This window comes from Phormidesmis sp. 146-33 (assembly GCF_052939515.1).
Genome location: NZ_JBJPHU010000011.1, coordinates 1 through 57,671 on the forward strand (window position 1 = coordinate 1; position 57,671 = coordinate 57,671).

A 57,671-nucleotide genomic window follows, 5' to 3' on the forward strand; every position below is an offset into this window, starting at 1 on the left:
AACCAGGATTCTTCTCTTCAAGTCCCCCAAAATTGGCAGCTTGGGAGGCAGAAGCTGTGAACAACGAAGCGAAAAACTCTCATGAAATTCACGTGGCGTTGCTGATTGGAGGGATGAATCTGTGGGAAGTGTCAATCTTTGCGCCCCCTAAATCCCCCAAAATTGGGGGACTTTGAACACTGGGTTTCCCTCCGCTTTGGGGCAATTCATCCCCTGATTCAGCAACGCCATTCACGTTACTTTAGCGCTCTACGATCGCTGGGTGATCAACGATTATTCTTGCAACAGGCTGGCTCAAGCCATAATTAAAGTCAGCTTTATGGTGGGCAGATCTGCCAAATATGATGAAATTACGGGGCTGGTGGGTTGCGATCGCGCTGATTTTGTTGATAGTGGTTGGCTGTGGCTTATGGATGCAGCGACCGCCCCAATCAATTCTTCCGGTGATCAATCCTAATCTGATGATGGGCAATCCTAGTAATGCCAAAACTGATGCCAACAACTATCTCTTAGAAAAGCCTCAGTATGTGGTTTCTTACAATAACAGTCGGCATATTCCTAATTGGGCAAGCTGGCAGCTAAACCGAGATTGGCTAGGAGAGGTGCCGCGCAGCAATAATTTTCGCCCTGATGAGCGTCTGCCTCAGAGATTTTATGCCGTGCGATCGAGTGACTACAACGGCAGTGGGTTTGACCGGGGACACCTCACTCCTTCTGGCGATCGTAGCCGCAATGCTGAAGACAATTCTGCGACGTTTTTGATGACTAATATTTTGCCTCAAGCGCCCGACAACAATCAGGGGCCGTGGAGAGTTTTGGAGGATTATTGCCGAGAGTTAGTCACCCAGGGCAAAGAGCTTTACATCATTGCGGGTGGCTATGGCAACAAACGATCGATTGGCAAGAGCAACGTCAAAATTACGGCTCCCGATCGCGTTTGGAAAGTCATCGTCGTCTTGGATAAACCAGGATTAGGAACGGCTGGCGTGAATGCAAAAACACGAATCATTGCGGTCGATATGCCCAATCAGCAAGGGATTCGAGAAGACGACTGGCGCAAATTTAGAGTCAGCGTTGATCTGACAGAAGATCGCACAGGCTACAACTTTTTAACGAATGTGTCGGATGCGATTCAAGTTCAGATTGAGGAGAAGGTCGATCAGGGATGAGGGATGAGGGAGAACTTCGCTTCGCGAGAGGAATGAGGGATGAGGGCTGAGGGCTGAGAAATTAAACCCTGTTTCTCTTCGGGTTGACGTGAATTCGATGAGATCTTTCGCTGCGGTTGTCGTCTCGGCAGCCCCCTAAATCCCCCACCAGTGAGGGACTTTGAACCAAAAAACTGATCTAAAAGTCGCCCAAAATTGGGGGTTGGGGGGCAGAAGCCGTAAACAACAAAGCGAAGAACTCTCATCGAATTCACGTTAACGCTATTTCAAGTTTCTACAGCTTGGGTGGTTAATCCTGCGATGTGTCCGGCTTCTGTTTTTCCGAGAATGTAGATGTCACAATTCACTTCACCCAGTTGATAAACTTTGAGATCTCGGAGATGTTGTTTGAGCGCGATAACAAGCTGCTGATATTGATGAACGATCGCTTGTTCTTCCTCATTCTGCCAATCTTGAATTTGGGTAGCCGTTGCAAAAAAAGCATCAAAGTCCTGGGTCTCGACAGACGTATCTGAACGATCGAGATGTCTGAGAAGGGTACGATCGTTCAATTCCTCCTGCGCTTCATTTTCCCAAACAACCACCTCAAACGGCGCTTCTGACTCACTGATCCACAACAATCCCTGAGAAGACTCTTTAAGCCGATTCAACACTTCCGACAAGTCATTTTTCATCCCTCATCCCTCTCGCGAAGCGTATTACCCCCAAAGGGGGAACAGATCATCGAAGACAACCCCTCATCCCTCGTTCCTAGCTCTAAGACCAATCATCCCAATCCGCCTCAGATTCGGCCGCACGAGGCACCGTCTTAGCAGGCACCGCATAAATCGTAGGAGGCACCAACTCTAGCTGATGGGACTTTGATGATCGAGCCGTTTCACCTTTGCGCCGACGAGACACGTTTTCCTCAGTCGTATCCTCTGCCACCACTTCGTACAATAATGCCAGTTTTGTGGGGTCTTTTCCTTTGCGAAGAATGCGCCCTAGACGCTGGATGTATTCGCGGGTCGAAGCCGTCCCTGATAGCACGATCGCCACACTCGCCTCCGGCACATCCACCCCTTCATTTAACACTCGCGAAGCCACCAAAGTTTTGTAGTCTCCCTGCTTAAATCGCGTGAGAATCTCGTGTCGTTCTTTAACCGGAGTTTGATGGGTAATTGCGGGAATTAAGAACTCTTGGGAAACGCGATAAACCGTGGCGTTGTCGTCGGTAAAAATCAGCGTGCGTTCGGGATGATGTTGAGCCAGCAGATCCGCCAAAACTCTCAGCTTGCCCTCAGTGCCAAAGGCGATCGCTTTCGCTTCTCGATGGGCCAACATGGCTTTGCGTCCCGCTTTGGATCGGGCACTCGCCTGCACAAATCGCTGCCAGCCTTGAGCGCTGCTGAGGTAGATATTGGCTTCTTTGAGAAAGGCATTGCGAATCTGAATTAAGCGATCGTAGCGTTCGCGTTCCTGTTGAGAAAGTTTTACTTTGATCTGAGTGGCTTTGTGTTTTGCGAGGGCTGATCCAGACAGTTCCTCAGCGGTTTTACGATAGATCTCGGCTCCGATTAAGCTTTGTAGATCGGCGTGTTTGCCATCCGTTCGTTCGGGTGTGGCCGTGAGTCCTAATCGGTAGGGCGCGATCGCATATTCAGCGATCACTCGATTAAAGTCACTGGGCAAATGATGGCATTCATCAAACACCAACAGCGCGTATTGATTTCCCAATGTTTCGGCATTGATGGCAGCACTATCGTAGGTTGAGACAAGAATGGGGGTACGATCGCGCGATCCGCCTCCGAGCAAGCCTACCTCAACATCTGGAAAGGCCGCCACCAAATGAGCATACCACTGGTGCATGAGATCCAATGTCGGCACCATCACGAGCGTACTGCGCTGAGTCGCCTGCATCGCCAATTGTGCAAGATACGTTTTTCCGGCGGCGGTTGGCAACACGACCACACCCATACGGCCCGCAGACCTCCAGGCATCCAGCGCTTCTTGCTGATGAGGATACGGCTCCATTTCTAGACTGGTCACCATTTTAACTTCTGCAAACGCCCTGGCTTTGTCGTCAAGTTCTGTACCTTCTGCCCGCATGGCCAGCACCAGATTACGATACTGATGAGCGGGGATGCGAAACTTTTCCACCCGATCGTCCCAGGTGGCATAATCCATCCAGGCTTTACCTTTGGGAGGCGGATGCAAAATGAGGGTGCCGCGATCGAATTTGAGAATGGGAGTACGAGCCATTTTTTTGCTCAGAACCTTTGCTCAGAACACTTGTTCGCTTCTGATGCTTATGGTGTCACCTCTCGCAGGGTTTCGCAAGACGTTGGACGAGAGACATTAGACAGAAGACGTTAGACAGGAGGTTAATCAACGGCTGACGTGCGTGAATTCGATGAAAGTTGTTCGATTCGATATTCAGCGCTTCTGGCCCCAACTCTAGGGGACTTTTAGACAAGATTTTCGGTTCAAAGTCCAAAGTCCAAAGTCCCCAATTTTGGGAGATTTAGGGGGCGAAAAGATGGACACTTCCCACAGATTCATCTCTCCAATCAGCAACGCCAGAATAAAAATTCGCCTGAGTTTAAAAGAATACTGAAGTCTAAAGTTTCTTATGTAACAATCACAAAAGTATGGGTGATTTCTATGAAAAACGCAGCGTCGTAGCCCCGTTCAATTTATGAACTTATTTTCGTCAGACAGCGAAGCGGCAAGACTGAGCGCCCTCCAGGAATATTGCATCCTTGATACTCCCCCCGAAGCCGTCTTTGATGAATTGGCTCAACTGGCAGCAGAGTTGTGTGGCACAACGATCGCGCTCATTAGTCTGATCGACGACCATCGCCAATGGTTCAAAGCCAAAATCGGTATCGAAGCGTCAGAAATGCCCCGCCGCAAGGCAATGTGCGCCCACACCCTGACTCAATCAGATGTACTGGTGGTTGTGGATGCGTCAGGAGACGAACGCTTTATTCCTCATCCCCAGGGAGCCGCCGCGCTGCCGATTCGGTTTTACGCAGGCGTTCCTCTGGTCACCTCAGAAGGGCTGGCGATCGGAACCCTTTGCGTCATGGACTATCAGCCCCAAAGCCTTGATGCCAAACAAACGCAACACTTGAAATCGATCGCTCGCCAGGTCATCACTCAACTCGAACAGCGAAGAAGAATTCTCCAACTAGAGCAGACAGCCGCTCAAGCCCAACAGACCAGTTTGCAGCTTCATCTCCAACAGGCTGTGGCGCGAGTCCTCGCCGAATCTTCGTCCCTTAGCGAAGCGACTCCCCGACTGTTGCAGGCGATCTGTGAAAGCTGCGGCTGGGACTTGGGGGAACTGTGGGTCGTCAATCGAACCGCCAATCAAATTCGCTGCGCGGCCAACTGGTGTCGATCTCAAGAAGAATTTGTTGACTTTGGAGCCTCATCTCAAGAGTGGGTGTTTTCGCCTGGGTTAGGGCTTCCCGGTCAAGTTTGGGCGAGTGGCAAACCGTTGTGGATCACCGATGTGGTGTTTGACAAGCGATTTTTGCGATCGCCCCTCGCTCAACAGTCCAGACTCCACACCGCACTCGGCTGCCCGATCTCCAGCCGCAACGGAATTTTGGGCGTGATCACCCTGTTCAATCAAGCCATTCAGCCACCTGACGAAGCGTTGATGGTGATGATGGTTACCTCGATCGGTAGCCAACTCGGCCAATTTATCGAGCGCAAACAGGCTCAAGAAGAACTGCAACGACAAAACCTGCGATCGCAACTCTTTGCGGCCATCACCCTGAGAATTCGGCAATCTCTGAATATTCAAGAAATTCTCAACACCACCGTGGCAGAAGTGCGGCAATTTTTGCAGGCCGATCGCGTGCTGATTTATCGCTTTGACGAAGATTGGATCGGCACCGTCGTCGTCGAATCGGTGGATACTCCATGGGTGCCCGCCCTGGGTCAAGTCATTCAAGACACTTGCTTTCAAGAAGGGCGATGGAAGTCTTATTATCACGGGCGAACGGTGGCGATCGATGACCTCGAATCCTCTGACCTCACGCCCTGTCACAAACAGCTACTCCAGCAGTTTCAAGTCAAAGCCAATCTGGTCGTCCCCATTCTACAAGGCACAGGCTCCAAGACAGAACCCGTTCTCTGGGGGCTTTTGATCGCACACCAATGCGCCACCCCTCGCCACTGGCATAGCTTTGAGGTCAACTTTCTCGCCCAACTCGCCGATCAAGTGGGAATTGCCCTAACTCAGGCCCGGCTTCTGGCGCAAGAAACCCAACAGCGAGAACAGTTAGCCCGGCAAAATCTGGCTCTAGAGCAAGCTCGCGCCGAAGCAGAACGCGCGTCTCAAATGAAAAGTACTTTTTTGGCGACGATGAGCCACGAGATTCGCACCCCAATGAACGCCGTCTTGGGCATGACAGGGCTGCTGCTAGACACAGGTCTCAGCGCTGATCAGCGAGATTTTGTCGAAACGATTCGAGCCAGTGGCGATAGTTTGCTGACGCTGATTAATGAAATTCTCGACTTCTCCAAGCTAGAAGCGGGAGAAATGGAACTCGAAACCCTCGACTTTAACCTGTCTACCTGTATCGAAGAAGTCGCCGATCTGCTGGCCCCCGCCGCCCACGCCAAAGGATTAGAAATTGCCACGCTGATCGATCGCAATCTCCCTTCTCAGCTTCAAGGAGATGCCAGTCGGCTGCGACAAGTCTTAACTAATCTTGTGGGCAACGCCGTCAAATTTACGAATCATGGAGAAGTGGTGATTCAGGCGACGCAGCAATCTCCTCAAGATACCCGCCAGGGGGCGCAGACTGCGACCACGACCACATTGGAGATCTCCGTTATGGATACGGGGATCGGCATCTCGCCAGACGCACAACGCAAGCTGTTTCATCCCTTTGCTCAGGTGGATGCCTCCATGACGCGCAAATATGGCGGAACGGGTCTGGGGCTGGTGATTTCAAAACAACTGGTAGAGCTAATGGGCGGCACGATCGGAGTCGAGAGTCTCGAAGGCCTGGGGTCAAAATTTTGGTTTACCCTCACCTTTGAAAAGCCTCTGCAAACGGCCCCCACGCTCGTCAGTCCGCTTGATCTCAGTCAACTGCGGCTGTTAGTGATAGACGACAATGCCACCAATCGTAAGGTTTTACGCTATCAGCTTTCGGGGTGGGGAATTCAGGTCAGCGAGGCAGACAGTGCCCCCGCCGCGATCGCCCTCCTTCAATCTCAGCAGGCGATCGATCGCCCCTTTGATCTGGCCATTCTCGACATGCAAATGCCCACTGTGGATGGAGAAACGCTGGGATCGCAGATTAAGGACAATCCTTTACTGTCTCAGACCAAGCTGATTATGCTGACTTCGGTACATCACTGGGGCGGCGCAAAACGGATGCTGGAGATGGGATTTTCGGCCTATGTGGTCAAGCCTGTCAAACAATCTCGCCTGCTCGCCTGCATTGTGACGGCTCTGTCTGATACGGTGGAAGCCGCCAAAACCCTGAACCCAGAGCCAGAATTAAATTCTGCGATCGCCCAATCTGAGAACCTGCTGTACCGAACGGCGATCTCTTCGAGTTACCCGCCAAGGGTCGTGCCCTTTGAGAAAAAATCAAAGCTCAAAATTCTGCTGGTCGAAGACAACACGGTCAACCAAAAAGTCACCTTAAATCAGCTCAAAAATCTAGGCTACACCGCCGATGTCGCCGCCAATGGTCAAGAAGCCTTGCAAATGATGGAGAAGATTCCTTACAATCTGGTGCTAATGGATTGCCAGATGCCCATTCTCGACGGCTATGGAGCCACTCAAGCGATTCGTCGATCGTTCCGAGAGACCTGTAAGGGGCCGCCAGTCCGCCCCCGCACGATCGTCATTGCCTTGACCGCCAATGCTCTCCGCGAAGATCGAGAACGCTGTCTAGAAGCGGGAATGGATGACTATCTGAGCAAACCCATTTCCAAAGAAAAACTGCATGAAAAGCTACTGCACTGGGGGGAAGTCTTGGAGCAAACTGATAGGGTGAGGCAAACTAGCCTGGCGATCGACTGGGAGCATCTGCATCAAATTTCTGACGGCAACACAGACTTTGAGCAAGAACTGCTACAGATTTTTGTCACGGACACCCAGGAGCATCTAAACACCGCCCAAACCGCCCTCGCCACTGGGAATCACGAAGCTGTCGCCCGCGCAGCCCATCATATCAAAGGAGCCAGTGCCAATGTAGGACTGACTGAAATGCAGACGATCGCCAGCAAGCTCGACCATCAGTCCCAACAGCAAAATCTTGAAGAGGCTCCGCAATTGCTTTTAGCATTGGCTCACTCTATCCAAACCGTGCGAGATTTTCTATGCAGCGAAGACTTGAAGAAGGAATAGAGCGGTGTATGGTGAGACGAGAAGGGACACTAAACGGGGAGGCAGGAAAACCTTGGGTCGAGAAGTCGATTTAGGACGATCAAAGCGTCCTTTTAGGAATTCGATTCTCCGGATTGTAAGAAAGAGGTAGCGAATCTAGCAGAGAGAAAGCCAAAATCTGAGGATACTGAGAAGGCTTTTTTGCAGTGAGCTTGTGAGGCTAAAGAGCAGGTTGAGGGTGAGTCTTTTAACCTCTATCAAACAGAATTAAACGTCTTATCTTTTGACTCCTCGATCGCTTAGAATACGCTCTCAGATAGTCAGGTAAAAAGTCTTCAAATCTTTGGATGAGACAGGATTATAAACCCAACAACCGTACAGCATTACAGACAGAAACTTCTGTCAAACATTAGGGTCTCTTTTAAAGTTTCACCCCGGTTTCAAATTCATATTTCAGCATAGGAAAGCTTGGATAGACGATGGCTAGTGGACTCTCTTTTGCATCTACCTCTTGGGTCAACCAAACCCGATCGCAGCGCTCTCACCGATCCATTGTGCTGCTGATGGTGGCGACAAGTTTGATCAGTGTTTGTTTGTTTCGACTCGCCCAGCTTCAAATTGTTCAGGGCAAACATAATCGCCAACTCGCCGAACAAAACCGCATTCGTCCCTCTCCGCTGGTGGCCGATCGCGGCAACGTTCTCGATCGCAAGGGCAATCCTCTGGCCGCAAACGAGCTATCAAGAGCAATCTACCTCTACCCGCGTGAGCAAACTCAGGCCCAATGGCAGCAGACCGCCGATCGCCTGAGCAAAACTCTCGACCTGCCCAAAGAAGAAATTCTCAAAAAGCTGGAAAAGGTGGGATATCGATCGGCCGTTCCCGTCCGGATCTATCGCAAGCTGACTCCCCCCCAATTTATTGCACTGCAAGAAGGCGGCGACATTCCAGGTCTCGAAATTCAGGCAGAATCCAATCGCAGCTATCCTAATGGCAGTCTGGCGGCCCATGTGTTGGGCTACATCGGAGAAGCCACCGCAGACGATCTCAAAGCGCACCCCGAATTTCCGATGGGGATGCTGGTGGGGCAGATGGGCATTGAGCGGATCGCAGACGCAACCCTGCGTGGCACCTGGGGCAATCGCCTGATCGAAGTAGACTCCATAGGCAAAGAGCTAAGACTGTTGGGCAAACAGCAGCCGATCGCGGGGACTAATCTGCGGTTGACGCTCGATCTCAAGATGCAGCAGGCCGCCGAAAAAGCACTCAACAATCGTCGCGGGGCGGTTGTCGTCTTGGATGTGAAAACGGGAGCCGTCTTGACGATGGCCAGTGCTCCCACGTTTGATCCCAATCTTTTTACGCGCAAAATCTCTGGTAAGGAATGGGAGACGCTGCAAAGCCAGGATCATCCCTTTTTGAATCGGGCCCTGCAAGGCTATCCCCCTGGGAGTACCTTTAAAGTTGTGACAGCGGCGGCGGGGATGCAGTCTGGCAAGTTTTCTCCTGACTCGACGCTGGCGACTTTTGGATCGATCAACATTGGCGGCATTTCCTTTCATGAACACGGCGGCAGTGGATATGGAGTGATTGGCTTTCCAGAAGCCTTTGCCTTTAGCAGCAACACGTTCTTTTATCAGGTTGGGATCGCTGCTGGCCCCGAAGAAATCTCGAAGTGGGGGCACCGTCTGGGCATCGGAGGCGAGACTTCTACAATGGGCTTAGATGGAGGCAATCACGGTCTCATTCCTACCCCTGAGCAAAAGAAAGAACTGTTTGGCGAGGAGTGGTATCCCGGTGACACGGTGAGTATGTCGATCGGGCAGGGCGTGGTGCAGGTGACTCCGTTAGAAATGGCGGTGATGGTGTCGTCGATCGCAAATGGCGGCTGGCGGATCAAGCCTCATCTTTTGGCGGATCAAACCAACTTACCCGCGATGCAGCGAGAAGCGACAGGCCTGAGTCCGGGAGCGATCGCCGTGATTCGACAGGGATTAACCGCCGTAGTGCAGCAGGGCACGGGCAAACAGTTAAATGATGGATCGATTCCGCTGACGGCTGGCAAAACCGGAACGGCAGAAGTCTTGGGGCAGCGTGACAATGCGCTATATGTCGGGTACGGGCCAGTCAACGACCCTCAGATCGCGATCGCGGTGGTGGTCGAAAATGGCGGCTATGGGGCAGAATCAGCGGTGCCGATCGCTCACGAGGTCTACAAAGCCTACTTTGGCCCCTCTAAAACGCCTCCCAAGCCTCAGTAGGTCTGTTTAGATTAAGGCTCACGAATTAAATCGTTATCTACCGTAGTCCACATCATCTTTGGGTTGATCAGACCGACGAGATTGGGAACGGTTGCAAACGCTTATTCGCGATCTTCTTCGATGCGAGCGACCCCGGTTTTGGGATAGTAATTAGACAAAATCTGTTTGTAAGAATAGCCTTTTTCGGCGAGGCTTAAGGCTCCTAATTGGCTCATTCCCTTGCCACGAAAGGCTTCTGCAACAATGTCGTCTGACGCGGCATAAAGTGACTCGACAATGCCCCCCCGATAGCTGACAAACTCGCCTGCTGTCTGATCGACCGCCTTGCGGGTTGTATCGGCTTCGGTCTTGATGCCGCTATAGACTTGAAAATACTCGTCTGACCCCATGTGATAGAGCGCATTGGCGGGTCTAAAATAATACGTCAACGCATAAGAACGCGCCGCTACCGACTGAGCTTTGAGCGCCTGCATTGGCCAACTCGGTGACACTTCACTGCCCACAACGCTGTGCAGATATTGGCGGAGATTCACATAATTGATCACCCGCAGCCGACCTGCTTGAGAGACTAACAAAAACTTGCCGTGATAAGGGCGATCGCCCAAATACAAAACTCCCCTCGGATCAGGTTCTACCCAAACAACCGCCGGGAGTTGGCGATCGCCTACCGCAATCCCGCTGCCTGCTAACTGGGCTGGATAGTTTGTCCCTGGGGCTAAGGTGTGCAGCGATCGTCCTTTTTCATCCAGAATCGTAGCACCCGCATTGGAGGCGATCGTCGAAGCATTCCCATTGCTGATCGACACCTGCATTTCAATAAACGAATCCACAGTGCCGCGCAGGGCTGCAAATTCTGCTTTGGCTTTTTGGTTGAGGGCGATTTCTTCTTTGGTCAGCGACGCAGGATTGACGGGCGTAAGCGTCGGAGTGGCTTTGACAGAGGGCGATTTGGTAGGTTTGGGCGCAGGAGTCGGGGACGCGGAAGGACGCGGGGGCACGACCTGCGGGTAACTCGAAGCAACGGGACTGGGGCGACTTTCTGCAACTGGACTTGGCTCAGACTGTGGCGTGTGATTGAGCGCATATCCTGCTAATGGAATTAGCCCCAAAAATGGCAACAGTAACCAGGGGCGCTGATTGAACCATTTGATCATTTTTTGTCCTGTCATCTCACCGTTCTGCTTGGGTCTACCTGGATTTTGACATACTCCCTGGCGTGAACGCACGGGGATTCTAGGGTCAGACAGCGATTGCAGGCGTAGCCTGTCTAACATCGCCTAACCTAGCGGTCGATGCCCCAACCGCACAAATATTTTTTGCAGCATTTTCGTCTCTGCCGTTCACCGATTGGCAGGACGGACAACGCCATTCTCTCGTATTGAGATCTAGGCTTTCCAGCACATGACCGCAATTCGAGCACGTCTTAGAACTCGGATACCAACGATTAATGAAGACAAGTTGCTTTCCTTTCTTGGTTGCTACCCATTCAAGGATTTTAAGAAACTCTCCGAACGCCAAATCTGAAATCTTGCGTCCCCATAGTCGCTGCATTCCCTTGAGATTCAACGTTTCAAAGCACAACACATCAAACTGATCTGTTAAATCGAGTGCCAACTTCCAGAACCAATCAGAGCGACGATTGCCAACATCTTCATGTTTGCGTACCAGATTCAATCTGGCGCGTTCACGGTTCGATGATCCTTTCTGTTTCTTGGAGTGATTCCGACTCGCTTTCTTGATGGCGTTGAGCGATTGTTTCAGGAATAGCGGTGATTCAATCTTGGAACCATCCGAGACTGTGAGGAATGTTTTCAAGCCGAAATCAAAGCCAGCGATTCTACTCGTCTCGACTTTGGTTTCTAATTCGCTTGTACCGTCAACCACGATGACCATAAACAACTCACCTAATGGAGTGCGCTTAATGGTCAATGTTTTGACCGTCCCCTCAATCTCTCTGGAGTTCCAATACTGATAGACGCGATTCCCAATCTTAATCCGATTGCCTGTCAAGAACTTGTAGCCTGCCTGCTTGAGGGTGAACGATTTGTATCGTCTCACCTTCCTAAATCCCGGTGGTCTAACTCCTTTCTTGTGATGCTTAAAGAACAGTTGGTAGGCTTTCTCGATTCGCTGGCAGATATCCTGTACAGCCTGAGAGCCTACGGTTTGCCAAAATGCTTTACGCTTTCTCAATTTGGCGATATGAGCTTGAAGCTTATTGCAGTTCAAGTGCTTACCCCACATCCGATAGTACCGTTTGTGGAGGGCGATGCAATGGTTATAAATCACCCCAGCAGCATTGATACTGCGTTTGAGGTGTTTATTTCGGCTGCTTTGATATAGCTTGAACCTCAATGTCTTCATGCTAGTATGATAGCATATTGCATTCAGAATGACAGCATGAAAACGATTACTTTGCGATGTTCAGATGAAGAATATGAACTGCTTTCCAAGTATTGCAAGAAGAAAGAACGGAGCCTCAATGATGTCCTTCGTGAGTTAATTCGTTCTTTGAACTCTGCCGACTGACATCGGCGCGGGAACCCGATTCTTCATCCCCGGCGTGAACGCACAGGGCTTTAACGGTTCCCGAACCCTCCGTTCCGGTAATTCGCCACCGATCGAGTGAATCAGAATCTCAAGATTCGGACTCCAAGTTAAAGAATAAATCACCTGTTTCTGTCATTTTGCCTGTTTATAACGAAGAAGCCTGTATTCAGGATACGTTGCATCTAATTTTGGGCTATTTGCAAACACATCCGAACTATAAATTTATTTTTGTGGATGACGGGTCGAGCGATCGTGCCAAGTGCATCATTTCTTTTGGAATTCATTTAGCCAAAACCCGACAGATTCAGCTACTTTCTGATCGTCCTCGTGCTGGAAAAGGACACGCGATTAGTCGAGGAGTTGACGATGCTCAAAGTGACTATATTTGCTTTTTGGATGGTAATTTAGCTTATTCACTCGATCAGTTAGATCGGTTAGTTAGAAAGCTGCAAAATGCAGAAGTAGCGATCGGTTGTCGAGGGTTAGTGAGCAGCAATAAAGACTTGAAAAAAGACTTGAAATGGAGCCATAAAATTGCAGGTCAAGTTTATAACTTTCTGTCTCGCAAAGTGCTGAATCTTCAATATCGAGATATGCAAGCAGGTGTAAAGGGATTTTAGAAACATGCGGCTAAAACATTGTTTGCTAAACAAGCATTAACAGGCTTTTCGTTTGATGCAGAGCTACTTTATTTGGCGAAAAAGTGGGGTATACGATCGTCGAAATCCCCGCGAAGGTGTCAGACCAGCATCAAACAAAACACTCAACCGTGAATCTTGTGCAAGACTCGATCCGAATGCTGATAGACTTGCTGAGAATCAGATTCAACGATGTGATCGGTCGATATCGATAAAATGACCTGGCTAAATCTTTTGTCCTTTGTCGGGATTTTTGCCCTCTGTGGGATCGCTTGGCTCGGCTCCGAAAACCGCCGTGTGATTCCCTGGAAGGTCGTAATTTGGGGGATTGCGCTGCAATTGGTGTTGGGACTGCTGGTGTTTTCGTTTCCGGTGACGCGCACGATCGTTCAGATTATTAGCACCAACGTCAACGCCGTTTTGGATGCGACGGAGGCGGGTGCTCGGTTTATTTTTGGTTCCTTATTAGTCCCAGACGCTTCTACCGTACCGGGGCCAGTGTTGGCAGGTCGCTGGATTGCTCGTGCGGTCACGCCGCCTTATATTCCGGTTGCGGGCGATCGCCTCAGCCCCGATAGTTTAAATTTGGGCTATGTGTTTGCCTTTCGCGCGTTGCCGTCGGTGATTTTCTTTTCCGCCCTGATGTCGCTGTTTTATTATTTGAGGCTAATTCAGCCGATCGTTGGTCTGTTTGCCAAACTCTTTCGCCGGACGATGAATCTCAGTGGCGCAGAGGCGTTGAGCGGGGCTACGAACATTTTTGTGGGCATTGAGTCCGCCCTGGTAGTGCGTCCCTTTTTGGCAGACATGACTCGCAGCGAACTTTGTGCCGTTCTTGCCTCCTGCTACGGAAGCGCTGCTTCAACGGTTCTCGCCCTCTACGCCCAGCTACTTCGCCCCGTTTTTCCCAACATTACAGGGCACCTGGTTTCTGCCTCGATTATGGCGATTCCGGCTTGCTTTGTCATTTCTAAACTGCTGGTGCCCGAAACAGAAACGCCTAAAACCCTGGGCAGCTTGCCAGAAGAACCGAAGGACGCGCCCGAATCGAATGCAATGGAAAGCGTGATCACCGGGGCAATGGATGGGGTGAAACTGGCGATCGCCATTGCGGCCCTTCTGATCGCGGTTCTGGGACTGGTCGCCCTGGTAAATTTGTTTTTTGGCAACCTGGCTTCTCTCGCCCAAAGCAGCAATCTCTTTTTGCGTCGTCTGGGCCTAATTTTTGAAGTCGTGACGCTGCAAAATATTATGGGGGCGCTGTTTTTGCCGCTAACTTTTTTGACGGGCGTTTCGTTAAACTGGGCGGAATTGTGGCAGGCTTCGGTTCTCATCGGGCGGCGGTTGCTGGAAACAGAAGTGCCTGTCTATCAGCAATTGGCGCTGTTGAGTGATCGAGGAGCAATCAGCGATCGCTCTCTGTTGATCGTCAGCTACGCGCTGTGTGGCTTTGCCCATTTGCCCTCGGTCGGAATCTTTGTCGGTGGCTTTGTTAGTCTGATTCCGTCTCGCCGCAAAGACCTGAGCGAATTGGGCTGGAAAGCTCTCTGGGCAGCAACTCTCGCAACCTTGATGATCGGATGCGTTGCTGGTGTTTTTGGATCAAACAATCCCTCAATTTTAGGTCGATAGGAGCAGACGAGCGATGAGATGGCAGCGAAACTGGTGGATGGGAGTGGCGATCGCCCTATTGGTTGCCGCGACGCTTATTCAAAACAATTGGACAGGATTGAGTCGGGCCCAAGCTGAACCGCCCACCGCTTCTCCATCACTTCCCGCTTCTCCCGCAGGGCCGCCGACGGCCGTTCCGGTGGCTCCTTTACCGACGATTTCTCCCACTGCGCCTGGTGTTCCTGTTCCCCCACTGCCCACTTCGCCGCTGGTGGCTCCCAGTCCGCTCTCTCCGAGTTACCCGCAAGGGGTCGCTCCGGTGTCTCCCGCTTCGACTGCGCTACCTTTGCCCGTGAGTGGTGAACATAAAGACCCGGAAGGCCGCTTTAAGATTGGGATTTTGCAAAATTATAAAGTCAGTCCTTTGGCGGGATCGGTGCTGATCGAGTCGCCCGACGGCAGTTTGGCCTATACGGTTTTGGTGCGATCGCAGGGACAACTCGCCCTACAAGGAACGGATAACGATGCGCTGGCCAAGATTGCTCAGACGGCATTTCAGCAAGGAGAAGGATTTCAGCCGGGTCAGTGGCAAGCGATTCCAGGGGGCATCAAGCTCGATTGGACAGGGAGCCTGACGATCGCCGGAAAAAGTCAACCGATCGGCGGCACGATTCTAGTTCGTCAGCTACCAACCGATGTGGCGATGATTTTGATTGCCGCGACTCAAACGGCGGCTGGTCAAGTTCCGAGTGCCATTTCAGCCTTAGTCGATAGTTTGCAGACGCTTTAATTAACGTGAACTCAACATAATTTTGGGCTACGGTTGCAGTTCTTAGCAGCCCCCTAGATCCCCCACAAGTGAGGGACTTTGTAATCAGAAATCTCTTTAAAGTCCCCCAGATTGTAGGTTGGGGGGCAGAAGCGCTAAACACCGGGGCGAAGAGGCTTAATCAAACCAATATGACTTTAAACTTTCTTTGAATGGTGTGGAACATTCATTCTTAAGCATTCTGTAAAAGCTCATGCCCCTTAATCAGACGATCGCGAGATTTGGGAATGGCAAAGGCAAGCGTAATTGCGTACGCTAACATTCCATTAGTATTTGTAAAAGGCGGCATCATCAGCGGCAAAACTAATACAAACTTTCCTAAATGATTGACTTTTCCAAATAGGTAAACAAACAGAGGAATATACCAGACTAGGCCCATAATCCAGGTTTGCGGATTGAATAGATAAATCGAATTCATCACCGAGAAAAACTGACGTTCAACTGGGCTATGACGCAGATAATAAAGCAGCACTGAAAACGCGATCGCTCCCACAATCACCGCACCGACCAGATTATTTCTCAAGAAGGGATTCATGTAGCCGTGAACAAAATCATGGGTTGCTCTTAATCCATTGCTATCAAAGGATTTGACCACGCGATCGACAACTGCCTGACCATGCGTACTGATCGGAACTGGACTCGATAGAGCGCCAAAAAACTGAGGCAAAATTCGTTTGACGTAGCTGGTGTAGATCGCCGGGCCAAAGTAAGCGATCGGTGATAAAAATAAAAACCCAATAAACCCAAACGTGTAAGCAATTAGCTTATATTCTCGTTTGTACAGGTAGTAGAGAACGGCAATCCCAGGAAACAGCTTGATACAGCAGGCCAGCGCTAAGAGAAATCCAGAAATTGCTTGAGGTTGACGACGTTGATAAGTGAGAAACGAGAGGATCGTCAGATAACAAACTAGAATATCAATTTGTCCTCGCTCAAAGTTGGCAAATACTGGAAAACTAGCCATCACAAACAGCAGCGTTTCACCTTTTGTTTCAAATTGGCTATATCTGACTAACTCAAACAATAACAACCACAATAGAATCAAAATAAAGATGCTGTAATACAGTTTGGCGTTTGCGTAACGCAGCATTGCAAAAGGCGCAAATAATAGCGATGCAAACGGGGGATAAATAAAGCCTGAACCTGGAGAAATATTTGCGTTGACAGGGGTATAAAATTCTGGGTGATCATTCACATGATTTAGATAAGGATCAAGTCCAAATAAAATTGATTTACCTGCAATGTAATAGGGACGAAAATCAATTTGATAAGACTCTAAAACTAAGTAAATGATGAACGCTGACGGCAGCAAGTAGATAAAATATTCGCCAAAAAATCGAGCCAGCGATCGCAAAAAAGAAGGGGACGGTGAAGTGTGAGGGGTAGACATCGACTCGATCGCCTCCATAAAAGAATGACGAAGATACTGTACAACAGAATTCTCGACACGCCGGACACCATCCAATTTTTGTGGCTTCCTTCTGATAAAATTGAGAGTTCTGATAACCCATCAAGACTTGCTGCAAGGAGACTTTCTCATGGCGCGGATGTATTACGACGCGGATGCCAATCTCGATTTACTCGCTAGAAAAACGATCGCCATCATCGGTTACGGTTCTCAAGGTCACGCCCACGCCCTCAACCTCAAAGACAGCGGTCTCAACGTGATTATCGGACTGTATCCTGGCAGCAAGTCTGCAATCAAAGCCAAAGATGCGGGGCTGACGGTTCATAGTGTGGTCGATGCCACCAAAGCCGCCGACTTTATCATGATTTTGCTCCCCGACGAAGTGCAGCGATCGGTCTACACCCAGGAAATCGAACCCAATCTCAGCGAAGGAAACGTGTTGGCGTTTGCCCACGGCTTTAACATCAATTACGCCCAAATCGTGCCTCCGTCCAGTGTCGATGTGGTGATGGTTGCGCCCAAAGGCCCCGGTCATCTCGTGCGGCGTACCTATGAGCAAGGTCAAGGTGTGCCTGCGCTGTTTGCGGTTTATCAAGATGCGTCAGGACAGGCCCGCGATCGGGCAATGGCCTACGCCAAGGGCATCGGTGGCACCAGAGGCGGCGTTCTTGAAACCACATTCCGCGAAGAAACCGAGACGGATCTGTTTGGCGAACAAGTGGTGCTGTGCGGCGGGTTGAGTGCATTGATCAAAGCCGGGTTTGAAACCCTGGTCGAAGCAGGTTATCAGCCCGAACTGGCTTACTTTGAGTGTCTGCACGAAGTCAAGCTGATTGTCGATCTGATTGTCGAAGGCGGACTGGCTACAATGCGCGACAGCATTTCCAATACAGCAGAGTATGGCGATCTGACTCGCGGGCCGCGGATTGTCACCGATGCGACGCGCTTGGAAATGCGAAAGATTTTGTCTGAGATTCAAACCGGACAATTTGCGCGCGAGTTTGTCCTCGAAAATCAGGCAGGCAAACCAGGATTCAACGCCATGCGCCGTCGGGAAGCAGAACACCCGATCGAAGAAGTCGGCAAAGACCTGCGCGCCATGTTTAGCTGGTTGAAAAAGGTTTAGAAAAGGCTGGGGTTTGAGTGAAAAGGGTTTGAGTGAGGGCGATCGCCAAAAGTTTAGACAATGCCTCAACCGACAACTCAACGCTTTAACTCAAACCTCAAATCTAATTCGTTTTTTGCTCTCCCTTCTCAGTTTGCTTGACGGCTTCCTGAGTGCGCTGTTGGGGATCTGCTTTAGGTCGCCAACTCGGAAACGCCCCCACCATCATTTGATTGAGCGAACTGCGTGCCTGAAAGCTGTAGCGACCGAGCGAGAAGGGTAGAAACTGGTCACCAAACCCGATATAGACAAGGCTGAGAAGCAGAATTAATCCAAACGGGAATCTGTTACGCATGGCAGTCGTGCGCTGTAGGGAATAGAACTGTTTTCAACACTGCGATCGACCCATCAGGATCGAATCAAACCCAATCCTGAAGCCTCCCCACCCACTCAAAGCGATGAATGCCCTTAGTCTAATGCACTTTAGGGTTATGAAGCGATGAAAATCAAGCAGTGAGTCGCGATCGCGACTTTTCTACGTAATTTTTTACATCTATAAAATTCATTTTATTCTCATCTAACCGGGAACTCTCTAGAGGCGCAATCACGTCACAGGAGTATTCAGACCGTTTCTCTCGTGTTTTGGCTTACATTGTCGTTATGAGAATCTCATTTATGTCCAGGTTGTTAAAAAGTTGTGTTGGTGGATTCTCGCTTCTGTTGTTAGGAACGGTTCCATCACTGATTCAACAAGCGATCGCTCAAGTTTCCCAGACAGATTATCAGAGTTATTCCAAACAGCGTTCTCAGTCTAATTCAAAACTATTGCCCTTTTTTGATCAAGTTAACAATCCCGTTGCGGTTGGCATTCCCAGAAATCAGCGAGTTGATATTACGCCCAATCCGCCTAGCTTGAATGCCTTTGATCAGAAAGTGTTGCAGACTTGCGGAGCCTTTGGCAGCAAAGTTAACACGGTCAGCCTGAGACGATTGTTTGCCGAGTCTCCGGATGTGGTGAGAAGTGTGAAGCGATCGGTGGGCGGCGAGTTGTTTCCGGGACGCAGCAGCGATCAGCAGTTTCGCGACGACTTGATCACCGTCTGGTCAGACAGAAGTGGATTTGAGCATATCTTTTGTGGACAAATCAAAGGCGCGCGGCAGATTGGTGGACTGCATTTTGCGGGCAGATATTTGCAGCTACAAACTCAAGGCATTGCTGGACGATTGCCCAATAATTCTAGAGCCGAAGAGGTGATGGAGGGCGGAATTTATACCCTGGGGGTCGAGGTGAGACAGGGCGATCGCATTGTCACCAGAGATACTAAAAAAGGCTACTCCTATGTGAGCAATGCTCAAGAGATTTTGACCGACGCGACCCAGGCTTTCAAAGCTTTCAGAAACAGGGGTCAGCAAGCTTGTCTACTTACCGTGCGCGATAATGCGGCTCCACCCTTTAAAGCGGTGTTTGTCAAAACAAATCGAGCGATCGTCACCTTCTACCCAGATGCCACGCCCAAAGCCGGTGAAGTGTCCTGCAATTAGCCCTCGTTCGACAAAACATTTAACTTCAAAGCGCTATCCCTCTTATGCCACTTTAGAAGAAGTAAAATTGCTAAAAAACGATGTAACCTTCTCCCAGTAAGCGTTTTAGCATTCACAATTCGTTTCTATTCCTTCGCGAGAGTAGTCAATAAAGTGTGAATGCTAGAATGCCTTCGGCAACAGCCAAGCTCCCGCTGCTGATTCCTCGTATCGTGACATCCGGTGTGACCACAGAGCGTTCAGTACCTAGTGTATTGTCAGGCACAATTTGCGCTAAACTGCTTTTACTCGCTTCAACTAAGAGTATTGTGACGAGAGCTGCTCAACATTCTGATGACGAGAGAATACGAGCTTAGTCCGATCGCGACCTAGTATGAATGACTAAAAAATCACACTGAGGTCATCAGGCGGCCGTCACCGTGCCCAACTCTTCAGGCGCGAGATATGGCTTTCTGACTTGCCCATCTTTGAACCAGATGACACGGCGAGTACAGCGGGCCACATCCGGTTCGTGTGTGACCATCACGACGGTCATGCCACTCGCATTCAGTTCGGTGAAGATGCTGAGAATTTCTTTGGTGGTTCCAGAATCTAACGCGCCCGTCGGCTCATCTGCCAGCAAAAGAACGGGACGATTGACAATAGCCCGCGCGATCGCCACCCGTTGTTGTTGTCCGCCTGACAATTGATTGGGACGATTGGCCAGCCGATTTTCGAGTCCCACTTTAATCAGCGCCTCTTTCGCCCGGTTGTGACGCTCCTCCGACGGAACGCTGGCATAGACCATCGGCAGCATGACGTTTTCGAGCGCACTCAACTGCGGCAATAGATGAAACTGCTGAAACACAAAGCCCAGTTTGAGATTGCGAACGTGCGCCAGATCTTTGTCCTGAAGTCCCGAAACGTCTACCCCGTCTAAGTAGTAGCGTCCGGCAGTGGGGCGATCGAGACAGCCAATAATATTCATCATCGTTGATTTGCCTGATCCAGAAGCGCCCATGATGGCGCAATATTCGCCCTGTTCGACAATCAGCTCCACACCCGCCAGAGCATGAACTTCAGTCTCGCCAGAGCCGTAGACTTTGGTGACTTCTTCGAGTCGGATGATCACAGGTTGGGGCATGGGGAGGGATGAGGGATGAAGGATGAGGGATGAAAGAATTGGTTGGTGGGAGTTGAGGTCTCGCGTTTTGTTTGGAGGATGACAGAGTTAGGCACTGCGGAGGGCGACGATCGGGTCAAGTTTTGCGGCTTGGCGGGCGGGAATGACTCCAAAGACGAGTCCGATCGTGCCGGATACACTTACGGCTAGGGCGATCGCCATCGGTGCGACACCTGCCTGTAGGGGACTGAACGCAGAAACGAGGAGAATTCCACTCACTCCGACAGCGGTGCCAATGAGGCCACCTGCGGCTGATAAGAGAACGGCTTCGATCATGAATTGGACGAGGACATCCTGTTCGGTGGCTCCGATCGCTTTTCTTAAGCCGATTTCTTGGGTTCTTTCGGTGACAGAAACCAGCATAATGTTCATGATGCCGATGCCGCCGACGAGGAGCGAGATTCCGGCGATCGCGGCCAGCATTGCGGTGAGGCCTCCAGTAATCGTGCCGACGATGCGAAGGATGTCTTTTTGAGTCTGGACGGTGAAATCATCTTCGTTGACGATTTTGTGTCTCAGGCGCAGCAGGTTTGTAATCTGAAATTCGGCCGCTTGGACACTTGCTTCATCTTTGGCAGATACCGAAACAAAGGTGAGATCCAGTCCATAGGGTGAAGTGCGTCCGGTCAGCAGATTAGCTGTCGTCGTCAAGGGAATGTAAACTGCATCATCCTGATTGCTGCCCAAAAATGACCCCTTCGCCTGCATCACTCCAATCACTTCAAAACTAATGTTGCGGATTCGTATCCGCTGTCCGATCGGGTCTTTGGTGCCAAAATAATCCGCCGCTAACTCAGGCCCCAAAACAGCAACCTTGGTACTGCGATCGAGATCGGCATTGGTCAAAAACCGTCCTTTAGCCACATCAAAATCGCGAACTGAGAGAAATTCTGGGGTCGTCCCCACGACTAGAGAACTGCGGTTGCGTCCCCCATACACGATCGGCTGTTGAGACTGTCTTTGAGCCGCGACTTCTTTGACCGAAGGAACTTGAGTGGCGATCGCAATGGCATCTCCCCAGACCAGCGTTCTCGGCAAGTTAGTCGTTCTCTGTCTGGCCTGACCTGACCCCGGCGTAACAAAAAGAACGTTCGGCCCCAATGACTCAAACTGTTCAGAAGCGAGTCGCTGTGCCCCTTGTCCAATACCGATCATAGCAATCACCGAAGCGTTGCCGATGATCATTCCCAGCATGGTTAAGCTACTTCGCAGTTTATTCGCAGTGAGCGTTTTGACTGCCATTTTTCCACTTTCAAGCCAGTCCATTGCCATATGTTTCTGCTGTCCTATTTGTTGGTGTCGCCATCAATGATTGTTTGTAGTTTTTGCCCTTCGGGAAGCTGTACAAAAACCTGATTGCCTGCATTCAATCCTTCGGTAATTTGGGTTTGATTTCCCATGCTTGTGCCGATCGTAACTTCCTTAAATTCTGGTTGATTTTTTGCTCCTGGGACGAGTACGCCCGTTTGTCCTTGGCGGGTCACAACTGCGACCGTTGGCACCATCAAGGCATTGTTTAATTGGTTACCTAAGAAACTTAAATCGGCATTCATCCCCGATCGCAGCTTGTTTTGCCCCGAAAGTAACTGAATCCGCACTTGAAACGAGGTGACATCGCGATCGACGACCGCTTCGGGCGCAATCAAACGAACTCGCCCCTTAAAGACTTCCTGCCGAAAAGCGTCTACTCTCACCTCAACCGACTGACCCTGCTTAATGTTGCCAATATCCACTTCGGGCACCTTAGCCAACACTTCTAACTCAGTGGCGAGGGCGACGATCGACGTTGAAGTCGCCGAAGAGGTCGCCGAAGCAGAAGTCGTCGGGGTAACAAAGGCTCCCACACTGGCGTAGCGTTGCGTAATCTGCCCTGCAAAAGGCGCACGAATCACCGTATCCGCCAAATTAGAATCAATCTGCTTGACCTGAGCCACCGCAGCCGCTACTCTCGCCTCCGCCTGACCAATCTCCTCACGAGTCGCCCCGTTGCGTTTTTGAGCAAGCTGCTGCACCGTCTGACTGTATTGAGCTTGAGACTGACTTAGCTGGGCGCGAACTTGGTTTAAAGCTTCCTGGGCGCTACGTTCTTTGCGAAGAAATTCGTCGAGCGAGTTGGCGGCGATCGCTCCCTGGTTGGCCAGTTCTCTCTGCCGTCGAGTCTGGGTTCGAGCGAATTCTAACTGCGATTGAGCATCGGCAATCTGCCCCTGGACGCGGTTGATCTCACCCTGGGCACGGGTCACTTCTGACTCTGATTGACGAATCTCTTCGACACGAGTCCCAACTTTTAGCTGATTGAGCCGCTGTTGGGCTTCTTCGAGGCTGGCAACCGCCTGAGCGCGTTGGGCTTGCAGTTCGTTGTTTTCCATCCGAGCAATCACTTGACCCGCCTCTACCCGATCGCCCTGCTCGACATACAATTCTGCAATGCGGCTGGGTGTTTTGGGACTGAGATTGACAGTCTGAACGGGCGCGATCGTGCCACTGGCCGTAATTCGCATCGTCAAGGTTTCAGACTTCACCGGGGTCGTCAGCGTCTTGATATCTGCCTGCGGAGTCGCCTTGCGCGAAGCCCAATAAGTACCCGCCGGGATCGCAATCACCCCAGCCACCATCAACCCCAGCAGCCATCGAGGGAGCTTTTTATCTTTACCAACAAAAGGAATTTGCATCGATCGCATCCTGAAACAAAGATTAAGCCGTGAAAGAACTGAAAATGCCCAGACCCTCTAGCCCCCATTCTAGTCAACCCCACCAGACAACTGCCCAGAGTCAGAAGCCCCCCGTCTAAAGTCCCCTGTCCAAAGTCTTCTGTCTAAAGTTCCCTGTTCAAGTCCCCTGTCCAAGTCCCCTATCTAACTTTTTTCTTTACACCTTGACACCCTGGAAGTGATACGAGAAACTGGTGCCCCTCTCACCCATCGTAGAAGCTCACGATTCTGATCCTTCTAGAGCTGCCACCGCTCTACTCAAATATTCAGAGGTAGCCGAATTAACAACCCCCCGACTGGCAACGTCCGCTCCTTCTTGCTGATACATCGTGTGCAGTGATCGTTCAATTCCTGCATCCCCGCCTGTAAATTCATGAATCAACGCGAGTGATTGTCGAGCCAACCTTAACACTGACTCGCTAGTTGGATCGGTGCCCTTTTCCATCTCAGTGCGAACCTGCTCCAGCAGTTCCTGCCATTCTAGTTCCACTTGACGAATTCTCTCCTCACCCACCAACTCCTGACGTTGCTTGAGCGTTTCTAATTGTTCTGGCGTGTAGTACTTTTCCAACATAGAAATAGCCTCAATGGTTTGAATTAAAGTCGTGACAGAAACAGATTCTGCTGAGTTTAGGGTCTGTGCGATCGCTTCCAATCGGGTGAGCAATCGATGAGATAAATCAATTTGTTCGCGTAGACGAGTGAGATGTAACTGAATAATGTGATCAAGTGAAGAATCAGGCTGATCCAAACACGATCGAATGTCCTCTAAAGAGAACCCAACCTGCCGCAGCGACACAATTTGCTGCAATCGAATAATGTCCGCTTCGTCATACAGTCGATAACCTGTTTCGGTACGATGAGAAGGCGACAATAAACCGATTTCATCGTAGTAGTGCAACGTCCGAACAGAGACTCCTGTTTGTTTTGCTAAATCGCCCACTTTCAACCCCGTGGTTTGCATCCTGTTCCTCCTTGATTTGCTCTAACTGTGAACGAGTTCATCCTAAAAGCCTCACGTCACGTCAGAGTCAAGGGGTTTTGCTAAAAAAGTAGAAACAGCAGTAGGGCACTCATTTCCTGGTTACAAATCGTGTCAATGCTTGACCAATAATCGACCTTCTGCCCAAATCAGCGAAGTGAAAAGACTTCATCAAACTGGCTTAACATGAGCCGCCGAGCATTTAAGCAGCAGGTTAAAAGAAAGAAGTCTGCTCTGTGCGATCGCCCATCTCAATCGAGAAACAGAGCCACACAAGACAGATTTTCTCCATGCTGTGTCCTCCATTGGGATAGATTTGGCGATAGAAATCTTCTAACTGTGAGGCTTGATACAAACCGGGTCTGTTGATCCGTCAGAGAACCAGGGAAATCTTAAGATTGTCTGCCTGGAGTCGATTTGTCAGTCATCAGAAATCAGTATCATAGACACAGCGTTATTGATGCTGACCAACGTAAATGCTAAGAATGAGTCTGTGGGTCAACCTTTTCGGCAACCTCTGAGATGGCTCCCCAGCAGAAATTCTGAAAAGCGCATTCCATAATCTTTTATAGAAATGCAAAAAGCTTTCGGATTCCTTCTTAGTCTGACTGCATTTAGTACAATATGCTGACTGATGCAACTCTGCCCTCAGCCCGTGACGATGATAGCCTATGAGTCCCCTGCCCAACCGTCCTCTCCAACCTCCCAAGTCTCCCGCATCCCCCCAGGCCCCCCTGGATGAGCAACCCCTCAACGATGCTTCTTCTGAGACTCATAAAGACCCTGCCGAATCGACCCCATCTAGCTCCTCAGAGACCTCCTCAGACACGGCCCCGCTGACTCCCCAGCGCCCGTTGATGCGTCCGGTGGCCAGACCAGTCATGCCACCCAAAGCGATCGAGCCTGAGCCGACTCCGCCTCCTCCCATTGTAGAGGAAACGCCAGAAGCGCCTCCAGATGACGGATTGCGCCACAAGCCCATCCCAGCACCGAGTGAGCCAATGCAGTATCGAGCGATCGGTCTCCTGCGAGGTCGCTATACCGCATCAGAAGAGCAATTTACCCGTGGGACGCTGTTCACCACCGATGGCACCGAAATTCAGGCCGTCCTATTGGGTCGGGTGATGAGTCTGGTGAGAAATCATCTGGACTTAGAACAAGACCATCTCTGGGTGGTGTATCCCCGCACCCGCGAGAAAGAAGAAGATCTGCACGCTCAAATCGTCGGAGTTTGGGAGCCAGAGAAGCTGAACAAGGCGGAAGAGGGAGACGGCGAACCTTCAGAAGATGAAGAACCCCCGATCGTTTACCAACCTTCGTCAGAAGCGGATGATGACTATTTCTCGATTCGTGGAGAAGTAATTTTTCACACGCCCGAAGAAAACTCTCTGGTGGTGAAGATTCAGCAAGCGCCTCGCAAAAAAGACGGCAACCGCAGCAAATGCTTCAAGCTCAAACTTGAAGGAACGCTGACTGGTAAGGTCGTTGGCTATTTTTGGGATCTGCAAGTTCGCAGACGGGGCGACGGGCTGGTGATTGAGAAGGGAACCCCGATCGGCATGATTCCGCCTAAGAAGAAGCCCAAATCTTCGTTTAGCAGGGGGAGCGGCGATCGACCGAGACGAGATTTTGCGTCACCGCGTCCGTTTAACCGGGCTGGAGGTGCGTCAAAACCAACCGCTGGGGCACCGTCTACCCCCGCACCTGCGCGCAAAGATCCCTTACCAAAGCCTGTTAAAAAGCGGGACACAAACACAACAGAGGCTTAAAGGTCTTCAGTCTGGCTGAGTGATCAGGGGTGGATTTCGATCCATTCCTGATTATTTTTTTGCAGGCTTATTTCTTGTAGACGATGAACCCTGCGATCGCATCCAGTAAAGCTTCTGGCTCGTCGGCTCGAATGGCGTGACCGCTGTTTTCAAAAATTCTTAAGTCAGCGTTGGGAATCACTTTAGCCATTTCTTCTGAAAATTCGGGCTGGCAGATCCAGTCGTGTCGGCCAGCAATAATCAGGGTTGGAGCCGTAATTTTGGGCAATTCATCCAAAACACTGTAGGTTTTTAGAAATCCACCGAACGCGACATTGATGGCATCGATCGAGAGAATGGTGCGATTCCAACTCGCGGTCTGGTCGGTCTGGTCAGTGGGATCGTAGGTGACCGAGTACATCGATCGCATCACCTTAAAATATTCCCGTAGCTGATCCTCCGTTTCAAAGTTGCCATTCCAGAGGAATTGAGCGATCGCTTGCTGTTCTTCGGTGCCTCGTTCTGCCAAAATCTCTTGCGCTCGTTGCAGAAATCGGAAATCGGGGACGGTGGCGATCGCAATCAAATGGGACACATTCTCAGGATGGCGAGTGGCATAGGTCAGAGCCACCATGCCTCCATAGGAGCCGCCAATCACGACAATTTTGCCCAATCCCAAATACTGACGCAAAGCTTCCATGTCTTCAACGTTGTGATCCAGCGTGTAGGTCGTTTTGTCGCCCCGTGCCGATCGCCCCTGTCCTCGATGGTCAAAGTACACCAACTGCATTTTCTGGCTCAGAGCAAAAAAAGTCGGCTTGTAGGACGTGTGATCCGCCCCTGGGCCGCCGTGAATCAGAAACGCCACTGGTTTTTCTCGCATTCGAGAGCCGTCGGGCACCAGTCCTGACCCTTCAATATCAAAGTAAATTTCGGTGCCCCGGATTTTGGCAAACATCAGCGACCTCTCAAATCTTGGGGAATGAATGCCCGATCGTTGGGAATCGGGGCAACCGCTTCAGTTAGCGTAAATTTTCCTTCATCAATCCACTGCTTTAGCTCGATCGCCACCTGTCGCGCTAGATGGATACTCGATAAAGGGGCCACTCGCACGGATTTACCGTCGATCGCCACTCTGCCAGATTTGAGTTGAGCGTAGCTGACCAATCCGAACGTAGGACGAACCCGCCGAGGAATCGAAAAATCGACGATCGGAGCCACCAGATCCTGATCCTGCACTGCACACCGTAAAATCACTTCCTCAGTCAAAACGGGCAGCGGCACGCCTACACCCAACATCAGCGACGGGCCATACCCTTTGAGATAGCAGCCTCTCACCCAACGAGTCTCCATCTGTTTTGCGTCACCAATCAGCGCCAGGGTCGCAGCGGGCCCGATCGGCGTGCGGTTAGGCAGTCGTTTTTGTAACGGAAAGTGCTGAGTGCCTTCCCAGGTCACATAACCGATCGCGCCTCCCAAGAAAATTCGCGTACCAATCCCGATTAGCTGTAAATCAGGATCATTTAGCAACGGGGAAATCGCCCCTGGATTGGAGTAAACCGCATTCGCTAATCGAGGTTGTAGCGGGCCCAAATAAGTGAAAAGGGGACGATCGCCGCCATTCACCCCAACAATAAAATTCTGGTAGAGATTACGAGGATTGAATAGATAAAACTGATTGATCGTTTCGCGAGTAATTGTCGTCTCAAACGAGGCACGAGGGTAACAGTCTGTCACCTGCCCGATCGCCCGCAAATGCACTGACTTTCCCCCAATCAAATCCTCGATTACATGCCCACCGCCCCGATCTCGTGAGTCCTCATTGTCCAAACCGTCTCCGATGCCCGAATACTCCACCATTTGAGAGGCACCGAGATACAGATCGACCGCCCCAAACCCTGCATAAGCCGACACGCCATCGACCCAGCACTGACGGATCTTAATGGGTGGATCAGTCTGCCCCAGATTCAAAATTGCCCCAGAAGACTCCATCGGCTCAAAGGTGCCCGTCGTCACAACATCGACTTCTTTGGCTGCTTGAGTCACGCCGACTTCTGCAACTCGCGCTTTCAGGGCTTCGACGGTGAGAACAGTGGCCTGATGGCGATCGATTTTGTCATTGATTTCGGCAATAGTTCGCATGAAGCTTGGGTGCAACGCTCGATCGCTATTATCCCTCAGTCGATCGCCCAACTTGCCTTCAGATAGATGAGAAGCCGTTTGTGAAGCCGCATTCTGGTAGCGTACTCAAAAATTTATGGGAGAATTCCATGCTTTTGCAGGAAAAACAAACGGGCAACCTGGTTGAAATTTTAGATCTAGAATCTTTATTTAACCCCGCTCAAGACGAAACCAAAGGTCGGATTCAAGAAGGGCAAGAAGAGCAAGACCCGACTCCGTTTCGCAAAGAAGCGCTGCTGTTTCCTTCGGGCGAAGACTTGCCGCTCTGCTGGCGCGATGCAGACTATCGTAAAAAGTAGTGAATTAATTGAAGCTATCCAGTTTCGCTAACTGGTGCCGATCGCCCGCCAAAAAGCCTTGTTTCAAAAAACTTTCGCAAAACGTTTGACAAAAGAAGGGTCGATCGGCACAATAGAGATCGCGCTGAAAGGTTGCGACCTCAGAAATGAGGGACTGTAGTTCAATTGGTTAGAGCACCGCCCTGTCACGGCGGAAGTTGCGGGTTCGAGCCCCGTCAGTCCCGTTAAGAAGTAAGGATGAAGGATGAGGGATGAGGGATGAAGTAAAATTCATTCGTTGTCTTAAAGAATTCATCCTTTTTCTTTTTTATCCTTTTCCTTTACCCTTTTCCTTATGATTCGTGTTCGTATTGCCCCCAGTCCTACCGGAAAGCTTCACATTGGCACCGCTCGAACGGCTGTGTTTAACTGGCTCTTTGCTCGTCATCAGGGGGGGCAGTTCATTCTGCGGATTGAAGATACGGATCTGGAGCGATCGCGCCCTGAATTCACCGAAAATATCTTGGAGGGCTTACAGTGGCTCGGTCTGACCTGGGACGAAGGCCCCTTTTATCAATCGCAGCGGCTACAGATGTATGAGAAAGCGGTCAAAACGCTCTTAGACAACGGGCTGGCTTACCGCAGTTACGAAACGCCCGAAGAATTAGATGCGATGCGAGAAGCCCAAAAAGCGCAAAAAGAAGCGCCTCGATACGACAACCGTCACCGCAATTTGACAGCGGAACAGGAAGCCGCTTTTGTCGCAGAAGGTCGTAAGCCTGTGATTCGGTTCAAAATTGAGAACGATCGCGAGATTTCCTGGAACGACATGGTACGCGGCAAAGTCACCTGGAAGGGTCGCGATCTGGGCGGAGATATGGTGATCGCGCGGGCAGCAGAAGGCAGCGAAGTGGGGCAGCCGCTCTATAACTTTGTCGTTGTCGTCGATGACATTGACATGCAGATTAGCCATGTGATTCGGGGAGAAGACCACATCGGCAACACGCCCAAACAAATTTTGCTGTATGAAGCGCTGGGAGCCACCGTTCCAGAATTTGGGCATACGCCGCTGATTCTTAACTCGGCTGGGGCAAAACTCTCGAAACGGGATGGCGTTACCTCGATCGCCGACTTTCAGCAAATGGGCTACACCGCAGAGGGGTTGGTCAACTACATGACGCTGCTGGGCTGGTCGCCTCCCGATTCGACTCAGGAAATCTTTACGTTGGAAGAGGCAGCAGCGGACTTTAGCTTCGATCGCGTTAACAAAGCTGGCGCTAAATTCGATTGGGACAAGCTTAATTGGTTAAATAGTCAATATCTGCACAATATGCCTGTGGACAAGCTCACCGATCTGCTGATTCCCTATTGGCAAGCAGCGGGGTATGAAGTTGATCCGGCAGATCGTTCCTGGTTAGAGCAAACGACGAGTCTGATTGGTGCCAGCTTGTCTCGCCTGCAAGAAGCCGTGGAGATGACGCGCTATCTGTTTGTCAGCGAGATTGAATTTGACGAAGAAGCGATCGCTCAACTCAAGCAGGAAGGTGCGGCGGCAGCCCTCAAGTCCATCCATGAAACACTCTCCTCTACTTCTCTGACCAGCGAAAGCATTCAGGAAATCATCAAGCAGGTGGTTAAAGAACAGAACGTCAAAAAAGGGGTGGTGATGAAATCGCTGAGAGCCGCGCTGACGGGTGCGATGCATGGGCCAGATTTGGTGCAGTCCTGGCTGTTGTTAAGTCAGAAGGGATATGATCGTTCTCGACTCGAACGGGCCGCGACGATCGCCTAAAATTCAGTATTGAAGTTGAGGATTCTTAGAGCCTAACAACTCTGCCCTCAACGAGAAACTCTCTTGCCAAAAAGACCGTCTTCGAGAACCAGACACGTCAAACGCGAGAAACACCAATGCTTAAGATTCATTCCGAGCGAAAGTGCAGATGGGCAGTGTTGGTATTTTCAGCCATGATAGGAGGCGCGATCGTCTCCATGCCTGCTCAAGCCCAAAGTCCCCCAATGTTTCAAAACGCCACACTTAGCCCCAAGTTTTCCCCCGACCCCACAGAGTTGAAGGGAATTACAGGGGGATCAGTTGCCGCCAAAGAGGTTGCAGGTCGGGCAGATTCTCCGACGGGTGGCTGTTTGGGCTTTATGGATGCTGCCCCCAATCATACGATCGAGCTAAAAGCCGCTTTCAAATATCTCAAGATTCAGACGCAGAGTTCTGAAGACACGACGATCGTCATCAAAGGGCCGGGCGGTGTCTGGTGCAACGACGATTTGCAGGACAAAAATGCTGGAATCGAGGGAGAATGGCTCCCCGGCAGCTATCAAGTCTGGGTCGGCACCTACCACAAAGACAAAGCAACCCCCTACATTTTGAGGATTACAGAAGTCCGGTAGAGGTTAGCGACCCCTTGCGGGTAACTCGAAGCGATCGCCGCCTGCAATGGATAAAACCCTGTTTCTCGGATTAGTTCTTGTCCTAGCTGAGTTTGCAGTAGCTTAATCAGAGCCTCTCCTGCCTCTTTGCGTTTGGCTCGCTGGGGGTCATTGTCTTGACGCACGATCGCATACAGCCTGCGAGTTAGCCGCTCTGGATACTGGCCATTGGGCTGAAACGCTTCTACGTTAACTTTGTTCTGATCCTGCTCTGTACAGCCTGGCCCTCGCTTTCCTAAATTACCCTGGTAAGGCGCGACCCACCCGCTGCTGGCCCCCGGACTAACCGAAATCGGCTTTACCGTACATTGTCTGACTGCTTCGGAAGCCGTTGCATAATAAATGCCCCCCGGAGCATCAGCAACTCTCGCTATCCCAGCACTCAACGAGCCACGAGTGTAATTTTCTTGAGGAATCTTGAAGTCTTCGTTACCTAGCACTTTTTCTTTGAAGTCTTTGGCCGTGCCGGAGGTCTGTGGCGGATTAGAGAAGGGCTGAATGGTCAAACTGGGCAGAGACGGATTGATTTGCTGCCAGTTCGTAATTTTGCCTGTGTAAATGTCTTTTAGCTGCCCGATCGTCAGCCCATCCAAATTCAAACTGGGATTCACGACCACAGCAATCCCGTCAATGGCGATCGCAACCTGCTTGATCCGCACTTGTTTTTGAGCGGCGCGATCGTAATCTTTGGTTTCCAGTTGAGTTGATGAGAGCGCAATATCGAGTTCGCCATCGATCAACATCTGAATGCCGACTTCGCTGCCGTTTTCTTCGGGCGGCTTCACATAATCTAAATTAAAACTGCTTGGAACGCCCGGAAGCACCTTTAAGCCATTTGCCAGACGTGACAACGTGCCAGACCCGCCATACTTCACTGTCATTGCCGGAAACTGAATCTGACTGATTTCGATCACGCCAGGGCTAGGTTCTAAAGCTGGAATTTGGGGTTTAGTCCAATTCAAGAACCAGACTCCACCTGCAACCAATCCCAAAACTGCAATGCTTCCCAAAATCAGCTTTTTACTACGGTTCCCTGACTCTTTTGGCAGTGGATCTGAAGCGATCGCAGCGACCTTGCCAGCTAACTGCTCCCAAGTGGGCGGCTGTACCGACTGACCGATACTGATTGCAGGCAACCAACAGACCCCCGGATATTGATTAAAGCCTTCCAGCCGTTGCCGCGCCTCTCGAAACGAGCGAAAAAACGATCGCCCTTCCGCAAAGCTTTTCAAAAACACCTTGAGAAATTTGGCAGCCGCATCATCGGGAATAGGCTCTCGCATGACGATCGTGCAGGGCAGTTTTAACTCAGCCAACTGTCTTGCCAGCCCCAACCCATCGCAAGAATTGAAAATACAAAGCTGTAATCGTTGAGCGATCGCCGATCGTAGGGCCTGTTTCAGTTCACCAATCTCTAAATCATCGGTGTCAGAAAGGGCAATTTTGCCAATCTCCCCACTGGCGTTACTGCTGCTGTGTCCCGTGAAAATAAAAATTTCGTAGGGGTGAGTTCGCAGCTTTTCGAGCAGCGTGTGGCGACTGGGCTGTTCCAAAATTTCTACCACTGCGCCGTTTTTCTCAACGCTTTTGATAGCTTCCAGATCTGCGAGAACCCCTTTCTCAATGTTTTGCGTATTGCCAACCACGACCAAAATCTTGACGAGTCCCGACCCAGGTAAAACAGCAGGCGGCTGAAACCGTTCACAGAGAGCAATCTCGGCATTGTGAAAGTGGTCTTCAAAAAACTCCCATTCCTGCCAGGGAAACCGCCGTAGCCGATGATCCTTGACATCCAGCAAAACTCGAATCTCACTGCCAGCATTTTGCGCCAGCACTTGAGCTAACCTTTCCCGCGCCTTTTGCCACTCCTGACCGCCGTTGAGCCACTCATCCAAGTGCGATTTGAGCGTTTTAGCAAAGCCCGCGATGTCTAATTCTGAGAAGTTTGTCCTTGTCGGGATGGGCGTAAGGCGAAATCGTACGCTGTCCAACCCTAGATAGGCTTGCCGCCAGTCCTCAAACGCCTGAGTCAAGCCTTCAGGAATCGCACTAAGGTGCCCTTCTGCGAGTTCTTCGCCGTCTGAAAATAAGATGAATTGAAACCTCTCCTGCTCGGCAATTTCCCTTAGCTTTAGCCTGATCAGCATCCAAGCACTCCGAGAATTCTGTTTCTGATTCAACTTTAAGATAGCTATATCACGAAAGGAGCGATCGACCACGTATTCCCCAACACGGTCACCTCTCATCTAAGCAAATCGATACCAAGCAAGCGCAGCATTTCTGAAGCAAGGGAATGGCATCAGACCTCATATCTTTAACCTGATTGCTGGATGTCTCCCAATTAGGTTAAATTTAATTAAGATATTTCTCATTAAACGTCTGGAAATCGAATCAACTTTCTCAGAAGCGCCTTTACAGAGCGGAAATCTACCCACTTAAATCCGCGCTTCCCCTTGAGGAAATTTCACTTTTGTTTAAGATCGAGACTTAACCGTTGTTGCCACATATAGAGGTTGCCAGTTTATGAAAGCTTCCTGGAGAACCATCCTGCTGTGGGCCTTGCCTGCACTCGTTATTGGATTTTTCCTATGGCAGGGGTCATTTGCTCCTAATCCCGCCACGGTGAGCAAAAACACCGCCAGCACCCGCATGACCTACGGGCGATTTTTGGAATATTTGGATGCCAATCGAGTCAAAAGCGTTGATTTGTATGATGGTGGGCGCACTGCCATTGTTGAAGCGATCGACCCCGAACTGGAAAATCGGCTACAGCGTTTGCGCGTTGACCTTCCGGGCAATGCTCCCGAATTGATTACTCGTCTGAGAGAATCCAACATTAATTTGGATTCTCACCCTGCTCGCAACGATGGCGCAGTTTGGGGACTTTTAGGAAATTTAGTCTTCCCCGTGCTGCTGTTGGGTGGCTTATTCTTCTTGTTCCGCCGTTCTGGAAACGTTCCGGGTGGCCCAGGTCAAGCCATGAGCTTTGGCAAATCTCGCGCTCGGTTCCAGATGGAAGCCAAAACGGGCGTGTTGTTTGACGACGTGGCAGGCATCGAAGAAGCCAAAGAAGAACTGCAAGAAGTCGTGACCTTTTTGAAAAAGCCAGAACGCTTTACCGCAGTCGGTGCCCGGATTCCTAAAGGCGTTTTGCTGGTCGGGCCACCTGGAACGGGTAAGACTCTGTTGGCAAAAGCGATCGCAGGTGAGGCTGGCGTGCCTTTCTTCTCGATCTCTGGATCTGAGTTTGTCGAAATGTTTGTCGGGGTGGGGGCTTCTCGCGTCCGTGATTTGTTCAAAAAAGCCAAAGAGAACGCACCTTGCATCATCTTTATCGATGAAATTGACGCAGTGGGTCGCCAGCGGGGTGCAGGAATCGGCGGCGGTAACGACGAACGCGAACAAACCCTCAACCAGTTGCTGACCGAGATGGATGGCTTTGAAGGCAACACTGGAATCATTATCATCGCTGCGACCAACCGCGCCGATGTCTTGGATTCTGCGCTGCTGCGTCCGGGCCGATTCGATCGTCAAGTTACGGTCGATGTCCCCGATATCAAAGGTCGTCTGGAAATTCTCAACGTCCACGCTCGCGACAAAAAAATTGCTCCCGAAGTTTCACTCGAAGCGATCGCCCGTCGCACTCCCGGATTCTCTGGGGCTGACCTCGCCAATTTGTTGAATGAAGCGGCTATTCTCACCGCCCGTCGTCGCAAAGAGGCGGTCACCATGCTGGAAGTGGATGATGCCGTCGATCGCGTCGTCGCAGGCATGGAAGGCACACCGCTCGTGGACAGCAAGAGCAAGCGTTTGATCGCTTACCACGAGATTGGACATGCTGTGATTGGCACGCTGGTCAAGGCTCACGATCCTGTGCAAAAGGTGACGCTGGTTCCCCGTGGACAGGCGCAAGGGTTGACCTGGTTTACGCCTTCTGAAGATCAAGGGTTGATTTCGAGAGCGCAAATCCTAGCACGCATCACGGGTGCTTTGGGTGGTCGGGCTGCTGAAGAAGTGATCTTTGGGGATTCCGAGGTGACGACTGGAGCCGGAAACGACTTGCAGCAGGTCACAGGAATGGCGCGTCAAATGGTGACTCGGTTTGGCATGTCCGATTTAGGGCCGGTTTCGCTTGAAAGTCAGCAAGGCGAAGTCTTCCTGGGTCGGGATTGGACGGCGCGATCGGAATACTCCGAAGAAATCGCCGCTCGCATCGATGCTCAAGTCCGCATGATTGTCGAACACTGCTACGACGATGCGCGCCGGATCATGCGTGAAAATCGCGAAGTCATCGATCGCTTAGTCGATTTGTTGATTGAGAAAGAAACGATCGACGGCGACGAGTTTCGTCAAATCGTAGCTGAATATGCGAACGTTCCTGAAAAAGAACGCTATGTGCCTCAGCTGTAGATTCTGCCCAAAATTTGTTGACTGATGGGGGATGGTAAAAGCTATCCCCTTTTTTGTCTGCGAATAGCTCCTATTCAAGCTTGAAAGGGACTATCTTCGACCGCCGATCGTCTTAACAAATGCAGGACGCTCCGACAGTCGCTGTACATAGTTCACCACGTTGGGATATGCACCAAAATCGAGCTTCAGCATCAGAGGAATGTATGACAGCATCGAGCCGATCGCTACATCTGCCACCGTAAAGCGATCGTCCAACACAAACGGCTGCTGCCCAAACAATTCATCTAACGGCTGCATCAGTCTAGGAAACTCTCGCTCTCGACTCGCTTCGACGAATACTCCTGGCCCCAGCGTTGCGTTGGCAAACAGAATCCACTGGGCGATCGTTCCTTGAGTTTCGGGCGAGTCGAATTCTTTGCTGTACTTCTGAGCTAGATAGAGCAAAATTGCGCCTGACTCCCAGAGAGAAAAGCCGCCATCGTCGATCGCGGGCACCTTCCCAAAGGGGTTAATCTGACGAAACTCAGGCTGCAAGTGTTCTTGAACCGACATGTCCAGCAGCACAAACTCGTAGGGAATTTCTAATTCTTCTAGATACCACTGCACGATCGAGGCCCGACTCCGCGCACCACCGTAGAGCTTCAACATTCGTAAACTCCTACTAAAAATATTCGCTGAAATTAGGGTACACTTGTACTATTCTAAAAGCATTGTTTGAGGTTGCCCCATGCCCAAATCCAAGCCTACAGCACCTTATGAGTGTGTTCGTGCTGTTTTACGTTGTCTTCGGTGCTGACGATACGCTGAGAATTGAGCACCCGTTTGCGTTCGGTAGAGTGGTTAAAGTCGGTGCGGGTTGTTCCGATCGCGATGTGAGACTGCGCCTGCGATCGTGCTTTAAACGTCCGAGCCGCCGCTGTCGCCCGAAAGCTGAAATCATCACAAAATTGAGCGTCAGCCGGAAAACCATCCGGGAGTTGAGGCGTTTCATCACTCAAAACGGTGCCGATCGTCGTCGCGATCGCTCTGGAGTAAGAAGTCGGAATCCCTTTGACGATCGCTTCGAGTGCCGCAGACGGAATCGGCTCAATCACCTTCACCTCATGCACTTCACCATCATCTTTGATATAGCAGGTTGCCAAACCCAGCACTAGATAGTCATCTGCGGTCAAATCGGACGTGTTGGGGTAGGAAAATGTGGTCGTCATAAACAGCTTGTTTAGCCCAGTTCAACACTGGTGCGATCGCTTGATTGCCGCATTTTATCAAGTTGAGCGATCAGTCTGCCCCAGGCTTTATGACTCGCAACACAGGTGAGCCGCCGTTAGTGAATTAATTTTGCGGGAATATTAAGGTTATGCAAAGTTCGCGTAAATTTCTATCCTTTCTGTTACCCAATCGTTTAACCCAGAAGTGTGAACCCGTGTGTCAATTCCTGTTTCGTCAGAAATAACCTGAATTGGCATTGTAGAACTTGTTGTCGAAACCACAACGCAACACGGCTGTCACCTCACAGATCTAAAATCTAACCGTAGACGTATCAGGTTGTGACACGTAGGCAGAAAAAATTTAGTCGTCAAGTCGATAAGGTTAATCCAGAAGCCTAGTGAGGATTGCATGAACGCTCGTACTTCTCTCAGTCAAGACAACTCCAGATCTTTACGTCCGACTTATCTCAAGAGTGGAAGAACGCACGTTACTCGCCGTAGCTCCACTACAAATCCGCTTCGCCAGCGTCGCAGACCTCTAGAAAGCACCCGTCGCACCACCTGGCTAGAGCCGAGTGAGCAGGATCGGTTGCTGAGACAACAATCCCTCTGTGAAGCTCGCAAAGGAAACTACAGGGACGCGATCGAGGGACTCAACCTTCTCCTCGAACGGAACCCCTCCAGCTCTGTAGACTTCAACAACCGAGGATTGGTTCATTTTCAATCGGGTCAGTTTGGCGCAGCGTTGGATGACTACAACTACGCCATTCATCTCAACCCCAAGTTGGCCAGCGCCTACAATAATCGCGCCAACTACTATGCAGCTCAAGGCTGTCTGACGGAGGCTCTCGCAGATTATGAAATGGCGATCGACCTCGACCCCACCAACATTCGCGCCTGGATCAATCAGGGAATTACGTTTCGAGAGCTAGAAGAATTTGCTCAAGCGATCGAGAACTTTGATCACGCCCTGCAAATCACCCAATTGTTGTCCAACGGTTCCACCAGCGTTTTAGAAGCCCACATTTTTGGGGCACGAGGGCGAGCGCACCATCTGTCAGGAGACTGGAACTATGCGAGCGCAGATTACAACCGGGCATTGGAGCGATTTAGCGATACAGATGCGATCAATTCAGCCGCCTCTCATCGCCTGTTGGCTCAAATTGACGGCTGGCTTAATGACCTGATCGCACCCCAATCGGGAGAGTTCTAAAGACTGACCGTTCAGAAATTTACTAGCTACTCCGGTCTACTGAGGGCTAACCTTGCCAATCACGGCTAGAGAGCCATCATCTTTGACTGTCCAAACATCGTAGTTGCCGATGACATCTCCACTTTCGTCAATATCGACGTTGCCGCTTGCGCCCTGGTAGTTGATCTTCTCGCCTTTTTTGAGAAGTTCTAGCCCTTTACAAACATCTGTGACTTCTGTCCCAGGAGCATTGGTCACTTCGCGCAGTTTGTCTTTGATGGCTTCTCCTGTATTGGCTTTGGCGGATTGGGCCGCTAATACTAGAATTGCGGCGGCATCCCAGGAATGGGCCGCATAGGGAGCGAGGGGACGCTTTTGTTTCTCAGCCCAAAGTTTTGTGAAGGCATCTAGCGCTTTGCCATTGGCACCCGGAACGGTACCGATCGCCCCGGACAAGATCGATTTGCCATCTTGAGTTTTGCCCACCTTGGAGACAAAATCGGGTGAATAAACGCCATCCGTTAGCAGCAGTTGAGTTCCTTTGCTCACCCCTTGCTCAAACGCAGACTTGACCAACAGACTGCCCGTATCCGCATAAAGCACAGCCGCCACCGCATCAGGCTTACCTGCAAAGGCTGCCGCCGCCTCAGTTTGAAACGTCGTTGCTTTGGGATCGTAGCGAGTCGGCTTAGAAGCGTTCGTGATCGTGCCGCCTAATTTCTCAAAGGCTTTTACAAATTCTTTTTCAAAGCCCACCCCGTAGTCGTTGTTGATGACGATCGTACCTGCCGTTTTAAAGCCGCGCTCTTGGGCTAATTTCGCCAGCGCTTGAGCCTGATAGGTGTCCGGAGGAGCCGTCCGCGCCCAATAGCCCTGAAACTTGCCTTCCTTCGCCTGTTGAGTAAAAACGGGACTGGTGCTGCCAGGGGAAATCAACACAACTTTATTGCGAACGGCTACGGGCAACGCTGCTGTCGAAACGCTACTGGCAAACGATCCGACGACTCCCGCCACTTTTTCAGCTTCGGCTAGCCGAGTCATGCCTTCTGTCCCCGCTGAGGGATCGGTCTGGTCATCGACCGAAACGAGGGTGACAGGTTCACCATTTACGCCACCGCACTGATTGACCGTCTCGACTAAAAGCGGAACTGTAGCAATCATTTGCTGCCCGATCGACCCCAAATCCCCCGTTGCAGGTAAGAGCGACCCAATCTTCAGCCCCTTTGCTTCTGTCGTGGGAGCGGCGGCTGGAGCGGTCGTTGTGCCCGGAGAGTCCGCATTGGGTGGAGGAGCGGCTTCTTGACAGGCTGCGGTGAGAAACCCGACGGCTAGGGTTAGGGCAGCAAGAACGACCCCTCGCGGGTATCTCGGAGAGACTGCCGACTTCGGCTTAGGATGTGAAGACAAGTGACTCATCGAATGTAAACCCCTCAATGTCTCGTATGCAGTTGCTAAAAGCCACAACCGCTTAGAAATGAGCCTCATCTTAAACCAATTGCCTCAGAAAATACACACGTTTGTCGATTTGGCTCAAAAACAAGAATGGGCCACGAATATTTAAAACATTCATGACCCATTACAAGTGGTCGATTTGGGACGGAGAGAGAGGGATTCGAACCCTCGGATAGTCCTAAAACCATCAACAGATTAGCAATCTGCCGCTTTCGACCACTCAGCCATCTCTCCAAGGTGTCGATTCACTATGATACTAGACTTTGCTTACATAAGCGACTCAGTTTCAAAATTAGTGAATCGAAACGTAAAACCATTTAGTTAGCGAGTTAGTTAGCGAATTGTGAAGGTGAGAATTGCCAGGAGGGTGGCGATCGCATAAAACCAGCCGACCACTTGAGTCTCTGTCCAGCCCGTCAACTCTAGATGATTGTGGAAAGGTGACATTTTAAAGAGACGCTTGCCAATGCCGTTTGAGTCCTTGGTTGCTTTGTAGTAGCTAACTTGGGCGATCACAGACAGCGTTTCGATCACAAACAATCCGCTCAAAATCAGTAGAGCAAACAGCGAATTGCTAATCAGGGCAACGGCCGCCAATGCACCGCCCAGCGCCAGCGATCCTGTATCGCCCATAAAAACGCGGGCCGGATTGCGATTGTGAACCAAAAATCCTATACAGCCGCCACTCAAACAAGCGCAGAAAACCATCAAGTCGGGTGAAGTCTGACCCACCAGGGCACCGAGACCCAGTAGCGCGATCGCCACCGTTCCCCCAGCCAAACCATCCATACCATCCGTTAAGTTGGTTGCATTGCTCTCAGCGACCAGCACAAAGGAAGCCAGCAGCCAAAACAAGCCGCCCAACGGCAACATTAATCCAAAGGGAAGCGCCAGAGTCGTGATGCTAACGGGCTGTGTGGCGTACATCCAGACGCAGAACGCGATCGCGAAGCCAATTTGTAGCCCCATCTTTAAGCGAGGCGAAATGCCCTTGTTGGACTTGTAGTGAATAATCTGCCAATCATCCAAAAAGCCGATCGCCGCATAGGCCATGGTTAGCGCAGAAACGGCCATTACATTCGGCGAAAAGTTGGAAAGCACGATCGCGATTCCCACTGCCACCGGAACAAAGAACGCGCCTCCCATCGTCGGAGTCCCTGCCTTCTTTAAGTGGGACTGCGGCCCATCTTCTCGAATCACCTGTCCTGCTTTGAGCACCCGCAGTAGCGGAACTGCCCAGAACCCCACACCAGCCGTCGCCAGAGCAGAAATCCACAAGGATAAAGTTAGCGAGGCTCCTTGGTCGAGCGATCGTCCAGCTAGCCAGTCTAACCCCAGCGCCGCTACCGAAAGCCCGATCGTCACGCACAAAAATAAGCGCGTTCCGGAAAGGCTGAATGACCGATTTGTAAATAACTTTGCGTCCACAAGAATCTCACTTCACTCCACAAGTACACCACACCAACCAAAGGACTTTTTTCGGGAAAATCGTCCAATACCTTGAACTTTAGGTCAACTCGGAAAGGTCTATGGTCAAGACTTGGTTAAGTTTGGCTAACCATAAACCGATCAACCTAATCTTCGAGATCTAAATCATCGTCGTCGTCGAGATCAAAGGAGTTGTCATCCTCTGAAATGAACTCCGTGATTTCTTCTTCGCTACCTGGATATTCAGCATCCACTGGCTCACGAGCCAACAGGCGGCCCGTATTTTCTAGCCAATCTAGAATCGAGGACTCTTGCTGGACTGGAATCACAGCGGCCCGTTGCCCACGCGGTTCTTCACGTAATGAGGGGTTGTAAGTCATAGACACAACAAAAATTAACGTTGCTTTACTTAAATCTTATACGCAGTGAAACAACCAGAGTCTACCATCCAGGAAGGAAATTGGAACAGGGAATTCTCACATTTTTTGGCAGATGTCAAGGTTGCTTTTTCCAGGTTAGAAATTGGCTATGAAAAGCGATCGCTGCATTTAAGAAAATTTGTAATAATCGTCCTCTGATCCCGACCGCAGAATTACGATTGGGTAATCAGTCGGCTATCCTATCATCTGTTTACGGGGTTGAACGCGAATGATCGGGAAGGCAGCACTATTAGAAACGATCGCAGGCAAAAATCGAGGCCTGCTGGCAACCGATTCTCAAAAGCAGGCGATTTTGGCGGCGATCGCTCAACTCGAAGATCGCAACCCTACGCCGCGTCCGATCGAAGCCTTGGATCTATTAGATGGTGATTGGCGGTTGATCTACACCACCAGTCGGGGGATTTTGAGCATCGATCAGGTGCCTTTTCTCAAATTGGGGCAGGTTTACCAAAGCATTCGCGCCCCCGAAGCCAAGCTCTACAACATTGCCGAACTGATTGGATTGCCCTTTGTCGAGACGATCGTCAGCATTGGGGCCCGATTCAAACCTGTCTCTGAGCGACGGGTAGATGTGAAATTTGAGCGATCAGTGATTGGACTTCAGCGACTTATCGGCTATCAAACCCCCGATCGCTTTATCGAGCAGCTTGAATCAGGACAAAAACTGGCGGCGATCGATTTCAGCGTCGAAAACCGCGATCAGCAAGGTTGGCTAGATATCACCTACCTGGACGAAGATCTCCGCATCGGACGCGGCAACGAGGGCAGCGTGTTTGTATTGACAAAAGGGTGATGGGAGAGAAGTGAGGTGTGAGGTGTAACGAAAAACTTAGAATGGGGTTAGCGATCGTGCCATTTCCCTTTCATCCCTCATCCCTGTTCCCATGCGTCTTTCCCAAGGACAGTTAAACCTCCTCGAAACCTGTCCGCGTAAGTTTCAGCACACTTATTTAGAACAGTTGGGAGCGCCCACCACACCCGATCAGCAGGCGCGCTTGATGTTGGGGAGCCGCTTTCACTCGTTGATGCAGCAGTGGGAGATGGGGCTTCCGGTGGAACCGTTTATTCGCGAAGACGAGCAGTTAAATCAGTGGTTTACGGCATTTGTGGGAGCGGCTCCCAGGATTTTGGAGCTAGAGGCACCCACCTTTCGTCAAAGTGAGCATCAGCGCACTCTGGAGGTAGAAGGGCATTTGCTGACGGTGGTGTATGACTTGTTGGTGATGAGCGACTCTCAGGCCCAAATTCTCGACTGGAAGACCTACCCAAAACCGTTGAAGTCAAGACAACTGGCAGAAAATTGGCAAACTCGCCTCTATCCGTTCGTGTTGGCGGAGACGAGCCACTACGATCCTGGGCAGATTTCGATGACTTACTGGTTTTTTCAATCGAAGTCTGGAGAAGACGCTGACCCGCAAAGCCTCAAGTTTTCCTACAGTTCAACGACTCATCAGCAAACTCAGCGAGATCTAACCCAGCTACTCCAACGATTGAGCGAATGGATCGATCGCTACGAGCAAGGCGAGTCTTTTCCGCAAGTGGCAGAAGGCTCAAAGCAGTGTGCAGACTGTAGTTTTGCAACGCGCTGTCAACGAGGAGATGGCGAGGAATCGACTGTACGCTTGCCTAACTTTGCAGAGATTCAAGAAATTCCGTTGTAATCAAGATAGGGCGTAGGAATTATTTTTATGACGGAATCTTTTAGCAGCGAAGTCATCTCAACTTCGATCGAAGTTCGGGATATGGAGATTGATGATCTGGCTGCCGTTTATCATTTGGGCGAAAGGCTTTTTACCAGCGATCTGTACCCCTACATTTATCGCACCTGGGATGAGTGGGAAGTGATCGGACTCTACAACACCGATCCCGAATATTGCTTGGTGGCCGCAGTGGACGATCGCGTCGCCGGATTCATTCTCGGAACCGTGATCAACAAAGCCTCGCTGGTTTATGGCTACATCATTTGGCTAGGCGTGTCTCCCGACTTTCAGCGGCGCGGGGTAGCGGACAAACTGGTCGATAAGCTGGTAGAACGCATGATCGATGATGGGGCAAGATTTATGATGGTGGATACCGATCCCGAAAATCTTCCCGCCGTTAAGTTCTTCGATCGCAAGGGTTTTGGCAATATGCGGCGACACGTTTTCTTATCGCTAAATCTCAGTGAGCATGAATACTACGGCAGACTGATCGCCTACGAGCGAGAAAAAGCAGAACGAGCCGTCTGGAAGCGTCCCCGTCGCCCAAACCCCAAAACATGAGATCCAAAATTTGAGATCCAAAACTTGAGATCCAAAATTTGAGATCCAAAATTTGAGGCATCCCAAAATCTGAGGAATTATTCATGTCAGCGATCGCTTGGGCTATTCAATCAGAGTTGCCACCAGCAGAATTCATTCAAACGCTTGAGTTTCACGGCGTGAAAGGTCGGTATGTGGCTCAACTACTTTGGCAACGGGGCATTCGCGACCCTGAGAAATTGGCGGGCTATTTGAATGCTGATCTTTACAAACCAACGAGCGCCTTTGAATTTGGGCAGGAGATGCGATCGGCGGTTCAACGGCTCAAAGCGGCTTACGAATCTCAGGAAACGATCGCCATCTGGGGAGATTTTGATGCCGATGGCGTGACTTCAACGGCGGTTTTGTGGGATGGGTTGGGAGAATTTTTTACCCAAAATCAGCAGCTTTTTTACTTCATTCCCAATCGGCTCACCGAGTCTCACGGCTTGTCCAATTCGGGCATTGACGCGCTCAAAGCAAAAGGCTGTCAGCTAATTGTCACCTGCGACACAGGCAGCACTAACCTGGATGAATTGACCTACGCTCAAAGTCTAGAAATCGACGTAATCGTCACCGACCACCACACCCTGCCCAAAGATCGTCCGCCTGTTGTCGCCATTCTCAACTCGCGCTATTTTCCTGCTGACCATCCGTTAGCCAAACTTTCAGGCGTTGCCGTCGCCTACAAACTGGTTGAGGCGCTCTACCAAACGATGCCAGAGGTGCCCAAAAAACCGTTAGAAACGCTGTTGGATCTGGTGGCGATCGGACTCATTGCCGACCTGGTAGAACTCAAAGGCGACTGTCGCTATCTCGCCCAAAAAGGCATCCAACAACTCCAGACTCACAGCAAACGCAAGCCCTCTGAACAGACCCGCCCCGGCATCACGAGATTGTTAGAACGGTGTCATCGGAGCGGCGATCGAGCCACCGATATTTCCTTTGGTCTCGGCCCGCGCATCAACGCTGTCAGCCGCATTCAGGGAGATGCTCACTTTTGTGTAGAGTTGCTGACGAGTCAAGACCCTCAGCGCTGTCAAAAATTAGCCGACGAGACCGAATTGGCCAACGCTCGCCGCAAAGCTTTACAAAAAGATGTCGCTCAACAGGTGACCGCCAAACTTGCCCAGCTAGATCTCTCCACCACAGGCGTAATCGTTCTCTGGGATGACCAGTGGAATCTGGGCGTATTGGGACTCGTCGCAGGTCAAATTGCTCAAGAATACGGGCGACCTACCATTCTTCTCAGCACCGAGGCAGCGAATCATTCTTCAGATCGATCGCTGGCTCGTGGGTCTGCCCGCTCTGCCAATCAAATTGATTTATACCAACTGGTCAAAGATCAGGCGCATCTGCTTCATCGCTTTGGCGGACATCCGTTTGCAGCAGGGCTGAGTTTACCTGTCGAAAATCTACCGCTCTTTGTCGAGGCGATCAACCAGCGATCGCGCCAACAGCTTCTTCCTGCTACGCCTTCCCTCAAAGCCGATCTACAGGTCACCGTTCAAGAATTGGGATTTGAGCTATTTCAAGAACTCAAACTAATCGAACCTTGCGGCATGGGCAATCCGATTCCCAAACTGCTAATCCAAAATTGCTGGTTTGAAGTGGGCAAACATCGCAACAGTCGCGACTGGAAGGGGCAAGAAGTCCGCTATATTCAAACCGAGTTCAAAATCCTGGACGAAACGGTCACAACGGGCTTTCCCGGTCTCTGGTGGGGACACTACAGCCACGAAATTCCTCAAGGTCGCTGTGATGCGATCGTCGAACTCGAAAACAATACCTTTCGCAAACAGTATGAAGTGCGCCTGGTGGCCGTTCGTCCCTGTGAAACCTCCGTTCAGACAGCTTCGCCACAAGTGGATTGGATTCTTGACTGGCGCACTGAGATGCCCTCCAATACCCCCGAAAAGCTGCTCAAAGTGCAAAGCTGCCCCACCAGTTGGAGCGAGCTACAAGCCTGGTTTCGTCGCGCCCTCAACGCAAAAAGTCACCTGGCGATCGCGTATCCTACGCCCACACTCACGCCTCCCCACGAGATTTGGGCCCAACTGGTCGGCATCGCCAAATATTTGAGCCGCACTGGAGAAACTGCCACGCGCCAGCAGTTGACCGAACGGTTAGGAATCAGCGATCGTCCCCTCAAAAGTGGCTTCAAAGCACTGGAATATTTGGGCTTTAGCGTCACTTATTCAGACCGCTTTCAGATCACCTGGAATGCAGCCAGAGAATCGCAGTCATCAGAAGCGATCGCCAGAGTCACCGAACAGTTTCTAGCTGAGATTCGAGAAGAACAGTTTTATCGTCAATATTTTTATCAGGTGCCGCTCACGACGATTCAAAATGTGGCATTTCAAACAACTTTTAATCTCTGATCAAGTTCAAAGAAGCGTGTGAGGAACCTCTGAACTGAGAAAGGAACGATTTTGGCTAGCTCGCTTTACGCAATACTTCTCGTCTAGAAGGTGTAGCCGCAACGGATTCGCGAAATCCACGCTTGGTGACAACCCACTCCGTATTACCCAAAATGTGATCGTAGATGGCAATAATCGCAATCACATTCTTAAACACACAATAGAACGGGATAAACAAGCAATAGACCACAAAATCCCGAATCGGATGTTTCACCATCTTATTTCTGACTCGCCACGCCACCAAAGTTTGAATCGGCCCGCTCATCAGCGTCAGAGCAGTGGTTGCCCACACATATTCTTGAGGAATGATCGGTGGCTCCGTCTGACTCAAACTCAAACTAAACAACATCGGAAAAATTTGCAGCGCGACAAAGTGAAACCCAGCGCTATAAATCAAAAGCAGCGTCCAATAAAGCTTTTGCCAGCCGTCTAACTTGTGAGAATGCAGCAGCGGCACTTGATGCTTGAGCGTCACTTCGAGCCAGCCTTGGGCCCACCGTTTGCGCTGAAACCAGAACGATCGCACGTCGATCGGAGCCAATTCTGTGGTGATAATGCTGGGTTCATGGACAATATTGTGTCCTCTCAGCAGGGTACGCAGGGTCGCGTCAATATCCTCCGTCATCATGCTAGGAGCAAACCGAATCCGCTTGAGGACAGCCGTCCGCCAATAGCCATTTGAGCCACAAAACATGCCCGTATCAGCCAGCAGCGACTTGGCAGGATGGCTCACCCCATACATGCACTCAAACTCAACAGCGATCATCCGCGTCAAAAAATTGCTATTGTTGTTGCGAATTACATTGCGACCCTGAACCACTGCGTAGCGATTACTCGCCAGCCAACTCCACGCACGTTTGAAGCAATCAGCGATCGGGCGATGGTCAGCATCCAAAATTCCCGTCACCTCGCCCGTGACAATTCTCAGCGCAGCATTCAGGTTTTCGGCTTTTGAGTGACTTTCTTCGACATACAGCAGGCGCAATTCTGGATACTGTTCGGCGAGGCGTTCTAGCTCATCTTCGACGGGCAGCCGAACCGGACTGTTGTACGCCAAAATCACTTCTAGCCCAGCTTCGGGGCGGTGCACATTGTTTAGGATGTACTTCAGCGTCTTGACAATGATGTGCTGCTCATTGGGCAGATATGCCACGACGACGAGAGAACACTTGGGCAGCGGGCGTTTTGGCTCAGACGGCAAATGTCGATGAGTAGCATAGGTGCGAGGCATTCTCAGCCAGCGTTGCAGCGTTCCGAGCCGAGGTTTTTGTTTGCGTGGAGTTGAGTAGGCGATCGCCGTTGAAACCGACTCCCCAATCACCACGATCGAGGTCAAAAAATAGAGGATGGGGATGCACACATGCAAGGCAAGGAGATTCCATCCGCTCTTCAAGATGAAGTAGTAAATCAGAGTGGGTAAGCCGATCACCACCACATGCGTGAAGATCACTTTGTCAATAACGGAACCAAAAACAACGATGGGCTTGTGCAGAAGTCCCTTCCTCATAATTTTTTAAGTTTTAACGAGTCCATATAGATAGAAACCATGCACAAGTAGTCTTGTCAAACTTCATGAGGAGATACAAACCGCGCAGATCTTGAGTCAGAAACTCTGAAAACCTTGTCTGACATGGCGTATGGAGGATGAGCAAGATTATCCAAGAATACAATAATCTTCTCAATCTGGATCTGCCGTGAGAGGCAAATCAGGCATTTGGCGACAATCGACTTCAGTTCCCCAACAATACATTACGGAAATTTAAGAAAGTTATACGATAATTTTTTCCGTAGTTACGAACGGACTGAGCAATTCCATTGATTTTCACAAAAATTGGCTCTGCCTCCAGACCGATCGCCCGGATCACAAAGCCAATCTCGTCGCCAAAAACTCAGAATTTAGCCAATTTCGACCAATTGAATGTCAAACGTCAGATCTTCGCCCGCTAAAGGATGATTTGCGTCGAGCGTCACTTCAGCCTCAGAGATGTCAGTGATCACCACGGGAATTGTCTGACCTGAAGGCTGTTGAATTTGTAGCTGTTGACCAACTTCGGGTTCTAAATCAGAGGGCATCTGGGTGCGATCGACCACTAGCACCATTTCTTCTCGATGATGACCATAGGCCTCATCTACCGGAATCACTTCTGTTTTAGAATCACCAGGACTCATGCCCACAACGGCTTTCTCAAAACCTGGAATGATATTGCCCGACCCGATCGTAAATTCTAAAGGATCGCCACTTGCCGAGGAGTCAAAAACCGTTCCGTCGTCCAGCTTACCTGTGTAGTGGACTTTGACCGTATCGCCTTGTTGTGCCTGTACCATGCATTAAGCTCCTTGTAATTGCGTAACTGCTCGATCGCACTTCATCACTACTTAAATTAGGGGAAAGCGCAATCGTCGCAAAGTTCCTTAAGTGAGAATTGCAATACGTTTTACTCTAGCCGCCCAGACTTCAAACCGGCCCGATCTAAACATTTACCTAAACATCTACGATGCAAAGTCAAACCAACGCAGACGCGCTCGTCATCGGCAGTGGAATCGGCGGACTGGTCGCGGGGGCCCTGCTGGCTCGATATGGCAAACGAGTAATTGTCTGTGAAAGCCACAATATTCCGGGTGGGGCGGCTCACAGCTTTGTGCGGCAGGGGTTTCACTTCGATTCTGGCCCGTCGTTTTATTGCGGATTGGCTGACCCCAATTCAGTCAATCCATTGCGACAAGTGTTGGACGTATTGGGCGAGTCGGTGGCAGCGATCGCGTACGATCCGTTTGGTCACTATCATTTTCCCGAAGGCACTTTTCCGGTATACGGTAACTCAGACCGCTATCGGCAATTGCTTGCCCAAATTACGCCTCAAGGGGCAAACCAACTGGCCCAACTCGAACAGCGCTTTCTCAAACTTTACGACAGCTTACGAGAAATTCCCACGCTGGCCCTGAGAGCCGATTTGAAGCTGATTCCAGTCTTGCTAAGTCGCTATCTGCCCACTTTATTGAAACTGCTGCCTCAGATAGGCGTGATTCAAGGGTCAGTGGGCGCACTAATGGATGAGACGGTAACCGACCCCTGGGTACGGCGGTTGATTGACTTGGAGTGCTTTTTGCTGTCAGGGTTGAAAGCTCACGGCACGATCGCCCCCGAAGTCGCCTTTATGTTTGGAGAGCGCACGCGATCGGTGATCGACTACCCAATCGGCGGCAGTGGAGCGATTATTCAAGCGCTGATCAGAGGATTAGAAAAGTGGGGCGGCACGCTTCGGTTGGGCACTCACGTTGAGCAGATTTTGGTTGAGTCTGGCAAAGTGCAAGGCGTACAGCTCAGAAAAGGGCTGAGAAAAGGAGAGACAAAAAGGGAAATTTTGACAGCTCCGATCGTGCTCTCTAACGCCACAGTTTGGGACACCTACACCAAGTTACTCAAACCGACTGATCTGCCTGCGGCTTACCGTCAGACTTCGCTAGACACGCCCACAGTCGATAGCTTTATGCATCTGCATCTGGGCATCCGATCGGACGGCTTAGAAAATCTGACCGGGCACCACGTCGTCGTTCACGATGCGGCTCAAGACATCACTACGCCAGGAAACACCTGCATGATTTCGATTCCCTCAGTCTGGGATGCAAATCTGGCACCCCCTGGACACCACGCCCTCCACGCCTACACGCTAGAACCGTTTGAGGGATGGCACCGAGACGACACCTATGAAGAGAGGAAAAGATCGCGATCGCACTCCCTGTTTCGTGCGTTAGAACGGATTATTCCTGACCTGCGATCGCGCATTGTCCTGGAGCTAATCGGCACTCCCCTCACTCACGCCCATTACTTGCGCCGTCATCAGGGGACGTATGGAGCCGCGATCGCCGTTGGTCAAGGCAGGTTTCCCAGTTGCCATACGCCCATTTCTGGACTTTACCGCGTCGGAGACAGCACGCTTCCCGGAATTGGAGTGCCCGCTGTCGCCGCCTCTGGAATTCTCTGCGCCAATACGATCGTCGAGCCTCACCAAACAGCAGACCTCTTGAAAAAGGTTTGAGTTCTGAGTTTTAGATTTGCCGCCCTCACCTTCTGTCTGCTATGTCCTTACTTCCCGCTGGTTTGCTCCAATTTAGAGGAGAATTTGCTGCGCTGACGGCCGCTTTGATTTGGGCGATCGCTTCCATCATCTATACAGGTGTCGGACGGCAGGTGTCGCCCTTGATTTTAAATCTCACTAAAGGGTGGATTGCGATCGTCTTCCTGCTGATTACGCTGGTTTTACAAGGACAACCCATTCCCGATATCAGCCCCACAAGCTGGATTTTGCTCCTCCTCAGCGGCATTTTGGGCATCGCCTTTGGAGACACCGCTTACTTCAACACCCTCAACTGCATCGGAGCCAGACGAACGCTGGTCTTGGAAACCCTCTCCCCCTCTTTGTCAGCCCTATTAGCCCTGATATTTCTGCAAGAAAGTCTGCCGCTCTCAGCCTGGTTAGGAATCGGACTGACCCTCACCGGAGTGATATGGGTCGTCCTCGAACGGGTTCCCCCATCTGAAGCTGAAACTCACTTTCGTCCCCTACGAGGTCTAATCTTTGGCGTTTTGGCAGCCCTGGGACAATCTGGAGGAGCCGTCTTATCACGGGCCGCCCTGTCAGGAACTAATGTAGACCCTCTCTGGAGTACCCTGATCCGATTATTGGGATGCACGATTGTCCTGCTTCTCTGGGTCGTTTTGCAGGGGCAGTCTCGTAGTCTAATCAAACCACTCCAGTCTCATCGATTGCTCAAGGTAGTAGTCGGAACCGCCTTTGTCAGCACCTACCTGGGTATCTGGCTTCAGCAGACCGCTTTAAAGTATGCCGCTACTGGGGTTGCTCAGGCGCTCACCAATACAAGTCCTTTATTTATTTTGCCGATTGCCGTTTACATGGGTGAAAGAGTTAGTTTGAGAGCAGTTTTGGGGGTGGCGATCGCGTTGACTGGAGTTTACCTGCTGTTTAGAGCCTAAAAGTTAGTTCAAAAAGTGAGCATTTCATGACTAATAACCTATGACCGATTGCCTAGATGCATCAGTATCGCCGCAAACGATCCCTCATAAGTAAGAGACATGGCACCGTGTTTTTTTGCTACAACCAAAGGGAGATCATGGAGTCAGTAGCATTCACTCAAGGCACAATAGACTCCTAAAACCGTAAACTTTGAGTGACATCACTTCTAGGAAAAGAGAATTTTTGGTTGGCTCAGATCAGTCCAGCAAGGAGCAAATTCAAGTAAACTTTCTACTAAACGTATCAGGTAGCGACTCATACGAAACCCTTGTCCGTAGATTTGAGGTAGTTTATTTTTTAATACCTCTCATCTTGAAAACAGCTTACGTATTCACGCTCATGGAATCAGCAGAGCTTCCCTGTATTTGTATAGAAGGCGCTTCGGATACCATTTCTCGTCCATTAACAAGCGATTGAAGCCCTATCAGTTCCTAAAACATCATTCATGAGGGTTATCCACAATGCAGACACTGTTGTTCTTCCTGGGTGTTTTTTACCTTGGTATGATGCCCATTTTGTTTATCGGCTGGCTGGGTTTTTTCCGACAAGACGCTGATATGTCAAAAGAAGAAAAACAGATGTCTTTAATTGTGTTGACGATCGCGACGCTACTTTGGCCGATCGTTTTACCCTTTGCTTATTTAGAGCTGCTTGGCAAATTCAAAAGAGCTACTAGAACCAATCGTCTATACAAAAATTTGTTAGAAACAAACGTCGAAACAAACGTCACAAATTCTCAACTTTGTTAATTAAGAGATTCTCTAGCCAGAAAGCAGTCTCCCAAGAATCTCCACTACCCCAGAGGCTGCTCAAAACATCTGATTAAACTTCCTTTTAAGCTGAGTCTTTAGACAGATATTAATCTAAAATCTTTATGAAATAGTTGTATTTGTAGTCTAGATAACAGACACTAACAAAACATATCTTTTCATAGGACAGGCAGACCTGTAATTTGCGCTGTTATACTGTTAGAGTTTGCGGTTAAATAAACTCAAGCAGAAACGATTTTTGTCTTAAAAGTAGCAGCCTTTTACCATAAAGCTGCACTAGATTGATCAATGAAGGATTCCATAACTCTAAGTTGGATTCTCCTTCATGTGCCGTCAAACCATTATTTGAGTGGGTAGCCTAATCTAAATTTTGGCTCAGTAAATGTTCTGAGTTGCGAATTTGAAGCGGAGGAACCAACCTTTTGGGGCGAATCTTACCCAGATTAAGAGAGACACCTTCCAGTCTTAGCCCGTCAGCTAACTCCGTCGGCAATGGGAGGAGCGCCCAAGACTTGCTACTGTCAGCAACTGTCATTGAGGTCTCCTGGTATCTCAAGCTCGGATTTGTTCTGAGTGTTGAGTTTAGCCCTGACCCACCTCTCGCCTATCCTAATCCTGAGAGGTTTTACTGTGAATATTTTGTCCATGTTGGTGCGGCTTCAAAGCACGCTGGGTCGTTCTGATCTAGTGAATCAAATGGTGCTTTTGCCCAAAGCGCATTCTCTGACCCCAAATTCTAAGCAAGAAATCAATTTGGCGGTTGGCTATTCGGGTTCTCCTTGTAGTCAAACGGCTCTAGACTTGACGCTGTGGATTGCCCATCAGACCCGGCTCGCCACTGGCAAACAAGTCACTGTACAGGTTGTGTATGTCGTCGAAAACAAAACGACTAAGATCCCGGTCTATTGCCCTACAGAAAGCATTCGAGAGGTTGAAAATCGGGTAGATCTGAGAGAGCGCCCATATCCTCGCAAAGCCGATCGTCAGGGTCATCAGACAGCAGTAGTCGAGCTACCCGAACTCAGTGATTTCATCCAACCAATCGGGATGTCGGACGTATTTGAGCAAGCCGATCGCATTCTCTGGCAAGCGCGCTGTCTAGCGGATGAGTGGCGAGGGTCACTAAAGACGCATCTGCGATTTGGCACCGTAGCCGAAGAGTTAAGGTCTGTGGTTCAGGAAGAGTCCGCTTCACTCTTGATTTTGGGTTGTGAAACGACTGCTCATTCGCTGGTACAGCAGTTAGGTCAGGACTTTCCCTGCCCCATTTTGGGCATTCCTTCAGCGTTGGACAACGATTGAGAAAAGGCTATTCGTCCAATCTTGAACTCTGCAACGTATGAGAGGGTGGAGATAAGAGAATCATTGGGGAGTTATTTTCCCGTCTGATTCTCTCATTTCTGCCCTAACTGTTTTGAAGCTAGTTGTTTTGAATCTGATTCTGAATTTTATAAGGAGCCTCTCGATTGAGTCGATCGATCTCCTGAGTGGCGGCGATCTTCTGCTGACAGGCTTGAGCGATCGCTTCCATAACTCGGCTAGACACCTCAGTCGGAGACTCGTTAGCTTGTGCTGTAATTTTCACATCTGCCTGAGCGTATAGGGATTGACGCTGGGCTGTCAGCGTGTTGAGTCTCGCTTTGAGCGTTTCTGAAGACTGTAGCAGGGGACGGCTGCGATCGTGCTGCAAGCGATTGTAAAGCTCATCCAGGGGCAAGTCTAGCCAAACGATGACTCCATGCCGCAGATATCCCCAGTTTTCGGGTTTGAGGACAATACCGCCGCCCGTCGCGATCGCAAGTCGAGTGTAAGGAGCTAATTCTGCCAAAACGTTAGTTTCTAGCTGTCGAAACGCTGCTTCACCCGACTCTGCAAAGATTTGAGAAATTGACTGCCCGCTGGCCTGCTCAATGACGGCATCAACATCAAAAAATTGGTAATCAAGTTGGTCTGCCAGCAAGCGTCCGATCGTGGTTTTGCCAACCCCCATCATGCCGATGAGATAGAGATTTACGCCTTTTAACAAAAGAGTTGTCCGTTGATTGAATAAGGGTTCTACACCAGCCTAGCGTTTTTGGAGGATTGAGCGATCGCTGCTTTTGACCAGACGAATTTCGATAGAAGACTTGCTGCATAAATGAATGGGAGCCACTGCGATCAACATGGTTGTCACCCCCGTTTTGACTGACCTGCTCTACACGCAGCATCTTGCTTACAAAGCGGACACTTATCACAACACGATCGAGAGCCTGGAGAGAATGTGGCTGCGATCGAAGTCCCGGTAGATAGTTAGTTTAGCGAACTCAAAAGATTTAGCTAACTGTCAAAAATACGGTCAAGAACACAGTGGAAGAATTAGCATTTCTCAAGCGATAGAAGCAATTCTTTCATCCCTCATCGTCCTCATTTTGGTCGAGATTGCGGTTTGGCGGAATGATCACCCGGTAGTCAGCATCCACCACAGAGTCAGGCGCAGCAGGGCGAGTCGCTTTAGGGTCGCGGTAGCTGTAAGAGTAGGATGAGCGAGTCTCAGAGTCAGGGGACGGAGAAGCGGAGGTGCGTTTGCGGTCTTTTGGTTCGTCTTCCCAGCTTGAATTGTCGTCAAACCAATCTGAAGCGTCTTCCTCCCAGTCTGATGATTTGTTGGCAGCTTGGGGCGTGGGTTCTGAAGCAGGGGACTGCGTGTAGGAATAAGCTCTAGCGGAAGACTGATCAAACGATCGCGCCTTTTTTCGTCCTTTGCGTTGAGCGGTGAAGCCTGTCAGCCGAAACAAAATCGAAATGACAAGGGTGGTGACAATGCCTGCCGCAATCGCGCCCAAAATCCATAGCGACAAGGGAAATGCAGGCGATCGAATGCCCAAAAAGACAAGCTGCATCGACGGTGCCCAGTTGGGCAACACAAACAGCAGCAACAGGACGGCAATTCCGAGCAGCAGGATGAGACGAAGAAGAGGCATAGTTTTTGAGTCTTGAGTTGTGAGCGTTGAGTTTTGAGGTGGGCAAATTCAAATCTCAAAACTGAGAACTCATTGTTGATCCTAGCCTTCTTTCCAGCGATCGATAGGAACGCAGTCAATTTCTAACTGATCCAACGCACGGGCGACGACAAAATCGACGAGATCTTCGATCGTCTGAGGGTTGTGATACCACGCCGGGATCGCGGGTACAATCCGGGTTCCCGCTTCTGCGAGGGTGGTCAGATTGCGAAGATGAATCAGGCTAAACGGCGTTTCGCGCGGCACAATCACCAGCCTGCGACCTTCTTTAAGCTGCACATCAGCCGATCGCTCCAGCAAATCAGAACTCAATCCGACTGCCAATTTTGCCACGGTACTCATACTACAGGGAATCACCAGCATTCCTACCGTACGAAATGAGCCACTGGCGATATTAGCACCGACATTAGTAGCTGAGTGACAGGTCAGTTGACCGCCAAGCTCGACTCCACACTGCTGCCGCCAAAATTCCTCTTGTTGCAGAGGGTCAGCAGGCATCCGAATATTTTTCTCAGCTTGCCAGACCATATAGGTTGCTTTAGAAGCGACAAGCTCGATCGTATACTCCGCCTCTAGCAAATACTTGAGCGCACGAACAGCATATATCAGCCCAGAAGCTCCTGAAATGCCCAAGATGAGTGGACGAGAAGAATTAGAAGGCACAGAAGACGCTCATTGATTTTAAGTTCGGATTTTGAATCTAACATTCTGAGCAGTTTTTACACTTAAACCCAAAACTCAATACTCAAAATCTTCCTTATTGTCCTCCTTATTATTCCTCACTATCGAGTTCTTGATCGGGAGCGTTGTCTTCACCTTCGAGATCTTCCTCGCTGGCTTCGCTGCCTCCGCCTACAGCAATCAGGTCAATCTGCTGACGGTAATAATCGACACTCTTGACCTGCACTTCGATTCGATCGCCCAGTCGATACTGTTTGCGATTCTTGCGTCCGACGAGGGTTTGTTGGCGCGATCGAAACTCATACCAGTCATCCTTGAGCGAACTGACATGAACCAGCCCCTCGACCAAGAGTTCTTCGATCTCAACAAACAAGCCGTAGGATTGAACTCCCGTAATCAGCCCGTGGAAGATCTCGCCCGTGCGTTCTTTCATCAGTTCGGCTTTTTTCAGCCCTTCCAGGTCGTTTTCGGCATCCTGGGCAATTTTTTCGCGTTCGCTCAGATGCACCACCACGGCTGAAAAATGGCTCTCTAATTCTTGATGAATTTCGGTGGGCAATACGTTCCAGGTGATTTGTCCGTGACTGGAGCTATGACGCAGATGGACGCTTTCTTTGGCACGAGTAGAGCGACGATCGCGCCCGTCTTCAAACAAAGCATGGAGGGCCCGATGCACCAGCAAATCAGGGTAGCGCCGAACGGGAGACGTAAAGTGAGTGTATCCCTGCTCTAAAGACAGCCCAAAGTGCGATTTTGGAGTCGTGCTATAGAAAGCAGGTTTGAGCGTGGACAACAGCAGATAAGTTAGTACTCGTTCTGATTCTGATTCTGCAAATTTGTGGGTTAGATTTTGATAGTCCTGCGGATGCACCTCGTCTTCCTGTTCTAGCTTTAGGTCAATGCCCATGCTGACGGCTAGCTTGATCAGTTCTTGTACGTCGTCTGGGTCGGGCGTGGGGTGGACGCGATAGACAGCAGGAACTTCTAAAGCGTGAAGGTGAGTTGCGACGGTCTGATTGGTCAACAGCATCAACTCAACAATCATCGAGTGAATGGGCAACGTCGAAGAAACGACTACCGCTCCTAAAGATCCTTCGTCGTCGTAGTGAAACTTGCTAAATGTGTACTTATCAGCTTCTTCAGGGGCTTCTGACCCATCGGGACGAGCGTAAATTTTTTCGGGCAGATTGAGTTCAAAGGCTCCTCGCTGGCGGCGCTGCTCTTTGATGGCGTGGCTCAACTCTGACAAGTGAGACAGCATTTCAAAGATTGGCTCAAATTCTTGAACTTCTTCGGTGTGCTGCTTGGCGAGAATCAATTCTGCCTGGTGATAGCTGAGTTGATAGTTGATCTGAATCACCGTCGGCTGAATTTCAAACTCAATCACTTGCCCGTCTGTGTTTAACGTCAGCACGACCGAAATCGCCAATCGATCTTTTCCGGGCTGTAGCGAACAGAGGTTGTCAGTGAGTTGCTCAGGCAGCATGGGCAGCACCAATTCGCCCAAATAGACCGAAACGCCGCGTCTTTGAGCTTCACGATCGACCGATCCGCCCGCCTCAACATAGTGGGCCACATCGGCAATATGAATGCCTAACTGCCAGTTGCCGTCATCGGTGCGATCGAGCGTAATCGCATCATCGGCACTATCGGTCGCCTGCGCTTTGATCGTAACCGTCGTCAACCCGCGCAAATCCAGCCTTTTTTTCAGTTCGACTTTGCTAATTTTGGCGGATAGTCCTTTTGTGGCGGCCAAAACATGGTCTGGGAAAGCCCGCGGTAAGTCATGTTTGCAGCAAACGATATCGATGTCGGCCGCTTCAGAATCGGGGCCGAGAATTTTGGCGACTTTGCCGATCGGGGCATGTTGCCCCAATGGATAGCGCTGCACTTCGACATGCACCAGGTTATCGATCGCGTCTTCTAGATGATTGCCGTTTTCTCTAAGATCCAACTCAAATAAGAGACGATCGTCCAACGGCACAGCCCGATAGTCTCCAGAATCCGCTTTCTTGAGCCGAGCCAGCACCGAAGGATTTGCCCTTTCTAAAATTAACCGAACTTCACCTTCAGGACTGCGGCGACGACTGCCTTCTTTGGTCACACGCACCAATACGCGATCGCCGTTCCAGGCATGATTTAGCTGGCTTTCGCGAATGTAAATATCTTCTGACCCTTCGATATCTTGAATTGCAAAACAAAAGCCCTTACTCGAACAGCGCAGCTTACCTTCGACCACGCCGTCTTCGGTGACTCGACGATATTTGCCTCGCTCTTTCACCAAAATGCCGACTTTTTCCAGGGCATCTAGCGTAATCTGCAATCTGCGGAGACTGGCTTCGTTGAGACACTCTAATTTTTTCTCTAGAGCTTTGGGGGCGACCAGCTTATCTTCT

Annotated in this window: 49 protein-coding genes, 2 tRNA genes and 1 riboswitch (1 of these 52 running past the window's edge); of the genes, 25 read left to right on the forward strand and 26 right to left on the reverse strand. The window is 50.4% G+C overall.

What is annotated here, in order from left to right:
- Positions 1-341 precede the first annotated feature (341 nt).
- Positions 342-1,169, forward strand: a complete 828-nt coding sequence (locus ACJ2PR_RS06690) for a DNA/RNA non-specific endonuclease (RefSeq protein WP_446876450.1) — start codon at positions 342-344, stop codon at positions 1,167-1,169.
- A gap of 266 nt (positions 1,170-1,435) precedes the next feature.
- Here ACJ2PR_RS06690 and ACJ2PR_RS06695 read toward each other — a convergent pair whose 3' ends face one another.
- Together ACJ2PR_RS06695 and ACJ2PR_RS06700 are read right to left on the reverse strand one after the other, a co-directional pair.
- Positions 1,436-1,843 carry a nuclease A inhibitor family protein gene (locus tag ACJ2PR_RS06695; RefSeq protein ID WP_446867398.1) on the reverse strand — a complete coding sequence of 136 codons (408 nt, stop codon included), beginning with the start codon at positions 1,841-1,843 and terminating at the stop codon, positions 1,436-1,438.
- Between the two features lie 82 nt (positions 1,844-1,925).
- Positions 1,926-3,410 carry a DEAD/DEAH box helicase family protein gene (locus ACJ2PR_RS06700; RefSeq protein WP_446876451.1) on the reverse strand — a complete coding sequence of 495 codons (1,485 nt, stop codon included), beginning with the start codon at positions 3,408-3,410 and terminating at the stop codon, positions 1,926-1,928.
- 436 nt (positions 3,411-3,846) lie between these two features.
- On the opposite strand from ACJ2PR_RS06700, the gene ACJ2PR_RS06705 reads away from it, so the two are divergent.
- Positions 3,847-7,536 (forward strand): GAF domain-containing protein, encoded by a 3,690-nt coding sequence (locus tag ACJ2PR_RS06705; RefSeq protein WP_446876452.1) that lies wholly within the window; start codon positions 3,847-3,849, stop codon positions 7,534-7,536.
- A gap of 458 nt (positions 7,537-7,994) precedes the next feature.
- The gene (gene mrdA, locus ACJ2PR_RS06710; protein WP_446876453.1) at positions 7,995-9,776 is read left to right on the forward strand and encodes a penicillin-binding protein 2; all 1,782 of its coding nucleotides are present in this window, start codon (positions 7,995-7,997) and stop codon (positions 9,774-9,776) included.
- Positions 9,777-9,877: 101 nt separating this feature from the next.
- Here mrdA and ACJ2PR_RS06715 read toward each other — a convergent pair whose 3' ends face one another.
- Both ACJ2PR_RS06715 and ACJ2PR_RS06720 read right to left on the reverse strand, forming a co-directional pair.
- A complete protein-coding gene (locus ACJ2PR_RS06715) occupies positions 9,878-10,945 on the reverse strand; it encodes a SpoIID/LytB domain-containing protein (protein ID WP_446876454.1) in 1,068 nt (355 codons plus the stop codon).
- 70 nt (positions 10,946-11,015) lie between these two features.
- Positions 11,016-12,140 (reverse strand): RNA-guided endonuclease InsQ/TnpB family protein, encoded by a 1,125-nt coding sequence (locus ACJ2PR_RS06720; protein ID WP_446876455.1) that lies wholly within the window; start codon positions 12,138-12,140, stop codon positions 11,016-11,018.
- A 36-nt stretch (positions 12,141-12,176) separates the two neighbouring features.
- Here ACJ2PR_RS06720 and ACJ2PR_RS06725 point away from each other — a divergent pair, with 36 nt between their 5' ends.
- From ACJ2PR_RS06725 to ACJ2PR_RS06740, 4 genes are all read left to right on the forward strand, one after another.
- Complete coding sequence (locus ACJ2PR_RS06725) at positions 12,177-12,305, forward strand: DUF6290 family protein (protein WP_071837133.1); 129 nt, start codon at positions 12,177-12,179, stop codon at positions 12,303-12,305.
- Positions 12,306-12,463: 158 nt separating this feature from the next.
- Positions 12,464-12,946, forward strand: coding sequence for a glycosyltransferase family 2 protein (locus ACJ2PR_RS06730; RefSeq protein WP_446876456.1), 483 nt, complete (start codon positions 12,464-12,466; stop codon positions 12,944-12,946).
- 234 nt (positions 12,947-13,180) lie between these two features.
- Positions 13,181-14,596 (forward strand): NupC/NupG family nucleoside CNT transporter, encoded by a 1,416-nt coding sequence (locus tag ACJ2PR_RS06735; protein ID WP_446867390.1) that lies wholly within the window; start codon positions 13,181-13,183, stop codon positions 14,594-14,596.
- A gap of 13 nt (positions 14,597-14,609) precedes the next feature.
- Positions 14,610-15,365: a hypothetical protein gene (locus ACJ2PR_RS06740; RefSeq protein ID WP_446876457.1), complete on the forward strand. Its 756-nt coding sequence runs from the start codon at positions 14,610-14,612 to the stop codon at positions 15,363-15,365.
- Positions 15,366-15,576: 211 nt separating this feature from the next.
- On the opposite strand, the gene ACJ2PR_RS06745 is transcribed toward ACJ2PR_RS06740, so the two are convergent.
- Positions 15,577-16,869 (reverse strand): glycosyltransferase family 87 protein, encoded by a 1,293-nt coding sequence (locus ACJ2PR_RS06745; protein ID WP_446876458.1) that lies wholly within the window; start codon positions 16,867-16,869, stop codon positions 15,577-15,579.
- A gap of 73 nt (positions 16,870-16,942) precedes the next feature.
- On the opposite strand from ACJ2PR_RS06745, the gene ilvC reads away from it, so the two are divergent.
- Positions 16,943-17,938: a ketol-acid reductoisomerase gene (gene ilvC, locus ACJ2PR_RS06750; RefSeq protein ID WP_446876459.1), complete on the forward strand. Its 996-nt coding sequence runs from the start codon at positions 16,943-16,945 to the stop codon at positions 17,936-17,938.
- 103 nt (positions 17,939-18,041) lie between these two features.
- Here ilvC and ACJ2PR_RS06755 read toward each other — a convergent pair whose 3' ends face one another.
- Positions 18,042-18,272 carry a hypothetical protein gene (locus ACJ2PR_RS06755; RefSeq protein WP_446876460.1) on the reverse strand — a complete coding sequence of 77 codons (231 nt, stop codon included), beginning with the start codon at positions 18,270-18,272 and terminating at the stop codon, positions 18,042-18,044.
- Positions 18,273-18,592: 320 nt separating this feature from the next.
- Here ACJ2PR_RS06755 and ACJ2PR_RS06760 point away from each other — a divergent pair, with 320 nt between their 5' ends.
- Positions 18,593-19,459 carry an EndoU domain-containing protein gene (locus tag ACJ2PR_RS06760; RefSeq protein ID WP_446867387.1) on the forward strand — a complete coding sequence of 289 codons (867 nt, stop codon included), beginning with the start codon at positions 18,593-18,595 and terminating at the stop codon, positions 19,457-19,459.
- Between the two features lie 403 nt (positions 19,460-19,862).
- Here the strand turns inward: ACJ2PR_RS06760 and ACJ2PR_RS06765 are convergent, their stop codons facing one another.
- The 5 genes from ACJ2PR_RS06765 to ACJ2PR_RS06785 form a co-directional block, all read right to left on the reverse strand.
- Positions 19,863-20,582 (reverse strand): ABC transporter ATP-binding protein, encoded by a 720-nt coding sequence (locus tag ACJ2PR_RS06765; protein WP_446876461.1) that lies wholly within the window; start codon positions 20,580-20,582, stop codon positions 19,863-19,865.
- Between the two features lie 87 nt (positions 20,583-20,669).
- Entirely contained in the window at positions 20,670-21,887 is a 1,218-nt protein-coding gene (locus tag ACJ2PR_RS06770; RefSeq protein WP_446857473.1) for an ABC transporter permease, read from the reverse strand.
- 20 nt (positions 21,888-21,907) lie between these two features.
- Complete coding sequence (locus ACJ2PR_RS06775) at positions 21,908-23,293, reverse strand: efflux RND transporter periplasmic adaptor subunit (RefSeq protein WP_446876462.1); 1,386 nt, start codon at positions 23,291-23,293, stop codon at positions 21,908-21,910.
- 259 nt (positions 23,294-23,552) lie between these two features.
- Positions 23,553-24,296, reverse strand: coding sequence for a MerR family transcriptional regulator (locus ACJ2PR_RS06780; RefSeq protein ID WP_446867383.1), 744 nt, complete (start codon positions 24,294-24,296; stop codon positions 23,553-23,555).
- Positions 24,297-24,528: 232 nt separating this feature from the next.
- Positions 24,529-24,669, reverse strand: a complete 141-nt coding sequence (locus ACJ2PR_RS06785) for a hypothetical protein (RefSeq protein WP_446876463.1) — start codon at positions 24,667-24,669, stop codon at positions 24,529-24,531.
- A 316-nt stretch (positions 24,670-24,985) separates the two neighbouring features.
- Here ACJ2PR_RS06785 and ACJ2PR_RS06790 point away from each other — a divergent pair, with 316 nt between their 5' ends.
- The gene (locus ACJ2PR_RS06790; RefSeq protein ID WP_446876464.1) at positions 24,986-26,083 is read left to right on the forward strand and encodes a hypothetical protein; all 1,098 of its coding nucleotides are present in this window, start codon (positions 24,986-24,988) and stop codon (positions 26,081-26,083) included.
- 67 nt (positions 26,084-26,150) lie between these two features.
- On the opposite strand, the gene ACJ2PR_RS06795 is transcribed toward ACJ2PR_RS06790, so the two are convergent.
- Entirely contained in the window at positions 26,151-27,020 is an 870-nt protein-coding gene (locus ACJ2PR_RS06795) for an alpha/beta fold hydrolase (protein ID WP_446876465.1), read from the reverse strand.
- Positions 27,020-28,204, reverse strand: coding sequence for a homocysteine biosynthesis protein (locus ACJ2PR_RS06800; RefSeq protein ID WP_446876466.1), 1,185 nt, complete (start codon positions 28,202-28,204; stop codon positions 27,020-27,022). The genes ACJ2PR_RS06795 and ACJ2PR_RS06800 overlap by 1 nt, the downstream gene beginning before the upstream one ends.
- Before the next feature lie 5 nt (positions 28,205-28,209).
- Here ACJ2PR_RS06800 and ACJ2PR_RS06805 point away from each other — a divergent pair, with 5 nt between their 5' ends.
- The 4 genes from ACJ2PR_RS06805 to ACJ2PR_RS06820 all read left to right on the forward strand — a co-directional run bounded on the left by ACJ2PR_RS06805 (position 28,210) and on the right by ACJ2PR_RS06820 (position 30,924).
- A complete protein-coding gene (locus ACJ2PR_RS06805) occupies positions 28,210-28,542 on the forward strand; it encodes a hypothetical protein (protein ID WP_446867379.1) in 333 nt (110 codons plus the stop codon).
- Positions 28,543-28,692: 150 nt separating this feature from the next.
- A tRNA-Asp gene (locus tag ACJ2PR_RS06810) sits at positions 28,693-28,766 on the forward strand.
- Positions 28,767-28,876: 110 nt separating this feature from the next.
- Entirely contained in the window at positions 28,877-30,313 is a 1,437-nt protein-coding gene (gltX, locus tag ACJ2PR_RS06815) for a glutamate--tRNA ligase (protein WP_446876467.1), read from the forward strand.
- A 116-nt stretch (positions 30,314-30,429) separates the two neighbouring features.
- The gene (locus ACJ2PR_RS06820) at positions 30,430-30,924 is read left to right on the forward strand and encodes a hypothetical protein (RefSeq protein ID WP_446876468.1); all 495 of its coding nucleotides are present in this window, start codon (positions 30,430-30,432) and stop codon (positions 30,922-30,924) included.
- Here the strand turns inward: ACJ2PR_RS06820 and ACJ2PR_RS06825 are convergent.
- The gene (locus tag ACJ2PR_RS06825) at positions 30,894-33,110 is read right to left on the reverse strand and encodes a substrate-binding domain-containing protein (RefSeq protein ID WP_446876469.1); all 2,217 of its coding nucleotides are present in this window, start codon (positions 33,108-33,110) and stop codon (positions 30,894-30,896) included. The genes ACJ2PR_RS06820 and ACJ2PR_RS06825 overlap by 31 nt on opposite strands.
- Before the next feature lie 376 nt (positions 33,111-33,486).
- On the opposite strand from ACJ2PR_RS06825, the gene ftsH2 reads away from it, so the two are divergent.
- The gene (gene ftsH2, locus ACJ2PR_RS06830; RefSeq protein WP_446876470.1) at positions 33,487-35,373 is read left to right on the forward strand and encodes an ATP-dependent zinc metalloprotease FtsH2; all 1,887 of its coding nucleotides are present in this window, start codon (positions 33,487-33,489) and stop codon (positions 35,371-35,373) included.
- A 90-nt stretch (positions 35,374-35,463) separates the two neighbouring features.
- Here ftsH2 and ACJ2PR_RS06835 read toward each other — a convergent pair whose 3' ends face one another.
- Positions 35,464-36,021 carry a glutathione S-transferase family protein gene (locus ACJ2PR_RS06835; protein WP_446876471.1) on the reverse strand — a complete coding sequence of 186 codons (558 nt, stop codon included), beginning with the start codon at positions 36,019-36,021 and terminating at the stop codon, positions 35,464-35,466.
- A gap of 95 nt (positions 36,022-36,116) precedes the next feature.
- The gene (locus tag ACJ2PR_RS06840) at positions 36,117-36,581 is read right to left on the reverse strand and encodes a hypothetical protein (protein WP_446876472.1); all 465 of its coding nucleotides are present in this window, start codon (positions 36,579-36,581) and stop codon (positions 36,117-36,119) included.
- Positions 36,582-36,990: 409 nt separating this feature from the next.
- Between ACJ2PR_RS06840 and ACJ2PR_RS06845 the strand changes: the two genes are divergently transcribed.
- Entirely contained in the window at positions 36,991-37,794 is an 804-nt protein-coding gene (locus ACJ2PR_RS06845) for a tetratricopeptide repeat protein (protein WP_446876473.1), read from the forward strand.
- 36 nt (positions 37,795-37,830) lie between these two features.
- Here the strand turns inward: ACJ2PR_RS06845 and ACJ2PR_RS06850 are convergent, their stop codons facing one another.
- The 4 genes from ACJ2PR_RS06850 to ACJ2PR_RS06865 form a co-directional block, all read right to left on the reverse strand.
- A complete protein-coding gene (locus ACJ2PR_RS06850; protein WP_446876474.1) occupies positions 37,831-39,189 on the reverse strand; it encodes an ABC transporter substrate-binding protein in 1,359 nt (452 codons plus the stop codon).
- Between the two features lie 181 nt (positions 39,190-39,370).
- Positions 39,371-39,459, reverse strand: a tRNA-Ser gene (locus tag ACJ2PR_RS06855).
- A gap of 99 nt (positions 39,460-39,558) precedes the next feature.
- Entirely contained in the window at positions 39,559-40,653 is a 1,095-nt protein-coding gene (gene mraY, locus ACJ2PR_RS06860; protein WP_446876475.1) for a phospho-N-acetylmuramoyl-pentapeptide-transferase, read from the reverse strand.
- A gap of 146 nt (positions 40,654-40,799) precedes the next feature.
- Positions 40,800-41,033, reverse strand: a complete 234-nt coding sequence (locus ACJ2PR_RS06865; RefSeq protein ID WP_446857489.1) for a DUF3134 domain-containing protein — start codon at positions 41,031-41,033, stop codon at positions 40,800-40,802.
- Between the two features lie 268 nt (positions 41,034-41,301).
- On the opposite strand from ACJ2PR_RS06865, the gene ACJ2PR_RS06870 reads away from it, so the two are divergent.
- The 4 genes from ACJ2PR_RS06870 (at position 41,302) to recJ (ending at position 45,753) form a co-directional block, all read left to right on the forward strand.
- On the forward strand, positions 41,302-41,886 hold the full coding sequence (locus ACJ2PR_RS06870) for a PAP/fibrillin family protein (RefSeq protein ID WP_446857490.1): 585 nt from the start codon (positions 41,302-41,304) through the stop codon (positions 41,884-41,886).
- 91 nt (positions 41,887-41,977) lie between these two features.
- Positions 41,978-42,754: a PD-(D/E)XK nuclease family protein gene (locus ACJ2PR_RS06875; RefSeq protein ID WP_446876476.1), complete on the forward strand. Its 777-nt coding sequence runs from the start codon at positions 41,978-41,980 to the stop codon at positions 42,752-42,754.
- A gap of 27 nt (positions 42,755-42,781) precedes the next feature.
- Positions 42,782-43,354, forward strand: coding sequence for a GNAT family N-acetyltransferase (locus ACJ2PR_RS06880; RefSeq protein ID WP_446876477.1), 573 nt, complete (start codon positions 42,782-42,784; stop codon positions 43,352-43,354).
- Positions 43,355-43,437: 83 nt separating this feature from the next.
- Positions 43,438-45,753: a single-stranded-DNA-specific exonuclease RecJ gene (gene recJ, locus ACJ2PR_RS06885; RefSeq protein WP_446876478.1), complete on the forward strand. Its 2,316-nt coding sequence runs from the start codon at positions 43,438-43,440 to the stop codon at positions 45,751-45,753.
- Positions 45,754-45,808: 55 nt separating this feature from the next.
- Here the strand turns inward: recJ and ACJ2PR_RS06890 are convergent, their stop codons facing one another.
- Together ACJ2PR_RS06890 and ACJ2PR_RS06895 are read right to left on the reverse strand one after the other, a co-directional pair.
- Positions 45,809-47,299 (reverse strand): glycosyltransferase family 2 protein, encoded by a 1,491-nt coding sequence (locus ACJ2PR_RS06890; RefSeq protein WP_446876479.1) that lies wholly within the window; start codon positions 47,297-47,299, stop codon positions 45,809-45,811.
- 389 nt (positions 47,300-47,688) lie between these two features.
- On the reverse strand, positions 47,689-48,117 hold the full coding sequence (locus tag ACJ2PR_RS06895) for an FKBP-type peptidyl-prolyl cis-trans isomerase (protein ID WP_446857495.1): 429 nt from the start codon (positions 48,115-48,117) through the stop codon (positions 47,689-47,691).
- Positions 48,118-48,287: 170 nt separating this feature from the next.
- Between ACJ2PR_RS06895 and ACJ2PR_RS06900 the strand changes: the two genes are divergently transcribed.
- From ACJ2PR_RS06900 to ACJ2PR_RS06915, 4 genes are all read left to right on the forward strand, one after another.
- Positions 48,288-49,829, forward strand: coding sequence for a phytoene desaturase family protein (locus tag ACJ2PR_RS06900; RefSeq protein ID WP_446876480.1), 1,542 nt, complete (start codon positions 48,288-48,290; stop codon positions 49,827-49,829).
- A gap of 41 nt (positions 49,830-49,870) precedes the next feature.
- A complete protein-coding gene (locus ACJ2PR_RS06905; protein ID WP_446876481.1) occupies positions 49,871-50,785 on the forward strand; it encodes a DMT family transporter in 915 nt (304 codons plus the stop codon).
- Between the two features lie 501 nt (positions 50,786-51,286).
- Positions 51,287-51,574, forward strand: coding sequence for a hypothetical protein (locus tag ACJ2PR_RS06910; protein ID WP_446876482.1), 288 nt, complete (start codon positions 51,287-51,289; stop codon positions 51,572-51,574).
- Positions 51,575-51,970: 396 nt separating this feature from the next.
- A riboswitch (cyclic di-AMP (ydaO/yuaA leader) is annotated at positions 51,971-52,099 on the forward strand.
- A gap of 126 nt (positions 52,100-52,225) precedes the next feature.
- Positions 52,226-52,897 carry a universal stress protein gene (locus tag ACJ2PR_RS06915; protein ID WP_446876483.1) on the forward strand — a complete coding sequence of 224 codons (672 nt, stop codon included), beginning with the start codon at positions 52,226-52,228 and terminating at the stop codon, positions 52,895-52,897.
- A gap of 118 nt (positions 52,898-53,015) precedes the next feature.
- Here the strand turns inward: ACJ2PR_RS06915 and ACJ2PR_RS06920 are convergent, their stop codons facing one another.
- The gene (locus tag ACJ2PR_RS06920) at positions 53,016-53,621 is read right to left on the reverse strand and encodes a shikimate kinase (protein ID WP_446876484.1); all 606 of its coding nucleotides are present in this window, start codon (positions 53,619-53,621) and stop codon (positions 53,016-53,018) included.
- A gap of 115 nt (positions 53,622-53,736) precedes the next feature.
- Here ACJ2PR_RS06920 and ACJ2PR_RS06925 point away from each other — a divergent pair, with 115 nt between their 5' ends.
- Entirely contained in the window at positions 53,737-53,880 is a 144-nt protein-coding gene (locus ACJ2PR_RS06925) for a hypothetical protein (RefSeq protein ID WP_446876485.1), read from the forward strand.
- Positions 53,881-53,982: 102 nt separating this feature from the next.
- Here the strand turns inward: ACJ2PR_RS06925 and ACJ2PR_RS06930 are convergent, their stop codons facing one another.
- From ACJ2PR_RS06930 to ACJ2PR_RS06940, 3 genes are all read right to left on the reverse strand, one after another.
- The gene (locus ACJ2PR_RS06930; protein ID WP_446876486.1) at positions 53,983-54,555 is read right to left on the reverse strand and encodes a hypothetical protein; all 573 of its coding nucleotides are present in this window, start codon (positions 54,553-54,555) and stop codon (positions 53,983-53,985) included.
- Between the two features lie 81 nt (positions 54,556-54,636).
- The gene (locus ACJ2PR_RS06935; protein ID WP_446867361.1) at positions 54,637-55,257 is read right to left on the reverse strand and encodes a flavin prenyltransferase UbiX; all 621 of its coding nucleotides are present in this window, start codon (positions 55,255-55,257) and stop codon (positions 54,637-54,639) included.
- 109 nt (positions 55,258-55,366) lie between these two features.
- A protein-coding gene (locus tag ACJ2PR_RS06940; protein ID WP_446876487.1) for a ribonuclease R family protein crosses the window boundary here: on the reverse strand, positions 55,367-57,671 show its 3' portion. The gene runs 38 nt beyond the window's last position; only the last 2,305 of its 2,343 coding nucleotides appear in the window; its start codon lies beyond the right edge, outside the window; it ends in the stop codon at positions 55,367-55,369.

Bases quoted from the DNA above. Each gene is read 5' to 3' on its own strand.
- ACJ2PR_RS06835 (WP_446876471.1), bottom strand. From the start codon at position 36,021: ATGTTGAAGCTCTACGGTGGTGCGCGGAGTCGGGCCTCGATCGTGCAG.
- mrdA (WP_446876453.1), top strand. From the start codon at position 7,995: ATGGCTAGTGGACTCTCTTTTGCATCTACCTCTTGGGTCAACCAAACC.
- ACJ2PR_RS06790 (WP_446876464.1), top strand. From the start codon at position 24,986: ATGAGTCCCCTGCCCAACCGTCCTCTCCAACCTCCCAAGTCTCCCGCA.
- ACJ2PR_RS06720 (WP_446876455.1), bottom strand. From the start codon at position 12,140: ATGAAGACATTGAGGTTCAAGCTATATCAAAGCAGCCGAAATAAACAC.
- gltX (WP_446876467.1), top strand. From the start codon at position 28,877: ATGATTCGTGTTCGTATTGCCCCCAGTCCTACCGGAAAGCTTCACATT.
- ACJ2PR_RS06770 (WP_446857473.1), bottom strand. From the start codon at position 21,887: ATGGACTGGCTTGAAAGTGGAAAAATGGCAGTCAAAACGCTCACTGCG.
- ACJ2PR_RS06880 (WP_446876477.1), top strand. From the start codon at position 42,782: ATGACGGAATCTTTTAGCAGCGAAGTCATCTCAACTTCGATCGAAGTT.
- ACJ2PR_RS06905 (WP_446876481.1), top strand. From the start codon at position 49,871: ATGTCCTTACTTCCCGCTGGTTTGCTCCAATTTAGAGGAGAATTTGCT.
- ACJ2PR_RS06755 (WP_446876460.1), bottom strand. From the start codon at position 18,272: ATGCGTAACAGATTCCCGTTTGGATTAATTCTGCTTCTCAGCCTTGTC.
- ACJ2PR_RS06695 (WP_446867398.1), bottom strand. From the start codon at position 1,843: ATGAAAAATGACTTGTCGGAAGTGTTGAATCGGCTTAAAGAGTCTTCT.
- ACJ2PR_RS06690 (WP_446876450.1), top strand. From the start codon at position 342: ATGATGAAATTACGGGGCTGGTGGGTTGCGATCGCGCTGATTTTGTTG.
- ACJ2PR_RS06735 (WP_446867390.1), top strand. From the start codon at position 13,181: ATGACCTGGCTAAATCTTTTGTCCTTTGTCGGGATTTTTGCCCTCTGT.
- ACJ2PR_RS06930 (WP_446876486.1), bottom strand. From the start codon at position 54,555: ATGCCTCTTCTTCGTCTCATCCTGCTGCTCGGAATTGCCGTCCTGTTG.
- ACJ2PR_RS06825 (WP_446876469.1), bottom strand. From the start codon at position 33,110: ATGCTGATCAGGCTAAAGCTAAGGGAAATTGCCGAGCAGGAGAGGTTT.
- ACJ2PR_RS06890 (WP_446876479.1), bottom strand. From the start codon at position 47,299: ATGAGGAAGGGACTTCTGCACAAGCCCATCGTTGTTTTTGGTTCCGTT.
- ACJ2PR_RS06725 (WP_071837133.1), top strand. From the start codon at position 12,177: ATGAAAACGATTACTTTGCGATGTTCAGATGAAGAATATGAACTGCTT.
- ftsH2 (WP_446876470.1), top strand. From the start codon at position 33,487: ATGAAAGCTTCCTGGAGAACCATCCTGCTGTGGGCCTTGCCTGCACTC.
- ACJ2PR_RS06795 (WP_446876465.1), bottom strand. From the start codon at position 27,020: ATGTTTGCCAAAATCCGGGGCACCGAAATTTACTTTGATATTGAAGGG.
- ACJ2PR_RS06740 (WP_446876457.1), top strand. From the start codon at position 14,610: ATGAGATGGCAGCGAAACTGGTGGATGGGAGTGGCGATCGCCCTATTG.
- ACJ2PR_RS06845 (WP_446876473.1), top strand. From the start codon at position 36,991: ATGAACGCTCGTACTTCTCTCAGTCAAGACAACTCCAGATCTTTACGT.
- ACJ2PR_RS06925 (WP_446876485.1), top strand. From the start codon at position 53,737: ATGGGAGCCACTGCGATCAACATGGTTGTCACCCCCGTTTTGACTGAC.
- ACJ2PR_RS06715 (WP_446876454.1), bottom strand. From the start codon at position 10,945: ATGACAGGACAAAAAATGATCAAATGGTTCAATCAGCGCCCCTGGTTA.
- ACJ2PR_RS06900 (WP_446876480.1), top strand. From the start codon at position 48,288: ATGCAAAGTCAAACCAACGCAGACGCGCTCGTCATCGGCAGTGGAATC.
- ACJ2PR_RS06700 (WP_446876451.1), bottom strand. From the start codon at position 3,410: ATGGCTCGTACTCCCATTCTCAAATTCGATCGCGGCACCCTCATTTTG.
- ACJ2PR_RS06775 (WP_446876462.1), bottom strand. From the start codon at position 23,293: ATGCAAATTCCTTTTGTTGGTAAAGATAAAAAGCTCCCTCGATGGCTG.
- ACJ2PR_RS06840 (WP_446876472.1), bottom strand. From the start codon at position 36,581: ATGACGACCACATTTTCCTACCCCAACACGTCCGATTTGACCGCAGAT.
- ACJ2PR_RS06865 (WP_446857489.1), bottom strand. From the start codon at position 41,033: ATGACTTACAACCCCTCATTACGTGAAGAACCGCGTGGGCAACGGGCC.
- ACJ2PR_RS06820 (WP_446876468.1), top strand. From the start codon at position 30,430: ATGCTTAAGATTCATTCCGAGCGAAAGTGCAGATGGGCAGTGTTGGTA.
- ACJ2PR_RS06760 (WP_446867387.1), top strand. From the start codon at position 18,593: ATGTCCAGGTTGTTAAAAAGTTGTGTTGGTGGATTCTCGCTTCTGTTG.
- ilvC (WP_446876459.1), top strand. From the start codon at position 16,943: ATGGCGCGGATGTATTACGACGCGGATGCCAATCTCGATTTACTCGCT.
- ACJ2PR_RS06850 (WP_446876474.1), bottom strand. From the start codon at position 39,189: ATGAGTCACTTGTCTTCACATCCTAAGCCGAAGTCGGCAGTCTCTCCG.
- ACJ2PR_RS06765 (WP_446876461.1), bottom strand. From the start codon at position 20,582: ATGCCCCAACCTGTGATCATCCGACTCGAAGAAGTCACCAAAGTCTAC.
- ACJ2PR_RS06875 (WP_446876476.1), top strand. From the start codon at position 41,978: ATGCGTCTTTCCCAAGGACAGTTAAACCTCCTCGAAACCTGTCCGCGT.
- ACJ2PR_RS06870 (WP_446857490.1), top strand. From the start codon at position 41,302: ATGATCGGGAAGGCAGCACTATTAGAAACGATCGCAGGCAAAAATCGA.
- ACJ2PR_RS06705 (WP_446876452.1), top strand. From the start codon at position 3,847: ATGAACTTATTTTCGTCAGACAGCGAAGCGGCAAGACTGAGCGCCCTC.
- ACJ2PR_RS06895 (WP_446857495.1), bottom strand. From the start codon at position 48,117: ATGGTACAGGCACAACAAGGCGATACGGTCAAAGTCCACTACACAGGT.
- recJ (WP_446876478.1), top strand. From the start codon at position 43,438: ATGTCAGCGATCGCTTGGGCTATTCAATCAGAGTTGCCACCAGCAGAA.
- ACJ2PR_RS06910 (WP_446876482.1), top strand. From the start codon at position 51,287: ATGCAGACACTGTTGTTCTTCCTGGGTGTTTTTTACCTTGGTATGATG.
- ACJ2PR_RS06800 (WP_446876466.1), bottom strand. From the start codon at position 28,204: ATGCGAACTATTGCCGAAATCAATGACAAAATCGATCGCCATCAGGCC.
- ACJ2PR_RS06780 (WP_446867383.1), bottom strand. From the start codon at position 24,296: ATGCAAACCACGGGGTTGAAAGTGGGCGATTTAGCAAAACAAACAGGA.